Here is a 55,899-nt window from a genome sequence, read left to right on the forward strand (position 1 = left end):
CATTGAGGAGTCGTTCCTTCGCATCAGCCCATTCCACGACGAAACCGGTCGTGATGTTGCCGTCGCGCAGCGGCGTGACCACCAGATCGAAGCTCCGCGTTCCGACCGTGATGGTCGCTCGGTGGGTCTGCTGCAAGCTTGCCAGCATATGGCGCTGGTGGCTCGGATTCTTGTGAAAGATGTCGATATTGCTGCCGATCAGCTTGTCGACGTCAAACCGGGGTAGCTCGCGCTTCACATCGGCCTCCGCCTCGCGCAGGAACTGCGTCAGCTCGGGGTTCAGATAGGTGATGTTGAGCTTGGCATCCGCCACCATGACATTGGTGTGGAGTGCGTCGAGGGCGGCGAGCCGTTGGCTCGCGTGAATGTTGCGGAGGAAGGGAATGGACATGAGTCTTTTGCCTTTCGCGGAATCGGTTCTCCAACGCGTTGGGCCGGGTCGTTCGTGACGGTCATCGACGCCGTTGGCTTTCCACGCGAACGATTATTGCTTGTACAGATGAAATAATAAAAACCGATTAAAGTTGAATCATCATTCATTCTTTATATTCCATTGCGGAATTTATGCTCTTATGATTATCTTCAAGGACATTCATTTCGATTGCAAGTCGTTGATGTGCAAATGTCAGACCTAAAAACAATTGTTTGGATGATTCGGAAACCCTTTTTGCAGAGGGCTTTTATTCTCGCAATGGTCGTCAATTGGTAGCCACGCCGAGCTTGATTGATCGGCAACACATTCAAGCGCAAGGGCATGTGCAGATCCGAAATCGCTGAAGAAGAGCGTTTCAGGGCGCTAGCGTGCCGCGCATCCGACAGGACGCACAAAGGTCGCTCTCACCCTTTGAATCGACGCATCGTGCTTTGCCGAAAATCGATTCCGATTGTCGGATCTATACTGTAGGTGTTAAAATAAATGAATTAAACTTCAGATTATAATGCCAATAACGCCGGGTGATATCTTGGTCGTGTGCCGGATTGACAGAGCATCGCCTTGTCGGCGTCCGCATCGGATGACCGCTCGTCGCCTGCCCCTGCCGTCCCGCGTCAGTCGTCTTGCCAGACCGCCAGAACCTCGACGAGGGCCGGAAAATCGGCCAGCCGGCTGATCACCGTTTCGGCGCCGGCCTCGGTCAGGGCGTCGGCATGGCCCAGATAGCTGTGGCCGGCGCCGGTAAAGCCGACCACACGGCAGCCGGCGGCTTTGGCGCCTTGAACACCGTGCACGGAATCCTCGATGACGACGGCGGCATGGCCGGGAACGTCGAACACTTTCAGCGCATGGCGAAAGACGTCCGGCGCCGGCTTGGGCTGGCCGACATCGACGGCGCTGAAGACATAGGGGCGGAATCGGTCCCACAGGCCGACATGGTCGAGTTCCATCTCCAGGCGTGCGGCGGTCGAGTTGGAGCAGATGCAGCGGGGGAGATCGAGTCGATCCAGCATATCGTGGGCGCCGGCGATTTCTTCGGCTTCCGTCGCCAGCCGCCGGTCGATCTCGTCATCGACCCGTTTCAGGAAGGCCTCGGAAAAGCGGTGCCCGGTCTCTTCGCTGAGCCGCGCCATCGTCGCGGCGAAAGTCAGGCCGGCAAAGCGCGTCGTCAGTTCGCTCGCCTCGATCTCGATCCCTTCGTCGCGCAGCAATTCGGCCTCAACCTTGGCGGCGACCACTTCGGAGTCGATCAGGACGCCGTCGCAATCGAAGATCAGGAGTTGAGGTTGGGGCATGGCGTGTCTTTTCGCGGCTGGTTCGGATCGGGGTGTCGACAGGGGCGCGTCGCTGCAGGCCGCTGGGTAGCACGATGCGCCGCTGGCGCAAACGCTTGCCACCGCGATCCTGCCGTCTGCGGTGCTGGACCGCTGGGATGGTCAGACACGACCACGTGGCCATAGCGAAGATCGCGCCGGTCCGGTGTCAGCCGACGGATGAAGCCCTGCGTCGGGGGGCAAATGCGGGGCGCGGTGTCTCTTGCAGACGATTTTATTGTTTCTTTACCCTGCTCGGTAACCATAGCGGCTGTTTTGTTCTCCTGCGTTACGGTTTTGCCCCATGGCTCTCTCCCGCTCCGCCCTCATGAAACGGCCGCCTGCCTCGGCCCCGGTCTTCAAGGACAGGATCCTGATGGGGCACTGCGTGTCGCAAATGGAGGCGCTCCCGGAAGCATCGGTCGATGTGATCTTCGCCGATCCGCCCTACAATCTGCAGCTTGGCGGCGATCTGCACCGGCCGGATCAGTCGAAGGTCGATGCGGTCGATGACGCCTGGGACCAGTTTGAGAGCTTTCAGGCCTATGACGCCTTTACCCGGGCGTGGCTGTTGGCCGCGCGGCGGGTGCTGAAGCCGAACGGAACGATCTGGGTGATCGGCTCCTACCACAACATTTTTCGGGTTGGCGCGAGCCTGCAGGATCTCGGCTATTGGATCCTCAACGACGTCGTCTGGCGCAAGTCCAACCCGATGCCGAATTTTCGCGGGCGGCGGTTCCAAAACGCTCATGAGACGATGATCTGGGCGTCGCGCGATCAAAACGCCAAAGGCTATACCTTCAACTACGATTCCATGAAGGCGGCCAATGACGATGTGCAGATGCGCTCGGACTGGCTGTTTCCGATCTGCACCGGCGGCGAACGGCTGAAGGACAAGGCGGGGCAGAAGCTTCACCCGACCCAGAAGCCGGAAGCGCTGATCGCCCGCGTGCTGCTCGCCTCGACCAAGCCCGGCGACGTGGTGCTCGATCCCTTCTTCGGCACCGGCACGACCGGCGCCGTCGCGCGGCGCCTCGGCCGGCATTTCGTCGGGATCGAGCGCGATCCGGCTTATATCGCGGCCGCCGAGCAGCGCATTGCCGCCGTCGAGCGGCTGCCCGAGGAAAGCCTGCTGATCGCCACCGGCAAGCGGGCCGAGCCGCGCGTGCCCTTCGCCAGCCTGATCGAGGCCGGCCTGATCGCGCCAGGTGCCCGGCTCACCGACGCCGGCCGGCGCCATGTCGCACAGGTGCGGGCCGACGGCACGGTGGCGGTTGGCGGCGAGGTGGCGTCGATCCACCGCGTCGGCGCCAAGGTGCAGGGGCTCTCCGCCTGCAATGGCTGGACGTTCTGGCACGTCGAGGCCGAGGGCGTGCTGACGCCGATCGACGAATTGCGGCGGTTGGTGCGCGAAAAGATGGCGCTGCGCGGGGTCGTCAGCTGAGACGCTGCGGGTCGACGGGGGCGGGTCGATGGAGGACGGGGCGATGGACGCGGCCGGATGAAGACGGCCGATGCGGCCCGCTTCGGGTAATGCCGCCAAACCGGCCACCGGCAAGCGGCCGGTCTTTGACTGACGTGGGCACCGGTCGGCCGCGTCTGGTCTCCAGCATCAGCCCGACAATCGGAATCGATTTTCGGCAAAGCCCGATGCGTCGATTCAAAGGGTGAGAGCGATCTTTCTGCATCCGATCGGACGCACGGCGCTCTAACGCCAAAAACGCGACAGCTTCCGCAGAGTCGTATCGACTCTGGAGCGAAAGACATCGCATTTCATCTTGAAGCCGGCGTCACCATTGTCAGCGCGCCGGAGCGATTTTACGCCAGAAGCCAGCCGCGAAGGTTAAGCCACGGCTCGCAATTCCCGACGAATCAGGATGATGATCGGAAATCAGGCCGGCTGAAGGTTGACTGCCTTCGGGCCCTTGCCGCGCTTGTCCGGCTCGGTCTCGAACGAAACCTTCTGGTTTTCCTGAAGGCCTGGAAGGCCGGACGCCTGAACTGCGGAGATATGCACGAAAATATCCGCGCCGCCATTGTCGGGCTTGATGAAACCGAAACCTTTTTCGGTATTGAAGAATTTGACCGTACCGGTCTGTGCCATCAGGAGATTCCTTATCCTGGCATGTATGGACGCCCGTGGGCTGTGGCAGGCAAGTCTTGACTAGGAAAGGAACCGACACACATCGCAGACTCTAGAGCCCACCCGGGAGAGGCGCTCCCGATACGCAATTCGTCCATTACCCGTGTTCGCGAATTTGCCCGAACGGGTGTGAGAATGCTAACTTCTCGCCATCTTTGCAAGTGAAAGATTTCTGACGCGCTTCACGTTTCATTACGGGACAGCTTTCGCGTCAGTATTGTCTGTCTATCCAAATATCGGATTTTGCTGGACTATGTCGATCCTCGCCGTCGGCTTTGCCGCCTTTCCTGGAGTGGCCCGCAATCCCTCCGAAACTCTCATGCGGCAATTGGAGGCGAAAATTCAGGGCGCTGGGGTGACGACACTCGTCCTGCCGGTTGCCTGGGATGAGAGCTGGCCGGCGCTGAAGACGGCCATCAGCCGCATGCGGGCATCGACCGTGCTGTTATTCGGCGCCCATCTGCGCGCCGAGCGCTTCCGCGTCGAGCTGCAGGCCCGCAACCGCCGCGAACTCGGCCGTGCCGACGCGCTCGGCGCCTTTCCCGCCGGGCCGGCGATCGGCGATGGGCCGGCGACGCTGCCCTGCCGGCTCGATTGGCTGCGGCTTGCACGGACCCTGCGGGCCGCCGGTATCGACTTCGAATGGTCGTCCAATGCCGGCAGCTATTTGTGCAACGACACGCTCTATCGCTTGGCCCTTGCGGCCGACGGCTTGGGGATCGAGCGCTTCGGCTTTTTTCATTTGCCGTCGAGCGACGAAGGGGTTGCCGATCTCCTGGTGGAGCCGGCCTTGCCTGAGGTGTTTATGAGCTTGCCGCTTGATCGCCTGGAGGCGGCTGCGCTGGCAATTCTGGCCGCCTGCGGATACGAGCCTTCGACAGACGTTTGAAGGACCTCTGCGATGACCGCCCCAAGTTTCGACGAAGACGCGCTCGACTTTGTCTATCAGTCCGCATTGTCGCATGAAAAAGCCGGACGACCGCAGGATGCCGCAGCGGCATGGCGTGAATGTCTGGCGATCGACCCGGACGACCACGTTGGCGCCCGGCTGCGGCTCTCGGCTTTAGGCCTCGGCGAGGTGCCGGCTTCGGCGGGGGAGGCCTATGTCACCACGCTGTTCGATCAGCAGGCCGAGATGTTCGAGGACATTCTCGTGCGCCAGCTCGGCTATGATGTTCCGAGCCGGATCGCCGACATTTTGTCTCGCCTCGGTCACGGCCTGTTCGGGCGGGCGCTCGATCTTGGCTGCGGCACCGGCCTTGTCGGTGTGGCGCTGGACGGGCGGGTCGACGAGATGCTCGGTGTCGACTTGTCGGAAAACATGATCGAGATTGCCTTCGACAGCGAGGCTTATGACCATCTCTATATCGGCGAGGCGGTCGATTTTCTGGACGAGTTCGAGGAGCCCGAGCCCTTCGATCTGATCGTGGCGGCGGATGTCCTGCCTTATCTCGGGTCGTTGACGCCCCTCTTTCAGGCGGCGGCGAAGCGGCTTGGCCCGGACGGCCTGTTCGTCGCCTCGACCGAAACCTTTGCCGGCGAGGGCGAACCGGAGGCCGGCTTTGCCGTCGGGCGCGACCATCGTTTTCATCATGCTGAGCGTTACGTTCGGCGCGAAATCGAGGCCGCCGGCCTGGCGGCGCTCGCGTTCGAGCCGATTATCGTGCGAATGCAGGAGGGGCGGCCGGCGCCCGGCCATCTGATCGTCGCGCGCAAGATGAGCTGAGGTCTGTCGGCGCCAGCATCGGCCCGACGATCTGGTCCGCATTCGCCAATCCGCCACCAACCGGACGCGGCGTGCGAATCGGCCGACGCCATTCTGCTCGATGGCGGGTTTGTCGATGCGCCGTCTGACGAAACGTCACCAGCGCCGGTCCCTTCTCTGCGCACCTGTCCCGGGCCGGTTCAGAGTCATATTGTCAAAACCGCAGCCAGGAGACGTCAATAGAAACGAATTTCAATAGAACTTATCAAAATAGGTTGGAAATCACCGCTGCAATGCTATCGCCTGCAAGTTTCGTGATGTCGAACGGAAATCGATCGACTTCGGCGATCCAATACTCCGTTGCGTCAGGATTGGCTGTCGCAGATGCTGACCGCAACGGGCCCGTGACAGGACACCGTCTCGGCGTCGAGCGCAGCACGCAAGCTTTCAAGGGCATGATTGTTGGCCCGAAGACGTTTCAAAAGCCCTTCATCTTCCAACATGTTGGGGGCATCGACCCAGCGCCATGCGGCGCGTTCGAAGCGTGTGTTATGCTCCTCACCCCACGATGCCACGGCCATTCCCTCCTGTCCGAAATCGTCGAATCCGGCACTTCCAAGGCACTGGGGAAACTATAGTCGATTCTCGTGGCGTTTATAAGATCTTTTCTGGGCGCTGTTGCCGGACTTCAACAAAACTTGACAGGTCGCGCGCCACAGGGTTCTGGTCTGCGGCGCTGCGGGCGTGGCGGAATGGTAGACGCAAGGGACTTAAAATCCCTGGGCTTTAGGCCATGCGGGTTCGAGTCCCGCCGCCCGTACCAGCGGGCGAGCCGGTCTCCACTTCTGGGCGAGGCTGCGACAATATGGACAAGCGGATCCGCTCGGGCAGTCTGCCCGTTCCGGTCGCGGCGGTGTTTGCGCATGTCATTGGCACATGAGCGCGCGGTGCGTCCCGCAGGACGCACAAACGACGCGTGATCTGATTGATGCGACGCATCGGCTTTGCCGAAAGTCGATCCCGATTTCCGGGCCGATGCTGTCTGAGATTTGAGGAGTCCGCCCATGTCCGACCGCGAGGACCGCGCTGCCGTCGCGCCCTTCGAAGCCGTCGCGTCGCAACTCGTCGATGTCGCCATGGGCCGCAAGCCGGCCGATCTCGTCGTCAAAGCCGCGCGCTGGGTGAATGTCCATTCGGGCGAAATCCTCCCCAACACCGATATTGCGGTTGCCGCTGGACGGTTTGCCTATTGCGGCCCGGATGCCTCCCACGCCGTGGGACCGCAGACGGTGGTGGTCGAGGCGCAGGGGCGTTACGTCGTGCCGGGCCTGTGCGACGCTCACATGCATGTCGAGAGCGGCATGGTGACGGTCACCGAATTCTGCCGGGCGGTGATCCCGCACGGGACCACGTCGATGTTCATCGATCCGCACGAAATCGCCAATGTGCTCGGGCTGGACGGCGTGCGGCTGATGCATGACGAGGCGCTGACGCAGCCGGTCAATGTCTGGGTCGAGATGCCCTCCTGCGTGCCGTCGGCGCCTGGGCTCGAAGAGGGCGGTGCGGTGCTCGGGCCGACAGAGGTCGCCGAGGCGATGGGCTGGCCGGGGATCATCGGCCTTGGCGAGGTGATGAATTTTCCCGGCGTCGCCAACAATGACGCGACGATGGTCGGCGAGATCGCCGCGACCTGGGCCGCACACAAGACCGTTGGCGGGCATTTCGCCTCGCCGGATCTTGGCCGCGCCTTTCATGGCTATGTCGCGGGCGGTCCCGAGGACGATCACGAGGGCACGCGGATGGAGGATGCCGCCGCGCGGGTGCGCCAGGGCATGAAAGCGATGCTGCGGCTCGGCTCGGCCTGGTACGACGTGGCCGAACAGGTGCGCGCGATCACCGAGATGGGTCTTGATTCGCGGCACTTCATCCTCTGCACCGATGATTGTCATTCCGGCACGCTGGTTCGCGAGGGCCATATGAACCGCGTCGTGCGCCATGCGATCTCGCGTGGCCTGAAGCCAATGACGGCGATCCAGATGGCGACGATCAACACCGCCGAACATTTCAAGCTCGAGCGTGAGATCGGCTCGGTCACCCCTGGCCGGCGGGCCGATTTCCTGATCGTTTCGAACCTCGCCGAGCTGACGATCGACGCGGTCTATGGCCGCGGTGTGCGGCTGGCCGCCAGCGGCCGGCTGGAAGCCGACCTGCCGGTCTATCCCTATCCGAAGAGCGCGATCGATACGGTGAGGCTCGGCCGCGCGCTGTCGGCCGAAGATTTTCGGGTGATGGCGCCGCGGGGGGCGGGTGCGACGGTCGATGTGCGGGTGATCGGTGTGGTCGAGAATCAGGCGCCGACGCGGGCTCTGACGGCGACGCTCAAGGTCCGCGATCAGGTGGTGATGCCGGATGCGGATCAGGACATCTGCCGGATCGCGCTGGTCGAGCGGCATCGCGGATCGGGCACGCTCACCAACGGCTTCGTCTCCGGCTTCGGTTATCGGGGCCGCTGTGCCATGGCGTCGACGGTGGCCCATGATTCCCACCATATGATCGTCGTCGGCACCAGCGAGGCGGATATGGCGCTCGCCGCCAACCGGCTGGGCGCAGTGGGCGGCGGTGTGGTCTTTTTTGCCGATGGCGTCGAACAGGCTCTCGTCGAAATGCCGATCGCCGGCCTGATGTCGAACGAGCGGGCGGAAATCGTCGCTGAAAAGGCCGATCGGCTGATTGCCGCCATGCGGGCCGCCGGCTGCGAGTTGAACAACGCCTACATGCAGCATTCGCTGCTGGCGCTGGTCGTCATTCCCGCCCTGCGGATTTCCGACAAGGGCATCGTCGACGTCGACAATTTTCAGATCGTCGACCTCATCGTTTGACGGCGTGCCCGGCCGGGTCTGGTGACGGCAAGGCGGCGGCGGTCGGCGTTGGCTGGAAAAGGCGGCGGCTCCGACGATTCGGGGCGTGGATCGTCGGAGCCGTCCAACCCGGGCCACAGCGGCACGCAACCCGGGTGAAATGAGCGCAGGCCATGCCAGGAAAGGTTCCCGTCTCTCATGCCGTGGCTGCGATAGCCCACATTAGGATGGCTTTGTTTCTCGCCGATGGCGTCGCCGAAACACAATTGTTGCGTTCAGATTTCGATGCGGCACGGCAGCATGTTTTGTCCGCGGCATTCGCAAATGACGCTCGGCCTGGCCAGAATCATCGCCGTCAAGAGCGGAGCCTGCCGCGACCGCGATCGGCAGGGCTTTGACAAATTTGGCCGGCTGGCGCATGACGAGCCGCAAATTTTCGGTCACCCACAGGATCAGGAGCGCCCGGCATGACGATCGATCGGTCCAACGATATGGGATCGTTTCAGACCATCATCGCCCGGCGGCCCATTTCGATTATCGGCGCCGGCGTTGTCGGCACCGCAGCTCTTCAGGGAGCTTGACGGTCCGATCGCGGCCGGCGCGCGGAACGCGGCAGAACGCTTCGTCCGCGCTCGCCTTTGATTGGCGGATCGCCGGTTGGCAATCGCGCCGTTTCGCCGGACTGGCCGGCACACCGCGATCACGCGGCAGTGGCAGCACCCAGCGAGCCGAAGAAACCTGGACACCATGACCGACAACACTTTCATCACGCGGGTCGCCGCCGCACAGCACGCGCTGCGCGACCTCTTTCCAGCCACGCCGTTGCAGCTCAACGAGCATCTGTCGAAGAAATACGATGCGCGGATCTATCTGAAGCGCGAAGATCTGACGCCGGTGCGATCCTACAAGATCCGCGGCGCCTTCAACTTCATGCGCAAGAAGATGGAAGCTTGCGCTGCGGGCGGCACATTCTGCTGCGCCTCGGCCGGCAATCACGCCCAAGGCTTTGCCTTTGCCTGCCGGCATTTCGGGGTGAAGGGGCGCGTGTTCATGCCCGTCACCACGCCGCAGCAGAAGATCGATAAGACCCGGGTCTTCGGCGGCGACGCCATCGCGATCGAGCTGACCGGCGACTTCTTCGACGACTGCTATGCGGCCGCGAAGGCCTATGCCGAGGCACAAGGGGCCGAATTCGTCCCACCCTTCGATCATGAGGATATCGTCGAAGGCCAGGCAAGCGTCGCCCGCGAGATCCGCGAGCAGCTTGGCGAGGAGCGGCTCGACCTCGTGGTCATGCCGGTCGGCGGCGGTGGGCTCGCCTCGGGCATGACCCGCTATTTCGATGCCGAGAGCCGGTCGCGGCCAGAGCTGCGATTCGTCGAGCCGCTTGGCGCGCCGAGCCTGCGCTCCAGTCTCGAAAACGGCGCGCTGACGCGGATGCCGCAGATCGACGGCTTCGTCGACGGCGCGGCGGTGTCGCTGATCGGCGCGATCCCGTTCGAAACCCTGAGCCGGTTCCGGCCGGATGATGTGGTGCTGGCGCCCGAAGGCCGGCTCTGTCAGACGATGCTGGACATGCTGAATGTCGAGGGGATCGTGCTGGAGCCGGCGGGCGCACTGGCGATCGACGCGCTCGACACGCTGCAGGAGGAGGTGCGCGGCAAAACCGTCGCGCTCGTCGTCTCCGGCGGCAATTTCGACTTCGAGCGGCTGCCGGACGTCAAGGAGCGGGCGCTGCGCTATTGCGGGCTGAAGAAATATTTCATCCTGCGCCTGGCCCAGCGACCGGGCGCCCTGAAGGACTTCCTCAATCTTCTCGGCCCGGACGACGACATTGCCCGCTTTGAATATCTGAAGAAGTCGGCCCGCGATTTCGGCTCGATCCTGCTCGGCATCGAAACCAAGGATCCTGCCAATTTCCCGGCGCTGCTCGAACGATTCGAGGCCGATGGCATCCGCTATCAGGACATTACCGACGATCAGATCGTTGCCGATTTGCTGATCTGATCGGATCAGATCAGCGTTGGGGCGGAGCCGGCGCTTGAATCCGCTGCGGTTTCAGAGCGGAAAGGCGAAAAAGGCGTTGTCGCGGGTTCGCTCGCCGGCATCGACCACCCGGTTGCGGCCCTGATGCTTGGCGGCATAGAGCGCCTTGTCGGCCAGTTCGACGAGGTCGCGCGAGCCAATGCTGCCGCTTGTCTCCTCATCGAGCCGCAGCGTCGCGCTGCCGATGCTCGCCGTTACGCTCTGCCCGCTCGGATTGCCGGAATGGGTGATGCGCAGGCTGGCGATGCCGGCCCGGACCGCCTCTGCGATCTCGGCCGTCTCCGCCAGATCGGTGCCGGGCAGCAACACCGCAAATTCCTCGCCGCCATAGCGGGCGACGAGACTGTTCGGCCGGTCGTAAACCGCCAGTTCGATCGCTTTGGCGACCACCTGCAGGCAACGATCGCCGACCTGATGGCCATAATTGTCATTGAAGGTCTTGAAGTGGTCGACGTCGAGCATCAGCAGGGACAAAGGGCCGGCCCCGCAGACGAATTCGCTCATCGTTGCCGACAGGGCGAGATCGAAGCCGCGCCGGTTGGAGATGCCGGTCAGCTGATCGAGCAGGGCCAGCCGTTCGGCTTTGGCATTCTGGGTCAGCCGGGCGGTGATGTCGGTGGCGATCTTCATCACCGTGGTCGGCTGGCCGGAGGCGTCGAGGATCGGATTGTAGCTCGCCTGCAACCAGATGATCCTGCCGTTCTTGGCGATGCGGGGAAACTCGGCCTGGGCGAATTCGCCGGTCCGCAGCCGGTTCCAGAAGTTTGTATAGGCTGAGCTGTTGACGATTTCGGGCGGTACGAAATCACGGTGGTTGCGGCCGAGAAGCTCCTGAACCTCGTAGCCCATGATCGCCGCGAAATTGGCGTTGACCGACAGGATCGTGCCGTTCATGGCGAATTCGATCATCGCGGTGGAGCGGGAAATTGCCTGCAGTGTGCTCTCGTGATTGGCCGCGCGCTGCTTTTCGGCGGTGATGTCGGTGGCGAGCTTCAAGATCGTGTGCGCCTTACCGTCGCGCGACAGGATCGGATTGTAACTGGCCTGCAGCCAGACCTCGCGGCCGCCCTTGGTCACGCGGCGAAAATCCCGGCGAATGAACTCGCCGGCTTTGAGCAGCTCCCAAAACGCCTGATATTGCAGATTGTCCCGGTCCTCCGGCCGCAGAAAGATCCGATGATGCTGGCCGATCACTTCCTCTTCGCTGTACTGCATCAATTTGAGAAAGTTGGGATTTGCAAATATTATTCGCCCGTCCGTCGAAAATTCGACCATGGCGGTAGATCGAGACAATGCACTCCATAATAAATCTCGATCTGGAATAATTTCATTTGAAAACAATTTCGCATTTGTCATGCAGATTTGCTTTCTTATGGGTCCGGAAGCGGGGGATACGAACGCAAAGGACGACAATCAACTCTGCAAATCTGATAGTTCATTGTAAATAAAAAATAAAATCTCAGGATGAAAAATTCGAATAATGCGCGTTTGAGATGGGGTTTTACGATCTTTTGCGGCGCTCGGTCAAACGCACGCCTCTCCGCTCGCATCGGGCGCGAGGGGGCGACCGCAAGCCTTCGTCGGCGATGACTCGCCGAGAGCGACGCTCTCCTGGCGCTTATCGGCGCCGCCTTCGAGGCCGTTGGCGGTGACGGCGACGGCCAGCACCGGCAGGCCCTCCCGCATCACGATGGTCGCCTTGCCAAGCACCAGGTCGAGCATCGTTTGGTGTTTGAGCTGATGGGCGACCTTCTGGGGCGACGCCAGACTGTTCCGTTGCAGGCGGTGACGCGATCAGGTGATGACGGCGCGGCGATTGCGGGACTTCCCCTCGCTGTCGGATCTGAATAGGGTCGTCTCGGCCGTGGTTCGGGTGGGCACCGAATCTCGAAGAGGAGACTGGCCTTTGTTCAAGAAATTGGCGGCACTCGTCGTCGCGCTGGTGCTGTTGCCCAACCTTGCGATGGCGCATGGCCCGACCCGTAAGAAGGCGATCGAATCCGTCGCCATCAATGCGCCACCGGCCAAGGTCTGGGCGGCGATCAAGAATTTCGGCGACATGTCCTGGCATCCGCGGATCGCCCTCGACGACGCCTCCAAGGGCAATGAGAAAGGCTCGATCCGCACCCTCGGCTTCAAGTCCGGCGGGATGATGCAGGAGGAGCTGTCGAAATATCAGCCGGAGAAGATGAGTTACTCGACTTTCATCGGCCATGTGAACACCAAGCTTCTGCCGGCGACGAACTATTCCTCGACGATCACGGTGAAGCCGGCTGATGACGGGACGTCCTCGACCGTGACCTGGCGCGCGGCGTTCTATCGCGGCTATCCGAACAACGATCCGCCGCCGGAGCTGAACGACGACGCGGCGATCAAGGGCGTCAGCGCGTTTCTGAAGGAAGGGCTGGACGGCCTGAAGACGAAAGTCGAATCGGGCTCGTGAGCGCTCTGAAATCGGGCGTTCGTGGCGGTGGCTTCATCCGCGCCGCCGCGACGCTGGCCGTTCTTCTCGCCGGTGCGGGCGCGCCGCTCGCGCCGGCCGCCGCCGCCGATATCGGCTATGTGACCAGCCAGGACGCGAACACGCTCTCCTTCGTCGATCTCGATACGATGACGATCGAGGCGAGCATTGCGATGCCGGGCGAACCGGCCGGGATCGCGGTCAGCCGGGACGGGACGCGAGCCTATGTCTCGCAGCCGAAGGCCAAGCAGATCGCCATCGTCGACACAGCGGCGCGCAAGATCATCGGCGAGGTGACGGTCGGCGGCGGCCCGCTTGGCATCGCCGTTGATCCCTCCGGCTCGCCGGTCTATGTCGCCGACTGGTATTCCCACACGCTTTTGCTGGTCGATCCGGCCAAGCGCGCGGTGATCGGGCATTTCGACACCGGCAAATCGCCGTCCGGCATCGCCGTGTCCAAGAACGGAACGGTGGTGGTGACGGCCGACCGGGCTTCGAACCAGCTGTCGTTCTTTGCCGCCAAGACGGGTCAGGTGATCGCCCGCGTGCCGGTCGGCGAACGGCCCTTTGGCGTTGCTTTTTCGCCGGATGGCGCGCGGGTCTACGCCGCCAATGTCGGCTCCGACAGCGTCAGCGTGGTCGATGCGCGCGGCCATTTCGTCATCCGCACGGTGCCGGTCGGATCGCATCCCTATGATGCGGTCGAGACGAAGGGCAAAGTCTTCGTCACCGATCAATATGGCGGGACCGTTACTGTGTTTGACGCCGGCACCGGCAAGCGATTGGATCAGCTCGACTGCTGCGACTATCCGGAGGGCATCGCACCGAGCAGTGACGGCCGTTTCGTCTATGTCACCAACTGGTTCGCCAATACGGTGGAGAAGATCGACGCGGCGAGCCTGAAGATCGTCGGCAGTGTCGACGTGCCGGATGGTCCGCGCGCCTTTGGCCAGTTCGTGCGCGCGGCACCGGCTGCACCGGCGGCCAAGATGCCGGAGGCCGCGCCGAAGACCGGCGGCTGAGATGGATGACGCAGATGGAAAATCGGGAACCTTTCCCGACCGAATCTGCATGAAAACGACGGATCAGGGGCGTTTCATCGCCGGGCCGTCGGTCGACGGCCTGGCCCGGCCAAGGTGGCAAAAGGGGTGTCGTCGACGCGGCTGCGACGATGGCGCTCCGATGAGGAGGAGGCTCATCATGAGGATTTTTTCGGGTGCTCGCGCAGGGCTCGGGCCGGCGGCACTGTCGGCGGCGTTCCTCGTCGCGCTGTCGGTGGCCGGGCAGGCGCAGACCGCGATGCCCGGCGCCGTTCAGCCGGGGGTAAAACGCGAGGTTCCGGCGGCGCCCCCAGGGACCGATGCCGCGGCTGGCGAGACGACGCAGCAGCCCGGCAGCACGCTCAGCGGCGAAACCGCCGGAAGCACGCATATCCCCTATCTTCCAGGCCAGAGCGCTGCGTCGAGCCACGCCGACTATCCGACCACGGCGATCGCCGACTACGTCTTTGCCTGCATGGCCAGCAACGGCAACACCCGCACCGCACTGGAGCAGTGTTCCTGCTCGTTCGACGTGGTCGCTTCGATCATTCCCTATGATCGCTATGTCGAGGCATCGACCTGGCTGTCCATGGGCCAGGTGACCGGCGAAAAGGGCAGCATCTTCCGCGGCTCGGCCGAGGCCAAAGCGTCGATCGGCGATTTGAGGCGCGCCCAGGCCGAGGCCGAGATCCGCTGCTTCGAGTGATGCGCGACGGGGGCTTGGTCCGGCGAATGGCGATCGGGCCAAAGTGGCCGAATCGCCTGGCCGCCGTCAGGATTGGACGTTGTCGAAGCTCTTTTCGAAGACCATGTTCTCGGTGTCCGTCGCCTTGGCGTGGAACGGCCCGGTATCGTCGGCCCCATAGCGGAAGCGGAAGCTCGGATCCTCCGAGATCGAAATGCCGCCGGTCATGGTGAAGAGCGGCTTGCCGCCCTTATCGAGTTCGAGATCGGTGATGAAGTGGGCCGGAATATAGAGCAGTGTGACCTGGTCCTTCTGCAGACCCGAATTGTTGGGGTGGCGGATCATCAGCTGCGCCTCGTGCACCCCGGGATCGTCAGTCTTGAAAACCCGCATCTTCATCTTGCCCATCTCGCGGGAAGCGGTCTCGGGATCCTTGGAGGCCGGTGCGGCACAGCCGCCCGCCGCCTTGACGAAGGTCTTGGTGACGTAAAGCTTGCCGTCGGCCGTCTCGGCGACGGCATGGACGTTGGTATAGGCATTGACCCGCACCCGGGTCGACAGCTGTGAAATCTTCGCGCCGTCGGCGAAGGCGAAGGTGGCGGCGACGGGCGAGGGGTTCTCGTCGATGACGAGTGTCACCTTGCGCACCTGCATCTTCGGATCAAAGGTCAGTTTCACCGGTACCACCGCCGGATCCGTGGCGCGCTTCGGCGCGTCGATGGCAATGGTGGCGGTGTTTTCGATCAGCGTCTTGTCGCCGAAGAGTTCGGACTTCAGATCCGGCCAGGCTGAATCGGTCTGCGCCGCCTTTTCCTCCGGCGACAGGCCGGTCTCAGCTGGCGCCTGGCTGGCGACGGCGAACAGCGCCAGCGCCGAGGAGATCAAGGCGATCGCGGTTTTGCGGGCCGTTTGACGGCGGGCCGTGTCAATGGATGTCATATCGTCAATCCTCCCAGGATGTCTCAATGGTCGACGCGGGCTCGACCCACGCCGAAGCCGGCGCCACTCATTGCAAGATCTGTCCGCAGGGCGCTGACGGCAAGGCGTTGCGCATCCTGGTCGTCGAACGGTGATCGCTTCGGCCGGGTCTCGATCCGCGGCGCCGGTCCGGTCCGAACCGCCTCATTCCCACTCGAGTTCGGCATAAGCGGCGGTGGCGTTACGCGGATTATACTCGTCGAAGAGCTGCCATTTGTCGCGTTCGCTTTTTGCCGCATCGGGCACCGCCTTGGCGAGCGGCACGCCCTTGGCGATCGCCGCGCGGATATCGCGTGCGAGCGTCTTGAAATAGTGCTCTTCCGGTGCGATCGCCTGGGGCCAAGCGGCGCTGATCGGCCCGTGGCCCGGCACCGCCCGGACGGCCGGGATCGCCTTCAGTTCGGGAATTTGCGCCAGCCAGCCAAGCAGCGAGCCATCGATGACCGGGCAATGACGGATGAAGACCAGATCGCCGGCAAACAGGGTCTTGGTCTTTTCGTCGAAGACCGTCAGGTCGTTGTCGGTGTGGGCGGTCTTCCACGCCTTAAGCAGGATGATGCGGCCTCCGAGATCGATTCGCCGTTCATCGGTCACGGTCTCGTCGGGAAGGGTGATGGTCACCGCGCCGGCGAGCGCCGGGCCGATCTGCTCCGCCATCGACTGCTTGTAGAACGCGGCCCGGGCGGCAAGGGCTTGGGGCAGCCGGCGATGGCCGATGATCGTCGCTCCCGCCGCCTTGAACACCTGATTGCCGAAAACGTGATCGGGATGCATGTGGGTGTTGATCAGATATTGGACCGGCTTGTCGGTAACCTTACGGATCGCCGCCAGTGCCGCCTCGCCGTCCGCCACGCTGCCGCCGCTGTCGACCATCGCGACCATCTTGTCGCCGACGATGAAGCCGATATTGCCGATCGCCCCGCGATTGTGTGGCGTTTCCATCGAGACGGCGCCGTGTCGCACATAAACGCCGTCCGTGATCTCGACGAAGGGAGCCGGCGGGCTCGGGTCCGCGGCCGCTGTCGTGCTCCCGGCGGCAAGCAGCGACAGGCCAAGGGCGGTCAATATGGATCGCATCATCGGGGCATCCTTCAACGGGCGTGGCGGCAGGCTTCGCCTGAGCGACGACCCGGTCGCTCAATGGGCGTTCGGTGGCGATGCCCATGCGGAGGATGGCGCCGGGCGCGGCGCTTGCAAAGAGAGGACGAAACCTGCGGCAAGATGACCGCATATGTTGCGTTGCGAAAAGTGCGGATGTTTGCCCCTTAACGTAATGTCATTCTACCTGATGATCGAGAAAATTTTGGCGGACATTCGCGTTTTGTCCGCGATTTTATCTCGGATATTCGCTGCTTTAATGCCGGGCGCAGGCCAATTTCGAAGACAAATTTCGTATATTTTCGGTTCTTATGCTAAATGAATTCGCAAAAAATTTATATGATAACGAGAACTAATCATCAAATATGCCACAATATGATTGTGTTTTAAAGGCAAGGATGGCGATTTCTATTCAATGTCGTGTCGATTGTGCGGTGCATATAGAAAAACTCTCGATCAGTGCTTGCGCAGGAAAAATTCCCGCACTAGGGTGTCATCATGGTTTCCGGCTTCAAGATCGGCGGTGTTGGGAGCGCCCCGAATCTCGAAGGCCACTGGTAGGGTAATGATCAACGGTGCCCACCAAGACCCCTATTGGAGGTCGTGACACGCTGCCGGAAGCCTTCCCCATTCATTGCTGACATTCCGTTGGCCGCGTCGCGTCCGCCGGCATTTGAAAGCTTTTTCCTTGGGAGGAAACTGATGTTGAAGACGATTACGAAGGCTGCACTCGCGTCGAGTCTGCTGATCGGGCTGAGCGGCGCATCATGGGCAGCCGAGAGCCTGCAGGACATGGAGAAGAACCCGGCCGAGTGGGTCATGCCGACCGGGAACTATGCCAACTGGCGCTATTCCACACTCGACAAGATCAACAAGGACAATGTCGGCCAGATGGTGCCGGCGTGGTCGTTCTCCACCGGCGTTCTGCGTGGTCACGAGGGCAATCCGCTGGTGATCGGCGACACGATGTATGTCCATACGCCGTTCCCGAACATCGTCTACGCCCTCGATCTGAAGAACGACGGCGTCATCAAGTGGAAGTACGAGCCGAAGCAGAACCCGGACGTCATTCCGGTGATGTGCTGCGATACGGTGAATCGCGGCGTCGCCTATGCGCCGGCCGGTGATGGCCATCCCGCCCTCGTCATTCTCGATCAGGCCGATACCACGCTCGTCGCGTTGAACGCCGATACCGGCGAAGTCGTCTGGTCGGCCAAGAACGGCGATCCCACCAAGGGCGAGACAGGCACCGCCGCGCCTTACGTCGTCAAGGACAAGGTCTATGTCGGCATTTCCGGTGGCGAATTCGGCGTGCGCGGCCGCATGACCGCCTACAGCCTGAAGGACGGCAAGGAAGTCTGGAAGGCCTATTCGACCGGTCCGGATAAGGAAATGCTGGTCGATCCGGAAAAGACCACGGCGCTCGGCAAGCCGGTTGGCAAGGATTCGTCGCTGACGACTTGGCAGGGCGACCAGTGGAAGATCGGCGGCGGCGGCACCTGGGGCTGGATCTCCTACGACCCCGAGCTCAACTTGATTTACTACGGCTCGGGCAACCCCTCGACCTGGAATCCGGCTCAGCGGCCGGGTGACAACAAGTGGTCGATGACCATCAATGCCCGCGACGCCGACACCGGCGAAGCCAAGTGGCTCTATCAGATGACGCCCCACGACGAGTGGGACTATGACGGCGTCAACGAGATGATCCTCGCCGACGTCAGCGTCGACGGCAAGGACCACAAGGCGCTCGTCCATTTCGACCGGAACGGCTTCGCCTACACCCTCGACCGCGAGACCGGCGAGCTGCTGGTCGCCAAGAAATACGATCCGGCGGTCAACTGGGCGACCAAGGTCGACATGGACAAGAGTTCCAAGACCTACGGGCGTCCGCTGGTCGTCGACAAGTACTCGACCGAAGCCAATGGCGAGGACACCAACACGACCGGCATCTGCCCGGCCGCGCTGGGCACCAAGGATCAGCAGCCGGCCGCCTATTCGCCGGACACCAAGCTGTTCTATGTCCCGACTAACCACGTCTGCATGGACTACGAGCCGTTCCGCGTCGCCTACACGGCCGGTCAGCCTTATGTCGGCGCGACGCTGTCGATGTATCCGGCGCCGAACAGCCACGGCGGCATGGGCAACTTCATCGCCTGGGACGCCGGCAAGGGTGAGATCGTCTGGTCGCTGCCCGAGCAGTTCTCGGTCTGGTCCGGTGCGCTCGCCACCAAGGGCGGCATCGTCTTCTACGGCACCCTTGAGGGCTATCTGAAGGCGGTCGACGCCAAAACCGGCAAGGAACTCTACAAGTACAAGACCCCGTCGGGCATCATCGGCAACGTGATGACCTACGAAGAGGGTGGCAAGCAGTATGTCGGCGTTCTCTCCGGCATCGGCGGCTGGGCCGGCATCGGCCTCGCGGCGGGCCTGACCGATCCGAACGCCGGCCTCGGCGCGGTCGGCGGCTATGCCTCTCTGTCGAAATACACGGCACTCGGTGGCCAGCTGACGGTCTTCACCGTCCCCGACCAGACGGCGTCGAAATAACCGCCGTAACGGTAATCAAAGCAGGCGGGCCTCGCGATTCGATCGCGAGGCCCGTTCGTTGAAGAACTGCAGAAACTGGGATTATTTCCTGATCTTTCAGGGGTTTGGCGAGCGGGCCAACCGGCCGGGCGCAATGATGCGCGGGCGGTTCCGAGGCCGAGATCGAGATGCGCTTCACGCGCCAGAAGTCGAGGATATCAATGAAGACGAAGATGATCGCCCTTGCCGGCCTGCTGGCCCTGTCGGTCTCCGGAATGGCACTGGCGAAGGATCAGGGCACGACCATCGTGCCAAAGGGCCAGAGCGCCGAGGCGCAAGCATCGGGCGGAGGCGCGGGGACGACATCCGGTTCCGCCAGTACCGCACCGGCGAAGATCGCCGCCAACACGGATGCGGGCAATGCCTCGGGCTCCAAGGCGTCGAGCGGCGGTCAGGCCGCAGGCGATGCCGCCGCCACGGGCAAGACGGCCGCTGCCGCGCCCAGCGCGGACAGCAAAGAGGTGCCCGATCCGGCGCATATGAAACCCGATGCCCAACCGTCCAAGGACACGGCGACCGAGGGCAACACGCCGACCGTCGCCGATCTCGGCGAATTCAAGGACCCGTCCGGCAACCCGACCTATCTCATCGATAAGGACGGCAAGGTGGACTGGTACACCTGGCGCGGTTACAAGAAGTATATGGCCAACTGCATGCAGTGCCATGGTCCGGACGGGCTGGGCTCGTCCTTCGCGCCGAACCTGACCAATGAGCTGCAGGCCCTCAGCTATTACGACTTTGCCGGGATCGTCGTCAGCGGCCAGAAGAACAAATGGAACACCAGCGGCAATTCTGTGATGCCGGCCTGGGGTGACGATCCGAATGTGATGTGCTCGATGGATGCCATCTACACCTATCTGCGGGCTCGGGCCGACGGCGTTGTCGGTCGCGGCGAGCCGAAGCGGATCGCCAATAACAAGCCGGCGCAGGAAGCCGAATACAAGTGCTTGGGATTTTGATCCATGACCGTCAGAGCCAGCTTCCGTCGGCTCGCCGTCTCGCTCTTTGCCGTCGTCGCGCTCACCAGCGCGGCGGCGGCGCAGGTTGATCGTGAATTTGGCGGTGAGATCGAACTCGTCGATCCGGATGTGCTTCGGGTCTGTGCCGATCCGAGCAACATGCCCTATTCCAACAAGAAGGAAGAGGGATTCGAGCAGGCGGTGGCGCAATTCATCGCCAAGAAGCTCGGCCGCAAGACGGTGACCTATACCTATTTCCCGCAGGCGACGGGCTTCGTGCGGATGACCCTCGGGTCGAATCTGTGCGACATCATCATGAGCTATCCGCAGGGCGACGACCTGGTGCAGAACACCAACGCCTATTACCGGACGGCGTATGCGCTGGTTTATCCAAAGGGCGGTGATCTCGAAGGCGTCACCACGCTCGAAGATCCCAAACTCAAGGGCAAGCGGATCGGCGTTGTCGCCGGAACGCCGCCGGCGACCTATCTCGCCAAAGCCGGACTGATCGCCGACGCCAAATCCTATCCGCTGGTGGTCGACACGCGCCTGACCAATTCCGCGAAGCGGATGGTGGACGATCTCGTCGCCGGCAAGATCGATGCGGGGGTGTTGTGGGGGCCGATGGCCGGCTACTACGCCAAGGAGTCCGGCAAGGATTTCGACGTTGTGCCGCTCATTCATGAAACCAAGGGGCCGGCGACCACCTTCCGCATCACCATGGGCGTGCGTCCGAGCGATCAGGAATGGAAGCGAACCCTCAATCGGGTGATCGCCGACAATAAGGCCGCGATCGACGATATTCTCCTGTCCTACGGTGTGCCGCTGCTCGACGAGCACGACAAGCCGATCCAGCCATCGAGCCGGAAGACCGAGGCCCAGCCGCAGGGCAAGGCCATCGAGGGATCGGCCACCGGCAGCAAGGGCTGAGAGGGTGGCCGCCGCGCAGGCGCCTCGGGGTCTTGGCTTCGGCTCGCCTTTTCCGCTGAGGCCGCGTGGATCGCTCTCGCGGACGATGGGCGCGATTCGATCGGCGGCGGCGGTGGTGGCGATCGGGCTTGGCGCGGCCCTGCCGGCGATCGCGGCCAGTCCGGCCAAACCCGTACCCGGCAACGCTGCCGCCCCTGAGGCGATCGGGCATCCACCGGAACCGGCCGGCTATCGCATGGACCATTACCGCGCGCCGGTGCCCGCGACACTTGCGGGTGGGACCGTGGTCGACACCGCCGCGGCGGTGCATCTGCACGATCAGGGCGTGCCCTTTATCGACGTTCTGCCGCGCGCGCCGCGGCCGAAGAACCTGCCGAAAGGCACAATCTGGCGGCCGGAGCCGCGCCAGGACATTCCCGGCTCGATCTGGCTGGTCGACACCGGCTACGGCGAACTTGCGCCGGTGATGCAGCGCTATTTTCTTGACGGCGTTGCCAAAGCGACCATGGGCGACAAGGCGGCACCGGTCCTCTTCTACTGCAAGCCCGACTGCTGGATGAGCTACAATGCCGCCAAGCGGGCGATCGCCGCCGGCTATGCCTCGGTCTATTGGTATCCGGAGGGCGCCGACGGCTGGAAACAATCCGGCCGCCCGCTGGAAAAGCGCGAGCCCGAGCCCCGCCCGGACGAATAGCGGCCGGCTGGCCTCCTCTGCGCCGAAGCCTCCCTTTGCTGGCAACTGCCGCTGGTTGATGGTGGCGCCGATCCTGCGCGGCGTCGTCGCCCGCGGCGTTGGCGTCCGCGGGCCTCTTGCTCCGTGATCGGCGTTGGCAAGGCCATTTGCCGACCGGCTGCGGCTAAATTTTTGACCAAACGATAAAAAATTTGACGGGCGCGAAAAATAGAATCATTCTGCTTTGCGTGTCCGGCGCCGCGCGGGCTCCAGGTGGGATGATCCCATCGCCGCGACGGGCGTCGAGCACGGGCCAGACAAGGGGGAATGATCGCCATGACCGACCCGCTGCCGCGCCGCGCCGATATCGCGCCCGGCCGATTGCCGGCCGAAACGCTGGCCGAAAACTTTTCCGATCTGCATCCGGCGCTCGACGCTCATGACGTGCGGGTCGAGGCCGATCGCTGCTACTTCTGCTACGACCCGCCCTGCATGCAGGCCTGCCCGACGTCGATCGACATTCCGCAGTTCATTCGCGAGATCCAGACCGGCAATGCGATCGGGGCCGGTAAGACGATCCTCTCGGCCAATATCTTGGGCGGCATGTGCGCCAGGGTCTGCCCGACCGAGACGCTGTGCGAGGAGGTCTGCGTGCGCGAGACCGCCGAGGGCAAGCCGGTGCAGATCGGGCTGTTGCAGCGGCATGCGACCGATCAGGTGATGGCGACGGGTGTCCATCCCTTCCGTCGCGCGGCGCCGACCGGCCGCCGCATCGCCGTCGTCGGGGCCGGGCCGGCGGGGCTCTCCTGCGCCCATCGGCTGGCGATGCTCGGTCACGAGGTGACGATCTTCGACGCCCAGGACAAGCCCGGCGGGCTGAACGAATTTGGCATCGCCGCCTATAAGGCGACGGACGATTTTGCCCGGCGCGAGGTCGAATTTCTTTTAGCGATCGGCGGCATTGTCGTTGAAACCGGCAAGGTGCTCGGCCGCGACATTTATCTTGCCGGGCTTTGTCAGAATTTCGATGCGGTCTTCCTCGGCCTCGGCCTGGCCGGCGTCAACGCCCTGAACGTCGAAGGCGAGATGGCGAGCGGATCCCATGACGCCGTGGCCTGGATCGCCGGGCTGCGCCAGACTGACGATCTCGCTCGTTTGCCGATCGGCCGGCGCGTGGTGGTGATCGGCGGCGGGATGACGGCGATCGACGCGGGCGTGCAGGCCAAAGCGCTTGGCGCCGAGGAGGTGACGATCGCCTATCGCCGCGGCCGCGAGGCGATGAATGCGTCGCCCTACGAGCAGGAGATCGCGGCAACGCGCGGTGTGCATCTCCGGTTCAATCTGCAGCCCCAGCGGCTGCTCGCCGAGGACGGCGCAATCGTCGGCCTTGAACTTGAACGCACTGCCAGCGTCGACGGCCGTCTGACGTCGACCGGCGAGAGCGTGACGATCGCGGCCGACCAAGTGTTCAAGGCGATCGGCCAGAGCTTCATACCCGCCGGGCTGGGCGGCGGCGACGCCGAGATTGCGCTCGAAGGCGGCCGGATCCAGGTCGACGCCGAGCGCCGGACCTCACATCCGGGCGTGTGGGCAGGCGGCGACTGCGTGGCCGGCGGCGAAGATCTGACGGTCGTCGCGGTGGAGGACGGCAAGGTCGCGGCGATGAGCATCCACGCGGCGCTGACGGCGCTGGACAAGGTGGCGGCAGAGTAGCCAAGGCGGCGGGAGGAGAGGGCGGCCGCGCTGCGCCGTCTCGTCGGGCGTCACTGAGGAGACGGAACAATTCGTCCGCTGAAAGGCCTGCCTGTTTGATGATGCTGGCGAGGGTGGCTTTGGGAAGATCCTTGTTGCCGTGGACCGGGACGCTGACTGCGGTTTTCGGCTTGGTGGGATGGAGCAAGATGTCATGGCTGCCGTGAACGCGGGTCAGAACGAAGCCGGCCTTTTCGAGAGCGCGAACGACGTCTCGTCCAGAAACGGCTGGGAGCAGCCGCGGCGAGATGCTCAGGCCGCGACCGTCAAATGAGCGATCTGGGTCTCGGCGTCGGCGGAAATATCCCGGCCTTGTTCTTTGTAAAGGGCAAGAACGCCTTCGATGGCCTCACGCGCATGGGCCATCGCTTCGTCGATGGTGGCGCCCGAGGTGACGACCTCGGGCAAAGCCGGCACCAGGACGGTGAAGCCGACCTCCGGCTCGGGTTGCAGCGTGATCGTCAAGCGATGCTCCTCAGCCACGGCCGAATGGCTCTCTTGCTTGTCCGCGGGGCGCGCCGCACCGCCTGTTTTCTCGCCTCAAAATAGAAGGACTATCGCCGATGGCCGACCTCTCGACAAGCTTTCTCGGCATTGCCTCCCCGAACCCGTTCTGGCTGGCTTCGGCCCCGCCGACCGATAAGGAATACAACGTCCAGCGCGCCTTCGAGGCCGGATGGGGCGGGGTGGTGTGGAAGACGCTGGGTGAGGATCCGCCGGTGGTCAATGTCAACGGCCCGCGCTACGGCGCGATCCACGGGCCGGATCGGCGGCTGATCGGCCTCAACAATATCGAGCTGATCACCGACCGCGCCCTTCATACCAATCTGGAGGAGATTGCGAGGGTCAAGCGCAATTGGCCCGACCGGGCGATGATCGTCTCGCTGATGGTGCCCTGCGAGGAGGCGCCCTGGCAGAAGATCCTGGGACTGGTCGAGCAAACCGGCGCCGACGGGGTGGAGCTGAATTTCGGCTGTCCGCACGGCATGAGCGAGCGGGGCATGGGCTCGGCCGTCGGCCAGGTGCCGGACTATATCGAGATGGTTGCCCGCTGGTGCAAACAGCACTCGAAGCTGCCGGTGATCGTCAAGCTGACGCCGAACATCACCGACATCCGCTATCCGGCTCGCGCCGCCAAGGCGGGCGGGGCCGACGCCGTCTCGCTGATCAACACCGTGTCGTCGATTATGTCGATCGACCTCGACAATTTCGCCCCGACCCCGACTATCGACGGCAAGGGCTCGCATGGCGGCATGTGCGGGCCGGCGGTAAAACCGATGGCGCTGAACATGGTCGCCGAGATCGCCCGCGATCCGGCAACCGCCGGTATGCCGATCTCCGGCATCGGGGGCATCACCACCTGGCGCGACGCGGCTGAATTCATTGCGCTTGGCTGCGGCACGGTGCAGGTCTGCACCGCCGCCATGACCTACGGCTTCAAGGTGGTCCAGGAGATGGTCTCCGGCCTGTCCGAATGGATGGACGAAAAGGGCTATGCCGGCATCGAGGATTTTCGCGGACGGGCGGTGCCCAACGTTACCGATTGGCAGTATCTCAATCTCAACTATGTCACCAAGGCGCGGATCGCTCAGGACAAGTGCATTTCCTGCGGGCGCTGCCACATCGCCTGTGAGGATACCTCTCACCAGGCGATCACCCGCGAAGTTGACGGCGTTCGCCGCTTCGAGGTGATCGATGCGGAATGCGTCGGCTGCAATCTCTGCGTCAATGTCTGCCCGATCGAGGATTGCATCACCATGGAGCGCATCGCCGGCGTCGATCCGCGCACCGGCAAGCCGATCCCCGACATCTATGGCAATTGGACGGCCCATCCGAACAATCTAATGGCGACGGAAAAGCGTCCGCATGTGCCCGGGCCGGTGACGATGCCGGATGCGGCCGAATAGCGGATCGACGCGCGAGGCTCCCCGAGCACCGTACGGCTGGCGCCGCTGCATTCGGGCCGCGCGGAGAAGACGCGCCCGCATTTTCCGCCCGACCCGCGGTGATGCAGCGCGACTCATCCCATCCGTGTCGATGATGATGACCTAAATTTGTGCTTTGTAACTGCAGAGTAACTTTAGGACGGCATGCTTGGTGGTCGTCGGCCATTTTTATGGCCCGATGTCGTTCGTCCAGGAGTTGTTCTTCCATGAGTTGCGCTGCATGTCGATCAAGATAAGGCTCATCGTCGGGTGCCTGCTGTTTGCCGGCCTCGCGATTGCGTTTGGTGTTTTGTCGTTCCAGGACCAGCGCAACACGGTTGAACAGTTGACCACCTTCGTCTCCGAAGGCGTCGAGCCGCTTGACCGGATCCAGAGCAGCTTGGCGAGCATCAACGAGACCCGCAGTCGATTGGCCAGCGATGTCATGCTGCAGGGCGACTTGGCGCGCCGCGAGGCGCTGAGCGGCCGGGATCTCGAAGAGGTACTGACGGTCGTCGCCGGGGTCCGAAGAAACGTCGCGACGGTGCTCGACACGGGGATCCCGGACAGCGCCAAGTCGGCGCTGCGCGATATCGTCTATTCGCTCGGCCTGATCGAGACCGGCTATGCGTCGGTGTCGAAACCGACCGTGGTGCGGGAGATGGAGAAGATCGCCCTCGGTCTCGAAACCGCACAGCGCATCATCCGCTCCGACATCGATGAACGTGGCGCAGCCGCCAAGCACAGTGTGGAAAGCAACGCCATGCGCGGCTGGACCGGCCTTGGCGCGGTGGTCTTTGCCATGCTCGCGCTGTTGGTGCTCCTCATCCGCTCGGTCTCGACGCCGCTGAAGCGCATGACCGCGACGGCGCGGGCGCTGGTCGCCGACGAGGACGATATCAAGATCAACCCGATCGGGCCGAAGGAGATCCGCGAAGCCATCCTGGCGCTCGCCGAAATGCAAGATCGCTGTCAGTTCTTGAAGACCGATCTCGACGCCAAGACCAACATGCTGTCGGATCAGATCGCGGCTCAGCAGAGCCAGCTGCAGGCCGCTCTCGACAATATGACCCAGGGGCTTTGCATGCTCGATGGTCAACGCCGGCTGCTGTTGTCGAACGGCGTCTTCGATGCGTGCTTCGGCGCCTTTGATATCCTGACGCCGGCCAAAAAGTTCTTCTCCGATCCCAATTTGACAAGCGCGCTGCGCGACAACGAAACCGATTCCCAGCAGATGGTGATGCCCGATGGGACGATTTTCGAGGTAAAGCGCCGCGGCATGTCGGGCAAAGGCCTGCTGATCACCTTCGAGGATATCACCGAACGCGATCGGATCTCCAAGCGGCTGAAGCATCTGGCCGGTCACGATGGGCTGACCGATCTGCCCAATCGCCGTCAATTCGGCGACGAACTCGACGGAATCCTGAAGACCACCCGTAAGCCGTTCAGCGTCGTCGTGGTCGACATTCGAAACTTCAAGTCGATCAACGACACCTACGGTCACCAGATCGGCGACGCCTTGTTGAAATCTTGCGGTGACAGGCTGGCCGGGCTGGCCGACGCCAGAGGCAGCGTGGCGCGTCTTGGCGGCGACGAATTTGCCTTGATCGCGCCGCAGGCCAGAAATCGCTCGGAGGCCGAGGCGCTTGGCGCGGCCATCGTCGCCGAATTCGCCAAGCCGCTCAATCTCGACGAACGGCGCATTCTCGCCGCGGTGAGCGTCGGTATCGTCGTTCACGATCCCGCCAATGCCGACTCCACGGACATCAACGCCGACATCATGCTGCAGAACTGCGATCTGGCGCTCTACAAGGCCAAGGATGATCGCAGCGGCAGCGGCAGCGCGCGGGTGTTCGAGCCGGAACTGCGGGCCAAGCTCAAGCAGCGCCGCGAGATGGAACTCGACCTCAAGGCGGCGCTCGATGCCGAGCAGTTCGAGCTCTACTATCAGCCTTTCGTCAACATGGCAGACAAGCGGGTCAGCGGCTTCGAGGCGCTGTTGCGCTGGCAGCATCCGGAAAAGGGGATGATCCCGCCGAACGATTTCATTCCGCTGGCCGAAGAAGCCGGACTGATCGAGCGGCTGGGCGTCTGGTGCCTGGAAGCGGCCTGCACCGAAGCGGTGAGCTGGCCCGATCAGATGGTTGTTTCGGTCAATTTATCGCCGCTGCAGTTCAAGAGCCCGACGCTGTTGGACGACATCGACGGCGCGCTGAGAAGATCCGGGCTGGCGGCGAATCGCTTGCAGATCGAGGTGACCGAGTCGCTGTTCATCGACGAAAGCGACAGTGTGCTGCAGATCCTCAATCAGTTCCGCTCGCGCGGGCTCACGGTCTCGATGGACGATTTCGGCACCGGCTATTCCTCGCTCGGCTATCTCAGTCGCTTCCCCTTCGACAAGATCAAGATCGATCAGTCCTTCATCCGCAACATGGCCCGCCAGGAAAACATCGCCATCGTGCGCGCCGTGATCGGGCTGTCGAAGGCGCTCGACATGCAGGTGATCGCGGAAGGCATCGAGACCCGCGAGCAGATGGAAGCGCTGTTTGCTGAGGGTTGCCGCGACATGCAGGGCTATTTCTTCTCAAGGCCACAGCCGAAGAGCGAACTCGCTCAGATCATTGCCGAGATCACCAGACGATGGTCCGACGATCTTGAGATGCCCGGGCCGGAAACGCTGGCGGCCTGACGCGCGACGGATCAGCCGCGCGGCCGGATGCCGTTGAGAACGATGGTCAAAACCGCTTGGGCCGTCTGCTCGCGAAAGCCGGGCTGGTCGATCTGGCTGCCGAGAACGGCCCGGATCTGCACGTCGAAATCGGCGTAATGCTGGGTGACCGCCCAGACGGTGAAGATCAGATGGGTCGGATCGACCGGAGCGAGCCGGCCTTCGGCGACCCAGCGGCGAATGACCCCGGCCTTCTCGTGGACGAGCTGGCGCAGCCTCGTTTTCAAAAAATCGCCGATCACCGGAGCGCCGGCGAGGATCTCGTTGGCGAAGAGCCGGGAGGCCGCCGGATTTTCCGCCGACATCTTCAATTTCAGCGTGATGTAGCGCCGCAGTTCCTCGATCGGATCGCCCTGCGGATCGATCGCGCTCAGCGGCGTCAGCCAGTCGTCGAGCGTGTGCTCCAGCACCGCCCGGTAGATGTCTTGCTTGCGGCGGAAGTAATAGAGCAGATTGGGCTTCGACATCTCTGCCTTGGCGGCGATCTGATCCACCGTCGAGCCGCGAAAGCCGTGCACCGCGAAGACTGCGATCGCAGCGTCGAGAATGATTTCCCGGTTGATCGTCTGGATCCGCGTCGATTGACGGTTGCTGTCGCGATCCGCCTTGCTCGCATAGGCCTTGGCGTCCAAGACTGCCCCCATTTGGCGCGCTGTGATGTTGGTCCGCCGTCGCGGTGATAGCGCTTGACCGTCTTCAGCTTCGCTTCTAGCCTCTAATTTGACCAAATAGTCAAGAATCTGGCCGGGCGCGTGACGCCAAGGTCCTGATCAGCGCAGGGAAAGGCGCCAGGCGATGAACGAGCAGTCGCGGATCATTCCCAACAATCTCGAAGCCTTCTGGATGCCGTTCTCGGCGAATCGGCAGTTCAAGCAGGCGCCGCGCATGTTCGTTGCTGCCAAGGACATGCACTACACCACGGCCGATGGCCGCCAGGTGCTCGACGGCACCGCCGGGCTGTGGTGTGTCAATGCCGGTCACTGCCGACCGAAGATCACCGAGGCAATCCAGGCCCAGGCCGCCGAACTCGATTATGCGCCGGCCTTCCAGATGGGCCATCCGAAGGCGTTCGAACTTGCCTCGCGGCTGACCACCATCGCGCCGGCGGGGCTCGACCATGTCTTCTTCACCAATTCCGGCTCGGAATCGGTCGAAACCGCGCTGAAGATTGCGCTCGCCTATCACCGGGCCAAGGGCGACGGCGCGCGCTTCCGCCTGATCGGCCGCGAGCGCGGCTATCACGGCGTCAATTTCGGCGGCATTTCGGTCGGAGGGATCGTCGGCAATCGCAAGATGTTCGGCACCTTGCTGACCGGTGTCGACCATATGCGCCACACCCATGATCCGGAGCGCAACGGCTATTCGCGCGGGGCGACCGAATACGGCGCGGAACTCGCCGATGATCTGTTGCGCATCGCCACGCTGCATGATCCTTCGACGATCGCCGCCGTCATCGTCGAGCCGGTGGCGGGTTCGACCGGCGTGCTGCCGCCGCCGCAAGGCTATCTCAAGCGGCTGCGCGAAATCTGCGACCAGCACGGCATCCTGTTGATCTTCGACGAGGTGATCACCGGCTACGGCCGCATGGGCACGGCCTTTGCCGCCGACTATTTCGGCGTGACGCCGGACATCATGATCACCGCCAAGGGCCTGACCAACGGCGTCATTCCGATGGGCGCCGTGTTCGTCAAGGACACGATCTACGAGGCCTTCATGAGCGGCCCCGAGCATATGATCGAATTTGCCCATGGCTATACCTATTCGGGCAATCCGATCGCCGCGGCGGCCGGGCTTGCGACGCTCGAGACCTATCGCGAAGAGGGTCTGTTCGAGCGGGCCAAGGCGCTGGAGCCGATCTGGGCCGATGCGATCCATTCCTTGAAGGGAACACGGCACGTCATCGACATCCGCACCATCGGCCTGATCGGCGCGATCGAATTGGAGCCGCTGGCGGGCGAGCCGACCAAGCGCGCCTTCTCGGCCTTCGTCAGAGCTTTCGAGGACGGGCTGTTGATCCGCACCACCGGCGATATTATCGCGCTGTCGCCGCCGCTGATGATCAGCGAGGCTCAGATCGGCGAAATCGTCGAGACGCTGAAGCCGATCCTCGACGGGTTGGATTGATCGCGATTTCACCCGATGATGGCCTCGCTTTTCCGCCTCGATCCGCCTTGTGTCGCGGCCTCGATCGTCTCGCGATAACACCCTTGTTCGAGCCAGACGTATGCCGAATTTCATTCCTGCAAAGGATCTGTCCATGAGCCAGCTTTCCAACCTCCAGATCAATGGCGACCGGCTGTGGGACGCGCTGATGGAGATGGCGAAGATCGGCCCGGGCGTGGCCGGCGGCAACAACCGCCAGACCCTCACCGACGAAGACGGCGAGGGGCGCAAGCTTTTCCAGTCCTGGGCGGACGCTGCGGGCCTGACCATGGGCGTCGATACCATGGGCAATATGTTCTTCCGTCGCGAGGGCACCGATCCCGACGCTTTGCCGGTCTATGTCGGCTCGCATCTCGATACCCAGCCGACCGGCGGCAAATATGACGGCGTGCTTGGCGTTCTCGGCGCGCTGGAAATCGTGCGCACGCTGAACGATCTGGGCGTCAAGACCAAGCATCCGATCGTCGTCACCAACTGGACCAACGAGGAGGGCACCCGCTTTGCCCCGGCGATGCTCGCCTCGGGCGTCTTTGCCGGCGTCCACGAGGAGGCCTGGGCGAAGGACCGGGTCGACGCCAAGGGCAAGCGCTTCGGCGACGAGCTGGCCCGCATTGGCTGGGAGGGCGACGAGCCGGTCGGCAGTCGCAAGATGAAGGCGTTCTTCGAGCTGCATATCGAGCAGGGGCCGATCCTCGAGGATGAGGATCTCGACATCGGCGTCGTCACCCACGGCCAGGGCCTGTACTGGCTTGAGGTGCGGCTGACCGGCAAGGAGAGCCACACCGGCTCGACGCCGATGCCCAAGCGCCGCAATGCCGGCCTCGGCATGGCGCGGGTGACCGAGCTTGTCCATGAGACGGCGATGGATTTCCAGCCGAGCGCGGTCGGCGCGATCGGCCATGTCGAGGTCTATCCGAATTCGCGCAACATCATTCCCGGCCGCTGCGTCTTCACCATCGACATCCGCTCGCCGTCGAAAGAGACGCTGGAGGAAATGAAGGCGCGCATCGAGGATGGCATCGCGACGATCGCCGAGGCGATGGATATCGAAGCGGAGATGGAGGTGGTCGGCCATTTCGATCCGGTGACCTTCGATAAGGCCTGCGTCACGGCGGTGCGTGATGCCGCCGAGCGCCTCGGCCTCAGCCACACCGATCTCGTCTCGGGTGCCGGCCATGACGCCTGCTGGATCAACCGCGTCGCGCCGACGGCGATGGTCATGTGCCCCTGCGTCGACGGCCTCTCCCACAACGAGGCCGAGGAAATCAGCAAGGACTGGGCGACCAACGGCGCCAATGTGCTGATGCATGCGGTGGTGGAGACGGCCGAGGTGGTGGCGTAGTGTCGAGCGGATCGATCTGAGATTTCAGGAGGCGCGCATGGGGCGCCCGAAGGCGTTGACGCAAGAGGAGCGGGCAGAGCTTCTGCCGAAAGGATATCGTCCGGTCGAAGTCTGGTTGGCTGATATCTGGTCGGACGAGATCTGGGCGCAGGTGGAAGAGGACTGCCGTCTCATTGCCGCGTCCGAGGAACGCGTCTGACGACCTTCGACGAAGGCGCGCGGGTGTTGCGGGGCGCGGCTGTTGAACCGACAAGCGAAAACGGTCTTGCAAAGCCCTCCCGTGTCATGGTCGACAAGCTCTATTCCTTGCCGAACCACCGGATGCACGATGCTATCGGCCATCTCGATGAGGCGACCATGTTGAATGTCGGCAGGGCTCCGATGATGCTCCTTGCGCTCGATGAACTTCGCACCGCGGGCGATAGCTCGCCTCAAGACAGGGATATGCCATGACCACAGTCATCAAAGGTGGCACGATCGTCACCGCCGATCTGACCTATAAGGCCGATATCCTGATTGACGGTGAGACGATCGCCGCGATTGGACCGGATCTGGCCGGCGACGAGACGATCGACGCCTCCGGCGCCTATGTCATGCCCGGCGGCATCGATCCGCACACCCATATGGAAATGCCCTTCATGGGCACCTTCTCGGCCGACGATTTCGACACCGGCACCGCCGCCGCGCTCGCCGGCGGCACGACGATGACCGTCGATTTCTGCCTGCCGGACCCGGACCAGGGCCCGCTCGATGCGCTGCAGGTCTGGTTCCAGAAGGCCGGCCCCGCCCGCACCGACTATTCCTTCCATATGGGCGTCACCTGGTGGGGCCAAAAATTCTTCGACGAGATGCCGAAGGTGGTCGAGGCCGGCATCAACACCTTCAAGCACTTCATGGCCTATAAGGGCGCCTTGATGGTGAATGACGACGAGATGTTCGCTTCCTTCACCCGCTGCGCCGAGATCGGCGCGATGCCGCTGGTCCATGCCGAGAATGGCGACGTCGTCGCCTTCCTGCAGCAAAAACTCATGGCCCAAGGCAATAACGGCCCGGAGGCCCACGCCTATTCGCGCCCGCCGGAGGTCGAGGGCGAGGCGGTGAACCGGGCGATCATGATCGCCGATCAGGCCGGCGTGCCGCTCTATGTCGTCCACACCTCCTGCGAACAGGCCCATGAGGCGATCCGCCGGGCCCGCCAGAAGGGGATGCGGGTCTATGGCGAGCCGCTGATCCAGCATCTGGTGCTGGACGACAGCGAATATGCCCATGCCGATTGGGATCATGCCGCGCGCCGGGTGATGTCGCCGCCGTTCCGCGACAAGAGCCACCAGGATTCTCTCTGGGCGGGGCTCGCCGCCGGCTCGCTGCAGGTCGTCGCGACCGACCACTGCGCCTTCACCACGAAACAGAAGCGCATGGGGCTCGGCGACTTCACCAAGATCCCCAACGGCACGGGCGGCCTCGAAGATCGGCTCGCGGTGCTGTGGACCAAAGGCGTCGTCACCGGCCGGCTGACGATGAACGAGTTCGTCGCCGTCACCTCGACCAACATCGCCAAGATCCTCAACATCTATCCGAAGAAGGGTGCGATCCTTCCCGGTGCCGATGCCGATCTCATCATCTTCGACCCGAAGGCGACGAAGACGATCTCGGCCAAGACCCAGAAGTCGGCGATCGACTACAACGTCTTCGAGGGCGTCGAGGTCACCGGCTTGCCGGTGATGACGCTGTCGCGCGGCAAGCTGGCCTATAAGGAGGGCGACATTCGCGCTGAGAAGGGCGATGGCCGCTTCGTCGAGCGCCCGGCAAATGCACCGGTGTCGAAGGCGCTGTCGACCTGGAAGGAACTCACCGCGCCGCGCAAGGTCGAGCGGACGGGCATCCCGATGAGCGGGGTGTGAGATTGCCTCAGGGCTCTGGCCGGCGCGATGATCGGGTTTGGCGTCGTATCGCCTGTTGGATCAACGCGTGAGGGGCTCGTCATGACAGGCGAGATCGCCGTTGCCGCCGTCGTTCTGATGCGGGAGGACGGCCAGACGCTGCTGGTGCGCAAGCGCGGGACGACCCGCTTCATGCAGCCGGGCGGCAAGCCGGAAGAAGGCGAGACGTGTCGCCAGGCGGCGGAGCGGGAAGTCTTTGAGGAGATCGGGCTGCAGCTCGATTCCGCGCAGCTGACCGATCACGGCGTCTTCCACGACCATGCGGCGACTGAGGCGGGGATGACCGTCGTCGCCCATGTCTTCAGCGCATGGTGCGATCAGCCGATCGCGGTTGCGGCCGAGATCGATGCGGCGGTTTGGGTCGATCCGACAGCATCGGCGAGACAATCGGAATCGATTTTCGGCAAAGCCCGATGCGTCGATTCAAAGGGTGAGAGCGACCTTTCTGCGTCCGATCGGACGCAGGGCGCTCGAAGGCCGAGCTCGACCTGAGGCTCGCGCCGCTGACGCGGGATCACATGCTGCCGCTGGCCAAAGGCCTTGCCGCCGCACGGCGCGGCGCGGCGGTCTGAACGCCGTTCCGTTCGAGCAGGGAGGCGCTCGTTGCGCCTTTAAGTCTTACCGCCGCTCGTCCTCGCCCTTCGCGTCGTCGGCGCGGTCGGGCTCGCTCCACGCGTCGCGCTCCGGATCGTGGCTCGCCGCTGGAGAAGCGCCGGTCTCGACCTCCTCCATCTCCTCGATCGCCGCGTCGAGCACCTCCGGATCGGTGTCGTCGGGATCGGCCACCAGATCGATCGGCGCGCTGGCGGAATGCGACGAGGCCGGCTTCTTCGGCGGCACCAGCACGGTCGCCGGGCGGATCCGCAGCTTGGCGATGCGGTTCTTTTCCCGCTTCAAAACCGTAAAACGCTTGTTGAAGAAGGTGAACGCTTGGCGCTCTTCGGGAATCGTCTGGGTCTCGTGAATGACGAGGCCGGCGATCGTCACCGCCTCGTCGTCCGGCAGGTTCCAGTCGAGCGCGCGATTGAGATCGCGGATCGGCACCTGGCCGTCGACCACCACCGAGCCGTCGGCCTCGGTCTTGACGCCCTGCATGTCGACGTCGTGCTCGTCGGCGATGTTGCCGACGATTTCTTCCAAGATGTCTTCCAGCGTGATCAGCCCTTCGACCTCGCCATATTCGTCGACGACGATGGCAAAATGCGCCTTGCGGCGCAAAAACGCGTTGAGCTGGTCCTGCAACGTCGTCGTTTCCGGCACGAACCACGGCTTGGTGCAGACCCGGTGGATGACGATCCGCGACGGGTCGTTGTCGACCTCGTGCAGCGCCCGCAGAATGTCCTTGGCGTGGATGACACCGATAATGTTGTCATGATGGCCGCGCCAGACCGGCATGCGGGTATAGGGGCTTTCCAGCACCTGGCGGACGATTTCCGGCGCCGGATCGTCGGCGTTGATCTGGCGCATCGAAGTGCGGTGGACCATCACGTCGGAGACTTCGAGTTCGTGCAGGTCGAGCAGGCCGCCGAGCCGGTTGCGGTCGGCATTGACCAGCGAGCCCTCCCGGTGCAGCACCTCCACCGCGCCGCGCAGTTCCTCATGCGCGGTCAATAGCGAGGCGCCGGATTCCAGCCCATAGCCGAACAGCCGGAGGATCCGACGCACGACGAAGTTGACGGTCGCCGTCAGCGGACCGAGCAGGGTGACGACGATGCTGACCGGCCGCGCGACGGTGAGCGCGAAGCCGTCCGGCCGAGCGATGGCGCCGGATTTCGGCAGCACCTCGGCGAAGATGACGACGATGATCGTCATGGCGATCGTCGCATAGACGACGCCGGCTTCGCCGAAGAGGCCCAAAAAGGCGCTGGTGGCGAGCGATGAGGCGAGGATGTTGACGAGATTGTTGCCGATCAAAAGGGCGCCGATCAGCCGGTCCTTCTTTTCGATCAGCCGCTGGACGATCCCGGCGCGGATATCGCCGTTCTTCTCGTAGCTCATCAGCCGGGCTCGGGACACGGCCGTGAGGGCCGTCTCCGACCCGGAAAAAAAAGCCGAAATACAGATCAGGACGACGACGATGCCGACATAGATCCAGAGCGCGGTGGTCATGGGGTGAGCTCCTCGTCGAGGAAGCGCACCACCGCCTCGGGATCGACGTCCTTCGAGACAAAAGCCTGGCCGAGACCGCGGGTGAGGATGAAGGTCAAGCGGCCGCGCGAGACCTTCTTGTCCTGGGCTATCGCCTCCATCAGCGTCTCGCGGCCCAGGCGCGGGCCGGGAATGGCGCCGATCGTCGTCGGCAGGCCGGCCGCTTCGAGATGCGCGGTGACCCGGCCGGCATCCTGGCCGCTGCAAAGGCCAAGGGTGCGGGAGAACCGATGGGCGAGCGCCATGCCGATCGCCACGCCCTCGCCATGGACGAGCCGCGCCGGATCGTAAGCCACCGCGCGCTCCAGCGCATGGCCGAAGGTGTGGCCGAGATTGAGCAGCGCCCGGGCGCCGGTTTCGCGCTCGTCGGCCGCGACGACGTCGGCTTTCGCCTGACAGGAAATGGCGATCGCCTCGGACCGTTCCGGTCCGCCGGCAAAGACCGAGCCGCGGTGCCGTTCCAGAAAGTCGAAGAAGTCCGGCCGGTCGATCAGGCCGTATTTCACCACCTCGGCATAGCCGGCGGCAAATTCGCGCGGGCTCAGCGTATCGAGTGTGGCGATGTCGGCGAGAACGAGGCTCGGCTGGTGGAAAGCGCCGACGAGGTTTTTGCCGTGCGGGGTGTTGATGCCGGTCTTGCCGCCGACGGAGGAATCGACCTGGGCGAGCAGTGTGGTCGGAACCTGCACGAAGTTGGTGCCGCGCTTGACGATGGCGCTGGCAAAGCCGGCGAGATCGCCGATGACGCCGCCGCCGAGCGCGATCACCACGTCGCCGCGTTCGAGCCGGGCTTGAAGGATGGCGTCGACGGTCGCTTCCAGATGGGCGAAGGACTTGGTCGTCTCGCCGGCCGGCAACGTGACGGCGCGTGTCTGAATGCCGGCGCCGGCCAGCGCGATTTCGAGCCGGGCGAGATAGAGTTCGGCCACCGTCGCATCGGTGACGATCACCGCTCTGACGCCGGGTAGCCGGGCGGCGATCTCGGCACCGGCCCGGTCGAGCAGACCTTCGCCGATCAGGATGTCGTAGGAGCGGTCGGCGAGCGCGACGCGCACATGCCGTTCCTTGTCCACCCGGGCCGGAAAAGGGTTTGAAACGGCGGGCTCGGGGATCATGATCGCGGACTTTCGCAAGTGTAGCGGTCGAGCGCCTCGACCAGTTCGGCGGCGATGATTTCGCGTTTCACCGGGCGCGAAACGACGGTCAGGTCGGCTTCGGCATAGATTGGATAGCGCTTGTCCATCAGCTCCTGCATCACCTGGCGCGGATCGGCGGCTTTCAACAGGGGTCGATCGCCGCGTCGCGAAACCCGATCCATCAAGGTGTCGAGATCGGCATTCAGCCAGATCGTCACCGCCTTTTTCCGCAAAAGATCGCGGGTGGCCTCATGCATATAGGCACCACCGCCGGTGGCGATCACCTGCGGCCCGTCCTGGGTAAGTCGCGCAATGACGCGGGCTTCCAGAGCGCGGAATTCCGGCTCGCCATAGGTCTCGAACAGCTCCGGCACGGTCATGGTCGAGACGGTTTCGATCTCCGCGTCGCTGTCGACGAAGGGCAGCGACAGGAGCGTTGCGACCCGCCGCCCGACGGTGGTCTTGCCGGCGCCCATCAGGCCGACGAGCACGATGGCCCGTCCGCAAAGACGATCCTTGATCGAGATGTCCCTGTTCGTCGTCGTCTCGCCATCCATCTGTCTGACCAAATCTTTTTCGGCCCGCCGGTCCTCGGGGCTGTGGCCCGGTCCCGGCACCGAAACGATGCCCCTCTTGCTGCTTGCGTCTTTCCTTGGACACGCTAGAAGCGAGCCGAGGGACGCGAGCTTACGCCGAAAAGAGAGTCCGCCTGACGCCGATGCCGACACTCGTACGCCTTCTGACGATCCTCGCCCTCATTGCCGGCACCATCTACGGCATCATGGCGGCGCTCGTCTACTTCGTACAGCCGACGCAGACCGAGGTGCGGGTGCCGATCATCCTGCCGGAGGCCGAGCCCGCCAAGGCGGCGGTGTCCCCCGTCGCCGGCCCCCAGGCCTCGGCGGCGACGGATGCGGCCGCCGATCCGGCCGAGTTGCGCCGATGAGCCGGCGGGCGGGGGGCGAGCGGGGCTCGCTGGCGGCGGGCTATGAGGCAGAGGCGTTTTTGGAGATGATGGCGGTCGAGCGCGGCGCCTCGCAAAATACCCTCGACGCCTATCGCCGCGATCTCGAAGACGCCAGCAGCCATTTCGCAGCCCGCGGAACGACGCTGAAGAGCGCCGATACCGAAGCGATCCGCGGCTATGTGTCGGCGCTCGCCGCGCAAGGGCTGGCCGAATCGAGCCGGGCCCGGCGGTTGTCGGCGCTGCGCCAGTTCTACCGCTTTCTCTATGTCGAGGGCCATCGCGGCGACGATCCGACTGGGCCGATCGAAGGGGCGAAGAAGAAGCGTCCACTGCCCAAGGTGATGAGCGAGGCGGAAGTCGACCGGCTGCTGGATCTCGCGGCGGAGGCGGCGGCGCGGGACGATCTCTCGCCGGCGGCGCGGCTGCGGGCGGCGCGGCTCGCGGCGCTGGTCGAGCTGCTCTATGCCACCGGGCTTCGCGTCTCCGAGCTGGTGTCGCTGCCGCGCTCGGTGCTGCGGGCGACCGGCCAGGCGATCATCGTCAAAGGCAAGGGCGGCAAGGAGCGCATGGTGCCGATCGGCGAGGCGGCGGGCGATGCGATGCGCCGCTATGTCGAGGTCGTGCGCGAGACTCGAGGGCGCGAGGGGGGCGATACGCGCTTCCTGTTTCCCGCCGCTTCCGAGACGGGACACCTTACCCGCCAGGCCTTTGCCCGCGATCTCAAGGCGCTCGCGGCGCGGGCCGGCATTGCTGCCGCAAAGATTTCGCCCCACGTTCTGCGCCATGCGTTCGCCAGCCACCTTCTGAAACACGGCGCCGACCTGCGCGCCGTCCAGGAACTGCTCGGCCACAGCGATATCTCGACCACGCAGATCTATACCCACGTCCTCGAAGAGCGGCTGATCCGGCTCGTCACCGATCACCACCCGCTGTCGCCGGCGAGCCGGGACTGAAGAGGCCCAAAACGCTTTCTTGACATTGCATCGCCCCATCGCCAGTTTGCGCCGCGAAGTCTTCCCGCCGCAGGCGGGGCGGCGCGATGAGGCACGCGTCGCCGGAGCCGCCACGCGGTCGCCCTGTCTGCCGGCGCTCGCCCGATTCGCTCCCTCAGGACGGCTTTCGCCGCAGGACGCATGCACAACTATCTGGAATTCGAAAAACCGGTCGCCGATCTGGAAGGCCAGATCATCGAGCTGAAGAAGATCGAGACGGGCGAGGATGCCGTAGACGTCACCGACGAGATCGGGCGGCTGGAAAAGCGCTCGAAAGATGCCCTCGCCGATCTCTACAAGAAGCTGACACCCTGGCAGAAGACCCAGGTCGCCCGCCATCCCGACCGGCCGCATTGCCTCGATTACATCGGTCAGCTGATCACCGACTTCGTGCCGCTGGCCGGCGACCGCTATTATGCCGAGGATCACGCCGTGATCGCCGGCTTCGGCCGCTTCTGGGGGCAGTCGGTGGCGGTGATCGGCCAGGAGAAGGGCAACGACACCCAGACCCGTCTGAAGCACAATTTCGGCATGGCCCGGCCCGAGGGCTACCGCAAGGCCGTGCGCATCATGGATCTGGCCGAACGCTTTGCGATCCCGGTGCTGACGCTGGTCGACACCGCCGGTGCCTATCCGGGCATCGGCGCCGAGGAGCGCGGGCAGGCCGAGGCGATCGCCCAGTCGATCGCGGCCTGCCTGAAGCTTGAAGTGCCGCTGGTCTCGCTGGTGGTCGGCGAGGGCGGCTCGGGCGGCGCGATGGCGATCGCCGCCGCCAACCGGGTGCTGATGATGGAACACGCGATCTATAACGTGATCGCCCCCGAGGCCGGCGCCTCGATCCTTTATCGCGACGCTGCCCGGGCGCGGGACGTCGCCCAGGCGATGAAGATGACGGCGCAGGATCTGATGGGTTTCGGCATCATCGACGCGATCGTCGAGGAGCCGATCGGCGGCGCCCATCGCGGCAAGGAGGCGGCGATCACCGCCGCGGGCGAAGCCATCCGTCAGGCGTTTGCGGATCTCGCTGGCCTGACGGGCGAGGAGTTGAAGCGACAGCGGCGCGAAAAATTCCTGGCGATCGGGCGAAATCTTTGAAGTCGTTGCAGCCCGGCAACAGACTCGAACTTCCCTTCGCACCACGCATTTGTCAGAATATCACGACCATCACAGTGCAATCTGCGGTGGCCGGGCGCGTCAGGGGGCGCGGCCGGGACGGTGACCACGGTTTACATCCGCTTAAGACAATCGTGAGAAACTGTCGCGAAGTATGTGTCGCGGCAGCATTCGAGGGGCGGTCGAGGACGCGATGAAGAGCGACTGGTCATAGGCGTTCTTCGAGAGGGGGCGGCGGGTCGCAAGGCGCCTGCCGCAAGGCGATTGGGGACTTGAGGGGATGTTCGTCCGACGTATCGTGACGGCTGTGGCCCTTGCCACGGCACTGATGACCGTATCTGCCTGCAAATACGAAGACATGGTGCCGGAAAACGCTCCGCTCCCGGCAGAGCTGGTTCGCGCCATCAATGCAAACCACATGGGCATCAATTCGCCCATCCTCGTGCGCCTCTATAAGGAGGAATCCGACCTCGAGATCTGGAAGCAGAAGACCGACGGGACTTACGGTCTGCTCAAGAGCTACAAGATCTGCGCCTGGTCCGGAAAGCTCGGTCCGAAGACCAGGGAAGGCGATCGCCAGGCGCCCGAAGGCTTCTACACGGTGACGCCGGCCCAGCTGAATCCGAATTCGAAGTATCACCTGGCCATCAACATTGGCTATCCCAACCTTTACGACCGTGCCAACGGGCGCACCGGCGACGCGCTGATGATTCACGGTTCGTGCAACTCGTCCGGCTGCTACGCCATGGACGATGCGCAGGTGCAGGAGATTTACGCGCTTGCCCGCCATTCCTTCGACGGCGGCCAGCGCGCCTTCCAGATTCAGGCCTACCCGTTCCGCATGACGCCGAAGAATATGGCCCGGCACAAGAATTCCGATCACTACGCGTTCTGGCAGATGCTGAAGAAGGGATCGGATTATTTCGATGTCACCAAGCGGCCGCCGAATGTCGGCGTCTGCAACCGCAGCTACGTTTTCGACCAGGACACCAAGACCCTCGCCAATTTGTCGCCGACCGGGCCGTGCCCGCAGATCGAGATGGCGCCGCAGGTGGCGGCCAAGCAGCAGCAGGACGAGGTCAAGACCGAAGAGATCGCCGCCAATATGGCGCCGAGCGAATTCGCCACCAGCTCGACCTTCACCTATCGCACCGGTGAGCCGATCACCGCCGAGGCCTATGCCCAGGAGCAGCACCGCCGCGAGGGCTTCGACCGCACCGGCAAGCGCGTCGGCGGATCGTCGGGGTCGATCTTCAGCCTGTTCGAGTAAGGCCCGGCAAAAGATAAGAGACTTTATCGAATCGTGAAAAAGGCCGCCCCGAAAGGCGGCCTTTTTCAGTTTATCGGTGTGTCGAACGCGCCGCTCAGGCGTTGTGCATCGCGATCGCGGTGTCGGACATGCGGTTCGAGAAGCCCCATTCGTTGTCATACCAGGACATCACGCGCACCAGATTGCCGTCCATGACCTTGGTCTGGTCCATGTGGAAGACCGAGGAATGCGGGTCGTGGTTGAAGTCGCTGGAGACGTTCTTGTCGTCGGTGAAGCCGAGAATGCCCTTCAGCGGGCCGTTGGCGGCCGCGCGGATCGCCTCTTGCACCTCGTCGACGCTGGTCTGCCGCTTCGCCAGGAACTTGAAGTCGACGACCGAGACGTTCGGGGTCGGCACGCGGATGGCGACGCCGTCGAGGCGGCCGTTAAGTTCCGGCAGCACCAGGCCGACGGCCTTGGCGGCGCCGGTGGAGGTCGGGATCATCGACAGCGCGGCGGCGCGGGCCCGGTAGAGATCCTTGTGCAGCGTGTCGAGCGTCGGCTGGTCGCCCGTATAGGAGTGGATCGTCGTCATGAAGCCCTTGTCGATGCCGATGGCATCGTTGAGGACCTTGGCGACCGGAGCGAGGCAGTTGGTGGTGCAGGAGGCGTTGGACGCGACCGTGTCGTTCGCCGTAAGGGTCTGATGGTTGACGCCGAAGACGATGGTCTTCTCGGCGCCGGAGGCGTTCGATAGCGGACCGGAGATCAGCACCTTCTTGGCGCCGGCCTCGAGATGGGCCGAGGCCTTCGCCGGATCGGTGAAGATGCCGGTGCATTCCATCGCGACGTCGATGTCGAACTCGCCCCAGGGCAGAGCCTTCGGATCACGCTCGGCGGTCACCTTGATCGGGCCGCGGCCGATGTCGATCGTGTCGCCTTCAACCTTCACCTCGCCGGGGAAGCGGCCATGAACGGAATCGTAGCGGATCAAATGCGCGTTGGTCTCGACCGGACCGAGATCGTTGATCGCGACGACCTCGATATCGGTACGGCCGGACTCGACGATGGCGCGAAGAACGTTTCGTCCGATTCGGCCGAAGCCGTTGATTGCAACGCGAACTGCCATGAGTGTGTCTCCCTTCAGGGTGTTCCATGTCGATGGATGCGGCCAGTGGAGCGGGCCAATGGTCTGGCCGGGCTGTAACGCCCACGCCCGGCTGAATCAAGCTGGCGCCGCCCGAAGCTTTTTTCACGGTTGCGCTGAGTTTTGCCCATCACCGGAAGCTGCCGCGTCAGTCCTCGTCCGCGACCTGAGTTTCGGCAAGGCGGGCGTTGACCGCCGCGACGAGGGCGTCGGCGGTGATGCCGAAATGGGCGTAAAGCTCCGGGGCCGGGCCGGAGGCGCCGAAGCCGGTCATGCCGATAAAGATGCCGTCGCGGCCGATCAACTCGTCCCAACCCTGGCGGATGCCGGCCTCGATCGCGACCTTGAGGCTGTCGTCGTCGGTCAGCGCCCGCCGATACTCGCTGGTCTGGCGGCGGAACAGCTCGAAGGACGGCACCGAGACGACGCGTGTGGGCGTGCCGGTGGCTTCGAGTTTGGCGCGGGCGGCGACGGCGATCTCGACCTCCGAGCCGGTGGCGTAGATCGTCACCTGCGCTTCACCCGAAGCCGGGCTGATTTCATAGGCGCCGCGGGCGCTCTTGTTCTCGTCATGCTCGTCGAGGCGAAGGGTCGGCAGGCTCTGGCGCGACAGAGCGAGGATCGACGGCGCGGCACGGCTTTGCAAGGCGAGTTGCCAGCATTCGGCAGTCTCCACCGCATCGGCCGGGCGGAACACCAGCATGTTCGGAATGGCGCGCAGGGAGGCGAGATGCTCGACCGGCTGGTGGGTCGGTCCATCCTCGCCAAGGCCGATCGAATCATGGGTCATCACATGGATCACCCGGATGCCCATCAGCGCCGACAGGCGGAGCGCGCCCCGGCAATAGTCGGCAAAGGTCAAAAACGTGCCGGAATAGGGGATCATGCCGCCATGCAGCGCCATGCCGTTCATGATCGCTGCCATGCCGTGCTCGCGGATGCCGTAATGGATGAAGCGGCCGGAATAGTCGCCGGGAGCGATCGGCCGGGTCTGGCTGGTGCGGGTGTTGTTGGAGCCGGTCAGATCCGCCGAGCCGCCGATGGTCTCGGGGACGACGGCGTTGATCTCCTCCAGCGCCATTTCCGAAGCTTTCCGGGTGGCGACCTTCGGCTGCTTCTCGTTCATCTGCCGTTTGAAGCGATGCATCGCCTCGATGAAGCCGCTCGGCAGATCGCCGCGCATGCGCCGCTCGAATTCGCCGCGCGTTTCGGCGTCGACGGCGGCAAAGCGGGTCTCCCACTCCTTGCGCCTGACGCTGGAGCGCAGGCCGGCAATGCGCCATTGATCGAGAATATCGGAGGGAACTTCGAAGGGCGCGTGGGGCCAGCCGAGCGCCTCGCGCGTGGCGGCGACTTCATCGGCGCCGAGCGGCGATCCGTGAGCCTTGTTGGTGCCGGCCTTGTTGGGCGCGCCGAAGCCGATGGTGGTCTTGGCGGCAATCAGCGTCGGCCGGTCGCTGGCCTTGGCGGTCAAGATAGCGCTGGCAATCGCATCGTGGTCATGGCCGTCGCAGGCCAGTGCCTGCCAGCCGCAGGCCTCGAAGCGGGCGAGCTGATCGGTCGAGTCGGCCAGGGACACCTTGCCATCGATGGTGATGCCGTTGTCGTCCCACAGGAAGATCAGCTTGTTGAGCTTCAGATGGCCCGCGAGCGCGATCGCCTCCTGGCAGATGCCCTCCATCAGGCAACCGTCGCCGACCAGGGCGTAGGTGAAGTGGTTGACGACGTCATCGCCGAAGTGGGCGTTGAGAATCCGCTCGGCGAGCGCCATGCCGACGGCGTTGCCGGTGCCCTGGCCGAGTGGCCCGGTGGTCGTCTCGATGCCCGCCGCATGGCCGTATTCGGGATGGCCGGCGGTCTTGGCGCCGAGCTGGCGGAAGCGCTTGATCTCGTCGATGTCGATATCGCCGTAGCCCAGCAGATAGAGCAGGCTGTAGAGCAGCATCGAGCCATGGCCGGCGGAGAACACGAAGCGATCGCGGTCTGGCCAGTCGGGGGTTTTCGGATCGAAGGTGAGAAAACGGGTGAACAGCACGGTCGCGATGTCGGCCGCGCCCATCGGCAGGCCCGGATGGCCCGATTGCGCCGCTTCGACGGCATCGGCCGACAGGAATCGGATGGCATTCGCCATGCGCTGGCGCATTTCGCTCGTCATCGCGGGGGCTCCCCTCAAGCGCTCCTGGTCAGGACCTGGCTGCCGATCGAGCGGGCGGCCGAGACGCGCGGCAGCAATCATATGCTCTGCGCCCTGTCAACAAAACCCTGGGAATGAGGGCGGTGCATGGGTTGGGAGCCGCTTTCATTGCCGGGCCCGAGCCGTTAAGACCGAATCTGGGCCGTATTCGCCCGATGCGCCTCGCCAGAGCCGGTTCAGGACGTTGATTTTGAGGGGCATTCGAGATCGCTGGAGAAACCGCCGATGCCGCATGACGATCCTTTCGACGTTGCCAAAGTGCGCCTTCGCACGGCACTCGAACGGCTGGAGAACGTCGTCGAGGTCCGGCTGGAGCGGGAGAACGATCTCAAGAGCATCGATGCCGAGGTCCAGCGCCAGACCGCCGATCGCGGCCGGCTGGCGCGGGAATTGGACGCAGCCCTGGCAAGGGGGGAGCGCCTTGAGCAGGCCAATCGCGAGGTGTCCAAACGTTTGGTCGATGCCATGGAGCAGGTGCGAAAAGTCCTCGACCAGCATAAATAGGCGAATATCGCCGGGTGACGTTCCGACGTGCAGTCGGCCGCAACGTCATCACGATCTTGATGGGAAGGCCCATGCCACAGATTGTCGTCACCATCGACGGAAAGACCTATCGCATGGCCTGCGCCGAGGGCGAGGAGGCGCATCTTGAGACGCTGGCCGCCGACGTCGACGGCAAGATCGCGGAGCTGAGAGAGTCCTTCGGTCAGATCGGTGACCTGCGGCTGACGGTGATGGCCGCGATCATGGCCACCGATCAGCTGTTTGAGGCCCGGCGCCGGATTGGCGAGCTTGAGGGGCGGGTCGAGGCCGACGCGGTCGATCGCGCCGCCAACGACGAGGACGGCGCGACGGCCCGGCAGGCCTTCATCCGCAGCCTCGACGAAACCGCCGAGACGATCGAGCGAATCACCGCCAAGCTCGCTGGTGAAGGGCGATGAGCCGGATCGCTGCGCCAGGCCGCTTCGTCCGGCGGCTGGCGATGCTGCTCGTCTGCGGTTTTTATAGTTTCGCCCTGTCCGGTTGCGCGGCGGCGCTGAACGCGATCACCCCTTCCAACGACTACACGCTGGTCTCCAATGTCTCCTATGGGCCGGGCGCGCGGCGCGCTCTCGACCTTTATCTGCCGAAGACGATGACGGCGACAACGCCGGTCGTCGTCTTCATCCATGGCGGCAGCTGGGATTCGGGCTCGAAGGACATCTATCCCTTCGTCGGCGAGTCGCTGGCAAGCGCCGGCATGATCGTCGCTATCCCGAATTATCGCCTCTATCCGGACGTGCGCTTCCCAGGCTTTGTCGACGACGCTGCCAAGGCGGTGGCGACAGTGAACCACATCGCCGCTGAGGGCTGGGACGGTCTGCCGAAGGGGCGCCATCCGCTGTTCGTGATGGGTCATTCGGCCGGTGCCGAAATCGCCGGGCTGCTCGCCACCGACGGGCGCTGGCTGCAAAAGGCCGGTCTGTCGATCCACCGCCTCGCGGGCTTTATCGGCCTCTCCGGTCCTTACGATTTCCTGCCGCTGAAGGAAGAGCGCTACAAGCAGATCTTCCCGAAGGCGCTCAGGGCCGAAAGTCAGCCGATCAACTTCGTCAATGGCGACGAACCGCCGACACTGCTGATAACCGGCGCCGACGACGTCACCGTCGATCCCAAGAACAGCCGGTCGCTCGCCGCCAAGCTGAAGCGGGTGGGTGTGCCGGTCACGCTGACGATCTATCCCGGTCTCGGCCATGTCGGGACGATCAGCTCGTTCTCGACGGTGCTGCCGCTCGGCAATCGCGCGATCCGCCAGGACGTGATCGATTTCGTCCGGCGGCGATCCGGCTGAGGCCGATCTGCGTCGGCATGCCCTTTTGCGCAAGGGGGCGGGGCCGCGACGAAGGACGGTCGTGCCAAATCTGCGGGCCGACCGCGGCGACGCGGTCGGCGGCCTTCATGCCGGAAATGACGGCACGCGCGGGCCGTCGCTGATCAAGCCCCTGGAGCCGAAGCCCGTTCGGACAATTCACGCTTGATCGCATCCATCGCGATGGTCACCCGCCGCGCCGTTGGCTCGGGCGCCGGAACCTTTCCGAGGAGACTGTTTTCGATCGGCCCGAAGCCTTCGCAGATGACGGCTTTCATCAATTTCATGCTTCATCCTTGCGGATGACGGTCGAATTTCTTTTCCTGTGATTGAACTTGAGTTGGCCCGCGACATTTTTACCCAAGGTGAATGGATAAGGAGGTGATCTTATGAGTGATCTTTCGACATCCTTGGGCGAATTGTCGGGATTTACTTGGTTAACAAAGTGTAAATTTTGGTATGAGGCGTTAGGCGTTCGGGAGGAGTTCTCCCGCCACCGCTTCGACTGGAACGACTTTGTTTCGGTTGTCGTGGCGCCTGCGCTGGCCTTGGTCTGCGTCTACGGTCTGGTGCATGTCGTCTTGTATAACGATGCGTCTTTGCCCGTCGGCCACGGCAGCATCCTTTGCGCCACGCCGGAATGCACGCCTTTGCTTTATCTCCTGGAGATCGTCGCCATGGGCGGGGTTTTGATCGCCGCGTTGCTGCTGTTTTTCCGCGCCGATGCATGGAATTAGAAATGCTGGTTAATCGAAGGTAAACCGGCACCCGGCTTTCATGCGCGATGCCGCGCCAATTCCCAGCGCGCCACCTGCCGGCGATGAACGGCATCCGGCCCGTCGGCGAGGCGCAGCGTGCGCAGATGCGTCCACATTCTGGCGAGTGGCGTGTCCTGCGAGATGCCTTCGCCGCCATGCATCTGGATCGCCTGATCGACGATATCGAGCGCAATGTTCGGCGCGACGACCTTGATCGCGGAGATCCAAGGCGCGGCCGCCTTGGGGTCGCCCTGGTCCATCATCCAGGCCGCCTTGAGGCACAACAGCCGGGCCATCTCGATCTGCATGCGGGCCTTGGCGATGACGTCGTAATTCTCACCGAGTTCGGCGAGCGTCTTGCCGAAGGCTTCCCGCGCCAGCGAGCGCTCGCACAACAGCTCCAGCGCGCGTTCGGCCTGTCCGATGGCGCGCATGCAGTGGTGGATGCGGCCGGGGCCGAGCCGCCCCTGGGCGATCTCGAAACCACGACCCTCGCCAAGGATCAGCGCCGATTTCGGCAGCTGGACGTCGGTGAAGCGGATATGCATGTGGCCATGCGGCGCATCGTCCTCGCCATAGACCTGCATCGGTCGCAGCACCGTGATGCCGGGCGTCTTGGCGGGCACCAGCAACATCGAGTGCCGCTTGTGCTTGGGCATCGTGTCGTCGCCGGTGCGCACCATGACGACGTAGATCGCGCAGCGCGGATCGCCGGCGCCGGACGCCCACCATTTTTCGCCGTCGAGGATGTAGTCGTCGCCCTTCGCCACGCAGCGCATGGCAATGTTGGTGGCGTCGGATGAAGCGACGTCCGGTTCGGTCATCAAATAGGCGGAGCGGATTTCGCCGTCGAGGAGGCGCGGCAGCCAGGGCGCCTTCTGCTCTTCGGTGCAGAAGCGTTCGAGCACCTCCATATTGCCGGTGTCGGGCGCTGAGCAATTGAAGGTCTCGGCACCGAGATGGGCTTTGCCCATTTCCTCGGCGAGGTAGGCGTATTCGACCGTATTCAGGCCGAACCCCCGCTCGGAATCGGTCAGCCAGAAATTCCAAAGATTGCGGGCTTTCGCCTTCGTCTTCAGCCCTTCCAGAATAGCGCGCTGGCGATCCGTATAGACAAAGCGCCCTTCCTTCGGAACCTCGGCGAGAAACGCCTCGCTTGCCGGAATGATCTCGTCACGAACCATGTCGCGGACCGCCGCATGGATCGGCTTCAGGCGTTCGGACAGGCCGAGAGCCATCACCGGCGCGGCATGCGTCATCGCGAAAACTCCTGCGTCAGCGTCGTGTCGGACGCACCTGCTCCCCGCATGGCGAAATAGGACAGCTGACGCGCGATCAATTGCGACTTTTCGGCGAGTTGATCCAGCATGTCGGTTGGCCAGCGCAGGGGGGCGTCGAGGGTGGAGATGAAAATCCGGGTGATCATCGCCGTGTCGCGGCCGCCTGGCAGATCGTGCTGCTGGGTCGCTTCGACGATCAGCCGCGTGAAGATCGCCTCATAGCCCTTGCGTTGCGCGGCGAACGCCGCGATCGCCTGCTGCTCGCTCGCGGGAAGCAGAGCGGCGGCACGGCCGCTGAAGGCTTCCGCGAGGGTTCGGTGCAAGCCGATCCGGTTGACCACGTCGCTGGCGTGCGACGTGGCCGCGTCGGTGAGCCGGGAAATTGCCGGCATGGGCCGGTCGGCGATCGCTTCGAGCTGGGCGTTGAGCGCTTCCAACCCCTCAGCGCAGAGGTCGGCAAGAAGCTCGCCCTTGGAGCGGTAGCGGTGATAGACGAGGCCCTTTGTTGCGCCCAGTTGCCGCGCCACCTCGTCGATCGAGGCGGAGGCAAAGCCGCGCTCGGCAAAGACGTCGGCCGCGGCGGCGAGAATGCGCTGACGCAGCGCGTTGTCTTCGGCGCTGCGGATGGCGGCAAAGTCTCGCTCGTTGCGGGGCGGTCGGCCGCGCGGCTTGACCAATGGCTTCTTCGGCTTGCGTTGTTTCGGCGTTGTCGGCTTCGACATCGGAAGTTCTCCCAGCCCTCAGTCATCGCGCCGAGCCAGCGTGTTCCGAGATGGGGACATACATTGCGCAACGATGTCAATTCGCGATTGTGATCTAGGTGTTACCGGATCATCGGCGGGAAAGGTTGGTCGGGTGACGCAAGGAATGCTGGAGCGGCTGTTCGCGCTTGCGAACAAGACGGCGCTGGTGACCGGAGGTGCCACGGGAATTGGCCGGATGATCGCCACCGCGCTGGCCGGTGGCGGCGCGACGGTGTTCATCGCCTCGCGCAAGATCGAGGCCTGCGAGGCGGCGGCCGCTGCCATCAACGCGGAAGGTCATCCCGGAATCGTCGTGCCGCTGGCGGGCGATGTCTCCAGCGAAGACGGCGTCGCGGCGCTGGCGAAGGCGATTGGCGAGCGGACCGATCGGCTTGACATCCTCGTCAACAATGCCGGCGTCTCCTGGGGCGCGCCGCTCGGCGCGTTTCCCTATCAGGCTTGGAACCGGGTGCTCTCGGTCAATGTCGTTGGCCTGTTCGCGCTGAGCCAGGCGCTGCTGCCGCTGCTGAAAGCCAGCGCCCGCGACGACGATCCGGCCCGCATCATCAATCTCGGCTCGGTGATGGGCGCCCAGCCACTGGCCGAAAACGTCTATTCCTACGCCGCCTCGAAGGCCGCGGTGCATCATCTGACCCGCTCGCTCGCCAAGGAGCTGGCAGTCAGCCGGATCACCGTCAACGCCTTTGCGCCAGGCCCCTTCCAGTCGAAAATGACCGCGTTCGCAACGGGCACCGACGAACAGGCCGCGGCGGTCGGCGCACAGGTGCCGCTCGGGCGGATCGGCTTGCCGGATGATATCGCCGCCGCGACGCTGTTCCTTTGCGGCCGCTCCGGCGCATATATCACCGGCGCGATTCTGCCGATCGATGGCGGAATCGGCGTGATGACCGGACCGGAACTTTTCGGAGACGCGTAATGCCCCTGTCCTCGGTGGCCGAAACGGAAGCGTTGCTGCGGGAGCGGATGGTGTCGCTTGCCGACTATCGCGCCCATCTGAACGGCGAGCCGCTGCTTTCGCCCTGGCTGACCGTCGATCAGACGATGATCGATCGATTCGCCGTCGCCACCCACGACCACCAGTTCATCCATGTCGAGCCCGAACGGGCGAAAGCCGAAACACCGTTCGGGGGTACGATCGCCCATGGTTTTCTGACGCTTTCGCTGCTTTCGACCCTTGCTTATGAGGCGATCCCCGGCGTCCGCGGCACGCGGATGGGGATGAATTACGGCTTCGACAAGGTGCGGTTTCTCAATCCGGTGAAGGCCGGGGCGCGGGTGCGCGGCCGGTTCAAGATGACCGGCATCACCGAGCGGGCGGTCAGCGTACAGACGGTCTGGGAGACGGCGGTGGAGATCGAGGGCGCGGTCAAGCCGGCATTGTCGGCCGAGTGGATCACGCTGACGGTGATGCGGCCTTCGGACGATTGAGCCCAGCTCTCATTGGGTCGCGACAGGGAGGATCGCAGCGATGGCGGATGCCGACGACACGACGTTGAACGAGGACGATCTCGCCGCCTATCTGACGGGGGTGATCGACGGCTTCGAGGGGCTGACGCGGATCGTCAAATTCCAGTCCGGCCAGTCGAACCCGACCTATCGTCTCGACGCCGAAAGCGGCACTTATGTTCTGCGGGCGAAACCCCCGGGCAAGCTGCTCCCATCGGCTCACCAAGTGGATCGCGAGTTCAAGGTGATGCAGGCGCTGGCCGGAACCTGCGTTCCGGTGCCGGCGATGCTGCATCTCGCCAGCGATGGGGATTCGCCGATCGGCCGGGCGTTTTTCGTCATGCAACATGTCGAGGGGCGGATTTTTTGGGATCCGGCGCTGCCGCAGCTCGATGATCCGGTCGAACGCGGAGCGGTGTTTGACGCAATGAACCGCACGCTGGCGGCGATCCATAGTGTCGATCTTGAGGCCGTCGGGCTGGCGGATTTCGGCCGCCCCGGCAATTATTTTTCCCGTCAGCTGTCGCGCTGGTCGGAGCAGTGGCGCCAGTCGAAGATCGACGACATCGCGGCAATGGAACAGCTGATCGCCTGGCTGGAAGACAATCTGCCAGCCGACGACGGTGCGGTGGCGCTGGTGCATGGCGATTATCGCCTCGACAATCTGATCTTTGCCGCCGATCAGCCGAAGCTTCTGGCTGTGCTCGATTGGGAACTGTCCACGCTCGGCCATCCGATCGCCGATCTCGCCTATCAATGCATGCAATGGCGGTTGCCGAACAGCGGCGCCTTCAAAGGGCTCGGCGGCATCGATCGGGCCGAGCAGGGGCTGCCGAGCGAGGCGCAATACATCGCCGCCTATTGCGATCGGCGCGGTCTCCGCGGCATCGACGACTGGACCTTCTATCTGGCCTTTTCCTTCTTCCGTCTCGCGGCGATCCTGCAGGGGGTGTTCAAGCGCTATGCCGACGGCAACGCCTCCAACCCGCAAAAGGCGCAGATCTACGGCCGCAACGTGCCGGCTCTTTCGAAACTGGCGCTGGAGGCGATCGAGAATGGCTGATCGGGCCGACCGGCTTGGCGGTTGCCGTTGGCGGCAGTCGCCCGCATATGCAAAAATTTTATGCGCTGTCTGCGCGTTTGATTAAAACTTAATCGTGCATGCTGATCGCAGCTCGGGTGATGCGGCGAGCCATGGCATGCTCAAGCCTCCGGTCGGGCCGGCGGAAGTCATCGGCCGATTTGTGTTTTTGGATCTTCCGACCCATTACTTCCTATAGGGAATGTCGTCTGGCATGCGGATTGCTGCTTCCGTTGGTGAAACCCGGCAAACGGGCGTAACGCGACTGGAGGTGCAAAGATGAGATCCGCCATGACTTGGATGCAGCGCACGGCGCTGGCGGCCACGATTGCCGCATTCGGCGTCTCGGGCGCCGTCGCCGCCGATACCAAGCCGAAGGGCGAGCCGATCAAGGTCGGCATTCTGCACTCGCTTTCGGGTACGATGGCGATCTCCGAGACCACCCTCAAAGACGCCATGCTGATGCTCATCGACGAGCAGAACAAGAAGGGTGGCCTGCTCGGCCGGCCGCTGGAGCCGGTGGTTGTCGATCCGGCGTCGAACTGGCCGCTCTTTGCCGAAAAGGCCCGCGAGCTGATCAGTCAGGACAAGGTCGCGGCGGTGTTCGGCTGCTGGACGTCGGTGTCGCGCAAGTCGGTGCTGCCGGTGTTCAAGGAACTCGATTCGATCCTGTTCTATCCGGTCCAGTACGAGGGCGAGGAATCCGAGCGCAACGTCTTCTATACCGGCGCCGCGCCGAACCAGCAGGCGATCCCCGCGGTCGACTATCTGATGAACGAAGGGGTGAAGCGCTGGGTGCTGGAGGGCACCGACTATGTCTATCCCCGCACCACTAACAAGATCCTCGAAGCCTATCTGAAGTCCAAGGGCGTCGCGGCCGAGGACATCAAGGTCAACTACACGCCCTTCGGCTTCTCCGACTGGCAGACCGAGGTCTCGGCGATCAAGGATTTCGGCTCGGCCGGCAAGAAGACCGCCGTGGTCTCCACCGTCAACGGCGACGCCAACGTGCCGTTCTATAAGGAACTCGCCAATCAGGGCGTCTCCGCCGAGGACATCCCGGTGGTCGCCTTCTCGGTCGGCGAAGAGGAGCTGGCCGGCATCGATACCAGCCCGCTGGTCGGCCATCTCGCCGCCTGGAACTACTTCGAGTCGATCGACACGCCACAGAACGATGACTTCATCGCCAAGTGGCACAAATTCATCGGCAACGACAAGCGCGTTACCAACGACCCGATGGAAGCCCATTATATCGGCTTCAACATGTGGGTTAAGGCGGTCGAGAAGGCCGGCACCACCGACCCGGACAAGGTGATCGACGCGATGATCGGCGTCAGCGTGCCGAATCTGACCGGTGGCTATTCGACCATGATGCCGAACCACCACATCACCAAGCCGGTGTTCATCGGCGAAATTCAGGACGACGGGCAGTTCCAGGTGGTCTGGCAGACGCCGGGTCTGGTGCCGGGCGATGCCTGGTCCGACTATCTGCCGGAGTCCAAACCGCTGATCTCCGACTGGCGCAAGCCGATGTCCTGCGGCAACTTCAACACCGCCACCGGCAAATGCGGTGGCGCGGGTGCGGAAAAAGCCGCCGCCAACTGATCGACGCCCCTCCCAAGGCGACCTGTGGCGGGGCGGCGTTGATGCCGGCCCGCCACCTTCTCAAACCAGCAGACGGCGTGGCATGATGCGACTGGTACGGCAGTTTCTGGTCTTTCTCTTGATCGCCTTGATCCTGCCGATCGGTGCGTATGCGCAAAGCAGTGATCCGGCGGCGCTGATCCAATCCTTCGGCGGCAAGCAGTCCTTCGACGATACCGAGGCGGTGGTGAAAAAGCTCGCCGCGGCCGGTGATCCGCAAGTCGCACGCGCGCTGAATGCTCTGTCGAAGGGCGACCTCGTCTATCGCAAGTCCGACAACCAGGTGTTCATCGCTAGCGGCCGGGGAACGGTCGATCTCTTCGATCCGCTCACCGGAACGAAGGTCGGCGAAGCCGCCTCCCGCGATTTCAGCAAGGTGCGGGTCAAAAATTCCATTCGCCGGGCGGTTACCGATGCGCTTGGCAGCCTGACTCTGCGCTCGCCCGATCCGAACACACGCATGGCGGCGGCGGGCACCTTGTTTTCCACCGCGACGCCGGAGGCGATGAAAACCCTGGACGCGGCGATCGCCGCCGAGACCGTTCCGGCGATCAAGACCAAGCTCGAAGAGGCGCGGGCGGCCGCCGTCCTGAAGTCCGACGAGCCGGCGGCAGCGAAGGTCGAGGCGGTCAAGACGCTCGCCGGCAAGGGCGATCGCGAGACTCTGGCGATGATCCGCGGCGTGGCAGCCACCAGCAAGGACGCTCAGCTCAAGCAGGCGGCGACCACCGCCGCCGTCTCGATCGAGAACACCATCGCCACCTGGACTATCCTGCAAAATGTCTGGTACGGCCTGTCGCTCGGCTCGGTGCTGCTTCTGGCGGCAATTGGCCTCGCCATCACCTTCGGCGTGATGGGAGTGATCAACATGGCCCATGGCGAGATGGTGATGCTCGGCGCCTACACCACCTTCGTGGTCCAGGAGCTGATCCGCACCCACGCGCCCGGATTGTTCGAAGTCTCCCTGGCCATCGCTCTGCCACTCGCCTTTCTGGTCTCCGGTGCCGTCGGCCTGGTGATGGAGCGCTGCCTGATCCGGTTCCTCTACGGCCGGCCGCTGGAAACCCTGCTCGCCACCTTCGGCGTGTCGCTGATCCTGCAACAGGCGGTGCGCACGATCTTCGGGCCGAGCAACCGGGAGGTCGGCAATCCCGATTTCATGTCCGGCGCCTTCGATATCGGCCTGATGTCGGTCACCTGGAACCGGCTGTGGATCATCGTCTTCGCGCTGGTGGTCTTTGTCGCGCTGCTCGCTCTTCTCAACAAGACCGCGCTCGGCCTTCAGATGCGCGCCGTCACCCAGAATCGCAAGATGGCGGCGGCGATGGGGATCCGCACCCCGTGGGTCGACGCGATGACCTTCGCGCTCGGCTCCGGCATTGCCGGGATCGCCGGCGTCGCGCTCTCCCAGATCGACAACGTCTCGCCCAATCTCGGCCAGGGCTACATCATCGACAGCTTCATGGTCGTCGTCTTCGGCGGGGTGGGCAATCTCTGGGGGACGCTCGTGGGCGCGATGAGTCTGGGCGTCGTCAACAAGTTTCTCGAGCCCTATGCCGGGGCCGTTCTCGGCAAGATCGTCGTGCTCGTCCTGATCATCCTGTTCATCCAGAAGCGGCCCCGCGGCCTGTTCGCCCAGAAGGGACGGTTCGTCGACGCATGATCATCGCGCGTTTCCTCGGGCCCCGCGTCTGGATTCTCGTCGGGCTGATTCTCGCCGCCGCCGTGCTGGTGCCGCTAGCCAATCTTGCGCTGCCGCCGGGCCACCCGCTGCACATGCCGTCCTATCTGGTGCCGCTGTTCGGCAAATACGTGACCTACGCGCTGCTGGCGCTCGCCCTTGATCTGGTCTGGGGTTACGTCGGCATTCTGTCGCTCGGCCACGGCGCCTTCTTCGCGCTCGGCGGCTATGCCATGGGCATGTATCTGATGCGCCAGATCGGCAGTCGCGGGGTCTACGGCAATCCGATCCTGCCCGATTTCATGGTGTTCCTGAATTGGAAGGCGCTGCCCTGGTACTGGTCCGGCTTCGACGCCTTCTGGTTCGCGGCGCTGATGGTGATGCTGGTGCCGGGGCTGCTGGCCTTCGTCTTCGGCTTCTTCGCCTTTCGCAGCCGGGTGACGGGCGTCTATCTGTCGATCATCACCCAGGCGATGACCTACGCGCTGCTGCTTGCCTTTTTCCGCAACGATATGGGGTTTGGCGGCAATAACGGCCTCACCGACTTCAAGGACATTCTCGGCTTCCCGATTCAGGCGGCGGCGACCCGCGCCGGCCTGTTTTCCGCGAGCTGCATCGCCTTGGCGATCGGCGTTCTCCTGGTTGGCTGGATCACCCGGTCCAAGCTCGGCAAGCTGATGATCGCCGTGCGC

The 55,899-nt window shown here is 63.7% G+C and carries 53 protein-coding genes, 1 tRNA gene and 1 pseudogene (2 of these 55 only partly in view); 36 read left to right on the top strand and 19 right to left on the bottom strand.

Annotated features, from left to right (window positions below):
* Together J1C48_RS05495 and J1C48_RS05500 are read right to left on the bottom strand one after the other, a co-directional pair.
* Nucleotides 1-391 carry the 5' end (the start) of a methyl-accepting chemotaxis protein gene (locus tag J1C48_RS05495; RefSeq protein WP_207256785.1) on the bottom strand. The gene continues 1,427 nt to the left of window position 1, outside the view, so the window shows 391 of its 1,818 coding nt (coding positions 1-391); it begins with the start codon at nt 389-391; its stop codon lies beyond the left edge, outside the window.
* 656 nt (nt 392-1,047) lie between these two features.
* Nucleotides 1,048-1,728, bottom strand: a complete 681-nt coding sequence (locus J1C48_RS05500) for an HAD family hydrolase (RefSeq protein ID WP_207256786.1) — start codon at nt 1,726-1,728, stop codon at nt 1,048-1,050.
* 322 nt (nt 1,729-2,050) lie between these two features.
* On the opposite strand from J1C48_RS05500, the gene J1C48_RS05505 reads away from it, so the two are divergent.
* Nucleotides 2,051-3,190: a site-specific DNA-methyltransferase gene (locus tag J1C48_RS05505; protein WP_207256787.1), complete on the top strand. Its 1,140-nt coding sequence runs from the start codon at nt 2,051-2,053 to the stop codon at nt 3,188-3,190.
* A gap of 447 nt (nt 3,191-3,637) precedes the next feature.
* Here the strand turns inward: J1C48_RS05505 and J1C48_RS05510 are convergent, their stop codons facing one another.
* Nucleotides 3,638-3,850, bottom strand: coding sequence for a cold-shock protein (locus J1C48_RS05510; protein ID WP_207256788.1), 213 nt, complete (start codon nt 3,848-3,850; stop codon nt 3,638-3,640).
* A gap of 292 nt (nt 3,851-4,142) precedes the next feature.
* Here J1C48_RS05510 and J1C48_RS05515 point away from each other — a divergent pair, with 292 nt between their 5' ends.
* Nucleotides 4,143-4,778, top strand: a complete 636-nt coding sequence (locus tag J1C48_RS05515) for a pyroglutamyl-peptidase I (RefSeq protein ID WP_207256789.1) — start codon at nt 4,143-4,145, stop codon at nt 4,776-4,778.
* A 12-nt stretch (nt 4,779-4,790) separates the two neighbouring features.
* Complete coding sequence (locus tag J1C48_RS05520) at nt 4,791-5,615, top strand: class I SAM-dependent DNA methyltransferase (RefSeq protein ID WP_207256790.1); 825 nt, start codon at nt 4,791-4,793, stop codon at nt 5,613-5,615.
* A 344-nt stretch (nt 5,616-5,959) separates the two neighbouring features.
* Here the strand turns inward: J1C48_RS05520 and J1C48_RS05525 are convergent, their stop codons facing one another.
* Nucleotides 5,960-6,175, bottom strand: coding sequence for a hypothetical protein (locus J1C48_RS05525; protein WP_207256791.1), 216 nt, complete (start codon nt 6,173-6,175; stop codon nt 5,960-5,962).
* Nucleotides 6,176-6,332: 157 nt separating this feature from the next.
* Here J1C48_RS05525 and J1C48_RS05530 point away from each other — a divergent pair.
* The 3 genes from J1C48_RS05530 to ilvA all read left to right on the top strand — a co-directional run bounded on the left by J1C48_RS05530 (nt 6,333) and on the right by ilvA (nt 10,459).
* A tRNA-Leu gene (locus J1C48_RS05530) sits at nt 6,333-6,417 on the top strand.
* 241 nt (nt 6,418-6,658) lie between these two features.
* A complete protein-coding gene (locus J1C48_RS05535; RefSeq protein WP_207256792.1) occupies nt 6,659-8,473 on the top strand; it encodes an adenine deaminase in 1,815 nt (604 codons plus the stop codon).
* A 726-nt stretch (nt 8,474-9,199) separates the two neighbouring features.
* Nucleotides 9,200-10,459 carry a threonine ammonia-lyase IlvA gene (gene ilvA / locus J1C48_RS05540; RefSeq protein ID WP_207256793.1) on the top strand — a complete coding sequence of 420 codons (1,260 nt, stop codon included), beginning with the start codon at nt 9,200-9,202 and terminating at the stop codon, nt 10,457-10,459.
* 51 nt (nt 10,460-10,510) lie between these two features.
* On the opposite strand, the gene J1C48_RS05545 is transcribed toward ilvA, so the two are convergent.
* Nucleotides 10,511-11,854 (bottom strand): sensor domain-containing diguanylate cyclase, encoded by a 1,344-nt coding sequence (locus tag J1C48_RS05545; RefSeq protein ID WP_255679402.1) that lies wholly within the window; start codon nt 11,852-11,854, stop codon nt 10,511-10,513.
* A 168-nt stretch (nt 11,855-12,022) separates the two neighbouring features.
* A complete protein-coding gene (locus J1C48_RS05550) occupies nt 12,023-12,220 on the bottom strand; it encodes a hypothetical protein (protein WP_207256795.1) in 198 nt (65 codons plus the stop codon).
* Nucleotides 12,221-12,461: 241 nt separating this feature from the next.
* Between J1C48_RS05550 and J1C48_RS05555 the strand changes: the two genes are divergently transcribed.
* The 3 genes from J1C48_RS05555 to J1C48_RS18870 all read left to right on the top strand — a co-directional run bounded on the left by J1C48_RS05555 (nt 12,462) and on the right by J1C48_RS18870 (nt 14,705).
* Complete coding sequence (locus J1C48_RS05555) at nt 12,462-12,941, top strand: SRPBCC family protein (protein WP_231081625.1); 480 nt, start codon at nt 12,462-12,464, stop codon at nt 12,939-12,941.
* On the top strand, nt 12,938-13,981 hold the full coding sequence (locus J1C48_RS05560; protein ID WP_231081607.1) for a YVTN family beta-propeller repeat protein: 1,044 nt from the start codon (nt 12,938-12,940) through the stop codon (nt 13,979-13,981). The genes J1C48_RS05555 and J1C48_RS05560 overlap by 4 nt, the downstream gene beginning before the upstream one ends.
* A gap of 409 nt (nt 13,982-14,390) precedes the next feature.
* Entirely contained in the window at nt 14,391-14,705 is a 315-nt protein-coding gene (locus tag J1C48_RS18870) for a hypothetical protein (protein WP_207256913.1), read from the top strand.
* Between the two features lie 66 nt (nt 14,706-14,771).
* On the opposite strand, the gene J1C48_RS05570 is transcribed toward J1C48_RS18870, so the two are convergent.
* Together J1C48_RS05570 and J1C48_RS05575 are read right to left on the bottom strand one after the other, a co-directional pair.
* Nucleotides 14,772-15,623 carry a quinoprotein dehydrogenase-associated SoxYZ-like carrier gene (locus tag J1C48_RS05570; RefSeq protein WP_207256797.1) on the bottom strand — a complete coding sequence of 284 codons (852 nt, stop codon included), beginning with the start codon at nt 15,621-15,623 and terminating at the stop codon, nt 14,772-14,774.
* Between the two features lie 183 nt (nt 15,624-15,806).
* Nucleotides 15,807-16,742 carry a quinoprotein relay system zinc metallohydrolase 2 gene (locus tag J1C48_RS05575; RefSeq protein ID WP_231081606.1) on the bottom strand — a complete coding sequence of 312 codons (936 nt, stop codon included), beginning with the start codon at nt 16,740-16,742 and terminating at the stop codon, nt 15,807-15,809.
* A 720-nt stretch (nt 16,743-17,462) separates the two neighbouring features.
* Between J1C48_RS05575 and J1C48_RS05580 the strand changes: the two genes are divergently transcribed.
* The 5 genes from J1C48_RS05580 to J1C48_RS05600 all read left to right on the top strand — a co-directional run bounded on the left by J1C48_RS05580 (nt 17,463) and on the right by J1C48_RS05600 (nt 23,621).
* The gene (locus J1C48_RS05580; RefSeq protein ID WP_207256798.1) at nt 17,463-19,307 is read left to right on the top strand and encodes a methanol/ethanol family PQQ-dependent dehydrogenase; all 1,845 of its coding nucleotides are present in this window, start codon (nt 17,463-17,465) and stop codon (nt 19,305-19,307) included.
* A gap of 200 nt (nt 19,308-19,507) precedes the next feature.
* A complete protein-coding gene (locus tag J1C48_RS18875; RefSeq protein WP_231081605.1) occupies nt 19,508-20,305 on the top strand; it encodes a c-type cytochrome in 798 nt (265 codons plus the stop codon).
* Between the two features lie 3 nt (nt 20,306-20,308).
* A complete protein-coding gene (locus tag J1C48_RS05590; RefSeq protein WP_207256799.1) occupies nt 20,309-21,235 on the top strand; it encodes a substrate-binding domain-containing protein in 927 nt (308 codons plus the stop codon).
* Between the two features lie 85 nt (nt 21,236-21,320).
* On the top strand, nt 21,321-21,929 hold the full coding sequence (locus J1C48_RS05595) for a PQQ-dependent catabolism-associated CXXCW motif protein (RefSeq protein WP_207256800.1): 609 nt from the start codon (nt 21,321-21,323) through the stop codon (nt 21,927-21,929).
* Nucleotides 21,930-22,244: 315 nt separating this feature from the next.
* On the top strand, nt 22,245-23,621 hold the full coding sequence (locus J1C48_RS05600) for an NAD(P)-dependent oxidoreductase (RefSeq protein ID WP_207256801.1): 1,377 nt from the start codon (nt 22,245-22,247) through the stop codon (nt 23,619-23,621).
* Nucleotides 23,622-23,715: 94 nt separating this feature from the next.
* On the opposite strand, the pseudogene J1C48_RS19245 reads toward J1C48_RS05600, so the two are convergent.
* Both J1C48_RS19245 and J1C48_RS05610 read right to left on the bottom strand, forming a co-directional pair.
* Nucleotides 23,716-23,916, bottom strand: a pseudogene (locus tag J1C48_RS19245) (type II toxin-antitoxin system HicA family toxin); the annotation flags it as partial.
* Nucleotides 23,913-24,125: a type II toxin-antitoxin system HicB family antitoxin gene (locus tag J1C48_RS05610; protein ID WP_207256802.1), complete on the bottom strand. Its 213-nt coding sequence runs from the start codon at nt 24,123-24,125 to the stop codon at nt 23,913-23,915. The pseudogene J1C48_RS19245 and the gene J1C48_RS05610, both read right to left, overlap by 4 nt.
* Nucleotides 24,126-24,223: 98 nt before the next feature.
* Here J1C48_RS05610 and preA point away from each other — a divergent pair, with 98 nt between their 5' ends.
* Nucleotides 24,224-25,567 (top strand): NAD-dependent dihydropyrimidine dehydrogenase subunit PreA, encoded by a 1,344-nt coding sequence (gene preA, locus J1C48_RS05615; RefSeq protein ID WP_207256803.1) that lies wholly within the window; start codon nt 24,224-24,226, stop codon nt 25,565-25,567.
* Between the two features lie 190 nt (nt 25,568-25,757).
* A complete protein-coding gene (locus J1C48_RS05620) occupies nt 25,758-28,274 on the top strand; it encodes a putative bifunctional diguanylate cyclase/phosphodiesterase (RefSeq protein WP_231081624.1) in 2,517 nt (838 codons plus the stop codon).
* 11 nt (nt 28,275-28,285) lie between these two features.
* Here J1C48_RS05620 and J1C48_RS05625 read toward each other — a convergent pair whose 3' ends face one another.
* Nucleotides 28,286-28,957 (bottom strand): TetR family transcriptional regulator C-terminal domain-containing protein, encoded by a 672-nt coding sequence (locus J1C48_RS05625; protein ID WP_207256805.1) that lies wholly within the window; start codon nt 28,955-28,957, stop codon nt 28,286-28,288.
* Between the two features lie 151 nt (nt 28,958-29,108).
* Between J1C48_RS05625 and aptA the strand changes: the two genes are divergently transcribed.
* The 6 genes from aptA to J1C48_RS05655 all read left to right on the top strand — a co-directional run bounded on the left by aptA (nt 29,109) and on the right by J1C48_RS05655 (nt 34,250).
* Nucleotides 29,109-30,437, top strand: a complete 1,329-nt coding sequence (gene aptA, locus J1C48_RS05630) for an omega-aminotransferase AptA (protein ID WP_207256806.1) — start codon at nt 29,109-29,111, stop codon at nt 30,435-30,437.
* A gap of 133 nt (nt 30,438-30,570) precedes the next feature.
* Nucleotides 30,571-31,818 carry a Zn-dependent hydrolase gene (locus J1C48_RS05635; protein ID WP_207256807.1) on the top strand — a complete coding sequence of 416 codons (1,248 nt, stop codon included), beginning with the start codon at nt 30,571-30,573 and terminating at the stop codon, nt 31,816-31,818.
* 37 nt (nt 31,819-31,855) lie between these two features.
* Nucleotides 31,856-32,017, top strand: coding sequence for an antitoxin MazE-like protein (locus J1C48_RS05640; RefSeq protein ID WP_207256808.1), 162 nt, complete (start codon nt 31,856-31,858; stop codon nt 32,015-32,017).
* A 23-nt stretch (nt 32,018-32,040) separates the two neighbouring features.
* Nucleotides 32,041-32,271 carry a type II toxin-antitoxin system PemK/MazF family toxin gene (locus J1C48_RS05645; protein WP_343217683.1) on the top strand — a complete coding sequence of 77 codons (231 nt, stop codon included), beginning with the start codon at nt 32,041-32,043 and terminating at the stop codon, nt 32,269-32,271.
* A complete protein-coding gene (gene hydA / locus J1C48_RS05650) occupies nt 32,268-33,719 on the top strand; it encodes a dihydropyrimidinase (protein ID WP_207256810.1) in 1,452 nt (483 codons plus the stop codon). The genes J1C48_RS05645 and hydA overlap by 4 nt, the downstream gene beginning before the upstream one ends.
* A gap of 81 nt (nt 33,720-33,800) precedes the next feature.
* The gene (locus J1C48_RS05655; RefSeq protein WP_207256811.1) at nt 33,801-34,250 is read left to right on the top strand and encodes an NUDIX hydrolase; all 450 of its coding nucleotides are present in this window, start codon (nt 33,801-33,803) and stop codon (nt 34,248-34,250) included.
* A gap of 126 nt (nt 34,251-34,376) precedes the next feature.
* On the opposite strand, the gene J1C48_RS05660 is transcribed toward J1C48_RS05655, so the two are convergent.
* From J1C48_RS05660 to J1C48_RS05670, 3 genes are read right to left on the bottom strand one after another with little or no spacing between them, the layout of a single operon-like run.
* Nucleotides 34,377-35,867 (bottom strand): HlyC/CorC family transporter, encoded by a 1,491-nt coding sequence (locus tag J1C48_RS05660; RefSeq protein ID WP_231081603.1) that lies wholly within the window; start codon nt 35,865-35,867, stop codon nt 34,377-34,379.
* The gene (gene aroB / locus J1C48_RS05665) at nt 35,864-37,021 is read right to left on the bottom strand and encodes a 3-dehydroquinate synthase (protein WP_207256812.1); all 1,158 of its coding nucleotides are present in this window, start codon (nt 37,019-37,021) and stop codon (nt 35,864-35,866) included. Before aroB ends, J1C48_RS05660 begins: the two co-directional genes overlap by 4 nt.
* Nucleotides 37,018-37,599 (bottom strand): shikimate kinase, encoded by a 582-nt coding sequence (locus J1C48_RS05670; protein ID WP_207256813.1) that lies wholly within the window; start codon nt 37,597-37,599, stop codon nt 37,018-37,020. The genes aroB and J1C48_RS05670 overlap by 4 nt, the downstream gene beginning before the upstream one ends.
* A 161-nt stretch (nt 37,600-37,760) precedes the next feature.
* Between J1C48_RS05670 and J1C48_RS05675 the strand changes: the two genes are divergently transcribed.
* The 4 genes from J1C48_RS05675 (at nt 37,761) to J1C48_RS05690 (ending at nt 41,384) form a co-directional block, all read left to right on the top strand.
* Entirely contained in the window at nt 37,761-37,988 is a 228-nt protein-coding gene (locus J1C48_RS05675; protein ID WP_207256930.1) for a hypothetical protein, read from the top strand.
* Complete coding sequence (xerD, locus tag J1C48_RS05680; RefSeq protein ID WP_207256814.1) at nt 37,985-38,962, top strand: site-specific tyrosine recombinase XerD; 978 nt, start codon at nt 37,985-37,987, stop codon at nt 38,960-38,962. Before J1C48_RS05675 ends, xerD begins: the two co-directional genes overlap by 4 nt.
* Before the next feature lie 180 nt (nt 38,963-39,142).
* A complete protein-coding gene (locus J1C48_RS05685; RefSeq protein WP_207256815.1) occupies nt 39,143-40,096 on the top strand; it encodes an acetyl-CoA carboxylase carboxyltransferase subunit alpha in 954 nt (317 codons plus the stop codon).
* Nucleotides 40,097-40,412: 316 nt separating this feature from the next.
* On the top strand, nt 40,413-41,384 hold the full coding sequence (locus J1C48_RS05690; RefSeq protein WP_231081602.1) for a L,D-transpeptidase family protein: 972 nt from the start codon (nt 40,413-40,415) through the stop codon (nt 41,382-41,384).
* 94 nt (nt 41,385-41,478) lie between these two features.
* Here the strand turns inward: J1C48_RS05690 and gap are convergent, their stop codons facing one another.
* Together gap and tkt are read right to left on the bottom strand one after the other, a co-directional pair.
* Nucleotides 41,479-42,492 carry a type I glyceraldehyde-3-phosphate dehydrogenase gene (gene gap / locus J1C48_RS05695; RefSeq protein ID WP_207256817.1) on the bottom strand — a complete coding sequence of 338 codons (1,014 nt, stop codon included), beginning with the start codon at nt 42,490-42,492 and terminating at the stop codon, nt 41,479-41,481.
* A 166-nt stretch (nt 42,493-42,658) separates the two neighbouring features.
* Entirely contained in the window at nt 42,659-44,665 is a 2,007-nt protein-coding gene (gene tkt, locus J1C48_RS05700; RefSeq protein ID WP_207256818.1) for a transketolase, read from the bottom strand.
* Nucleotides 44,666-44,929: 264 nt separating this feature from the next.
* Here tkt and J1C48_RS05705 point away from each other — a divergent pair, with 264 nt between their 5' ends.
* The 3 genes from J1C48_RS05705 to J1C48_RS05715 all read left to right on the top strand — a co-directional run bounded on the left by J1C48_RS05705 (nt 44,930) and on the right by J1C48_RS05715 (nt 46,535).
* Entirely contained in the window at nt 44,930-45,208 is a 279-nt protein-coding gene (locus J1C48_RS05705) for a DUF4164 domain-containing protein (RefSeq protein WP_207256819.1), read from the top strand.
* Nucleotides 45,209-45,279: 71 nt separating this feature from the next.
* Nucleotides 45,280-45,645 carry a cell division protein ZapA gene (locus J1C48_RS05710; protein WP_207256820.1) on the top strand — a complete coding sequence of 122 codons (366 nt, stop codon included), beginning with the start codon at nt 45,280-45,282 and terminating at the stop codon, nt 45,643-45,645.
* Nucleotides 45,642-46,535, top strand: a complete 894-nt coding sequence (locus tag J1C48_RS05715; RefSeq protein WP_207256821.1) for an alpha/beta hydrolase — start codon at nt 45,642-45,644, stop codon at nt 46,533-46,535. Before J1C48_RS05710 ends, J1C48_RS05715 begins: the two co-directional genes overlap by 4 nt.
* Nucleotides 46,536-46,678: 143 nt before the next feature.
* Here the strand turns inward: J1C48_RS05715 and J1C48_RS05720 are convergent, their stop codons facing one another.
* On the bottom strand, nt 46,679-46,840 hold the full coding sequence (locus J1C48_RS05720) for a hypothetical protein (RefSeq protein ID WP_207256822.1): 162 nt from the start codon (nt 46,838-46,840) through the stop codon (nt 46,679-46,681).
* A 102-nt stretch (nt 46,841-46,942) separates the two neighbouring features.
* Here J1C48_RS05720 and J1C48_RS05725 point away from each other — a divergent pair, with 102 nt between their 5' ends.
* Entirely contained in the window at nt 46,943-47,290 is a 348-nt protein-coding gene (locus tag J1C48_RS05725) for a hypothetical protein (RefSeq protein ID WP_207256823.1), read from the top strand.
* A gap of 38 nt (nt 47,291-47,328) precedes the next feature.
* Here J1C48_RS05725 and J1C48_RS05730 read toward each other — a convergent pair whose 3' ends face one another.
* Nucleotides 47,329-48,549 (bottom strand): acyl-CoA dehydrogenase family protein, encoded by a 1,221-nt coding sequence (locus J1C48_RS05730; protein WP_207256916.1) that lies wholly within the window; start codon nt 48,547-48,549, stop codon nt 47,329-47,331.
* A 17-nt stretch (nt 48,550-48,566) separates the two neighbouring features.
* Nucleotides 48,567-49,313: a TetR/AcrR family transcriptional regulator gene (locus J1C48_RS05735; protein ID WP_207256824.1), complete on the bottom strand. Its 747-nt coding sequence runs from the start codon at nt 49,311-49,313 to the stop codon at nt 48,567-48,569.
* Nucleotides 49,314-49,458: 145 nt separating this feature from the next.
* On the opposite strand from J1C48_RS05735, the gene J1C48_RS05740 reads away from it, so the two are divergent.
* The 6 genes from J1C48_RS05740 to urtC all read left to right on the top strand — a co-directional run.
* Nucleotides 49,459-50,271 carry an SDR family oxidoreductase gene (locus J1C48_RS05740; RefSeq protein WP_207256917.1) on the top strand — a complete coding sequence of 271 codons (813 nt, stop codon included), beginning with the start codon at nt 49,459-49,461 and terminating at the stop codon, nt 50,269-50,271.
* The gene (locus J1C48_RS05745) at nt 50,271-50,783 is read left to right on the top strand and encodes a MaoC family dehydratase (protein ID WP_207256825.1); all 513 of its coding nucleotides are present in this window, start codon (nt 50,271-50,273) and stop codon (nt 50,781-50,783) included. The genes J1C48_RS05740 and J1C48_RS05745 overlap by 1 nt, the downstream gene beginning before the upstream one ends.
* A 40-nt stretch (nt 50,784-50,823) precedes the next feature.
* Entirely contained in the window at nt 50,824-51,864 is a 1,041-nt protein-coding gene (locus J1C48_RS05750; RefSeq protein WP_207256826.1) for a phosphotransferase family protein, read from the top strand.
* 309 nt (nt 51,865-52,173) lie between these two features.
* On the top strand, nt 52,174-53,487 hold the full coding sequence (gene urtA, locus J1C48_RS05755; protein ID WP_207256827.1) for an urea ABC transporter substrate-binding protein: 1,314 nt from the start codon (nt 52,174-52,176) through the stop codon (nt 53,485-53,487).
* 85 nt (nt 53,488-53,572) lie between these two features.
* Nucleotides 53,573-55,189: an urea ABC transporter permease subunit UrtB gene (urtB, locus tag J1C48_RS05760; RefSeq protein WP_207256918.1), complete on the top strand. Its 1,617-nt coding sequence runs from the start codon at nt 53,573-53,575 to the stop codon at nt 55,187-55,189.
* Nucleotides 55,186-55,899 carry the 5' portion of an urea ABC transporter permease subunit UrtC gene (gene urtC, locus J1C48_RS05765; protein WP_207256828.1) on the top strand. 450 nt of this gene lie beyond the right edge of the window, so 714 of the gene's 1,164 nt are visible here — the first part of the coding sequence; it begins with the start codon at nt 55,186-55,188; its stop codon lies off the right edge, out of view. The genes urtB and urtC overlap by 4 nt, the downstream gene beginning before the upstream one ends.

Origin of the sequence: Jiella flava (genome assembly GCF_017349315.1) — a bacterium.
Taxonomy (GTDB): Bacteria; Pseudomonadota; Alphaproteobacteria; order Rhizobiales; family Rhizobiaceae; genus Jiella; species Jiella flava.

Bases quoted from the DNA above. Each gene is read 5' to 3' on its own strand.
- J1C48_RS05580 (WP_207256798.1), top strand. From the start codon at position 17,463: ATGTTGAAGACGATTACGAAGGCTGCACTCGCGTCGAGTCTGCTGATC.
- J1C48_RS05720 (WP_207256822.1), bottom strand. From the start codon at position 46,840: ATGAAATTGATGAAAGCCGTCATCTGCGAAGGCTTCGGGCCGATCGAA.
- aptA (WP_207256806.1), top strand. From the start codon at position 29,109: ATGAACGAGCAGTCGCGGATCATTCCCAACAATCTCGAAGCCTTCTGG.
- J1C48_RS05575 (WP_231081606.1), bottom strand. From the start codon at position 16,742: ATGATGCGATCCATATTGACCGCCCTTGGCCTGTCGCTGCTTGCCGCC.
- xerD (WP_207256814.1), top strand. From the start codon at position 37,985: ATGAGCCGGCGGGCGGGGGGCGAGCGGGGCTCGCTGGCGGCGGGCTAT.
- urtB (WP_207256918.1), top strand. From the start codon at position 53,573: ATGCGACTGGTACGGCAGTTTCTGGTCTTTCTCTTGATCGCCTTGATC.
- J1C48_RS05550 (WP_207256795.1), bottom strand. From the start codon at position 12,220: ATGCTCGACCTGGTGCTTGGCAAGGCGACCATCGTGATGCGGGAGGGC.
- J1C48_RS05660 (WP_231081603.1), bottom strand. From the start codon at position 35,867: ATGACCACCGCGCTCTGGATCTATGTCGGCATCGTCGTCGTCCTGATC.
- J1C48_RS05505 (WP_207256787.1), top strand. From the start codon at position 2,051: ATGGCTCTCTCCCGCTCCGCCCTCATGAAACGGCCGCCTGCCTCGGCC.
- J1C48_RS18875 (WP_231081605.1), top strand. From the start codon at position 19,508: ATGAAGACGAAGATGATCGCCCTTGCCGGCCTGCTGGCCCTGTCGGTC.
- ilvA (WP_207256793.1), top strand. From the start codon at position 9,200: ATGACCGACAACACTTTCATCACGCGGGTCGCCGCCGCACAGCACGCG.
- aroB (WP_207256812.1), bottom strand. From the start codon at position 37,021: ATGATCCCCGAGCCCGCCGTTTCAAACCCTTTTCCGGCCCGGGTGGAC.
- J1C48_RS05510 (WP_207256788.1), bottom strand. From the start codon at position 3,850: ATGGCACAGACCGGTACGGTCAAATTCTTCAATACCGAAAAAGGTTTC.
- J1C48_RS05655 (WP_207256811.1), top strand. From the start codon at position 33,801: ATGACAGGCGAGATCGCCGTTGCCGCCGTCGTTCTGATGCGGGAGGAC.
- J1C48_RS05675 (WP_207256930.1), top strand. From the start codon at position 37,761: ATGCCGACACTCGTACGCCTTCTGACGATCCTCGCCCTCATTGCCGGC.
- J1C48_RS05525 (WP_207256791.1), bottom strand. From the start codon at position 6,175: ATGGCCGTGGCATCGTGGGGTGAGGAGCATAACACACGCTTCGAACGC.
- J1C48_RS05570 (WP_207256797.1), bottom strand. From the start codon at position 15,623: ATGACATCCATTGACACGGCCCGCCGTCAAACGGCCCGCAAAACCGCG.
- J1C48_RS05715 (WP_207256821.1), top strand. From the start codon at position 45,642: ATGAGCCGGATCGCTGCGCCAGGCCGCTTCGTCCGGCGGCTGGCGATG.
- J1C48_RS05705 (WP_207256819.1), top strand. From the start codon at position 44,930: ATGCCGCATGACGATCCTTTCGACGTTGCCAAAGTGCGCCTTCGCACG.
- J1C48_RS05640 (WP_207256808.1), top strand. From the start codon at position 31,856: ATGGGGCGCCCGAAGGCGTTGACGCAAGAGGAGCGGGCAGAGCTTCTG.
- J1C48_RS05520 (WP_207256790.1), top strand. From the start codon at position 4,791: ATGACCGCCCCAAGTTTCGACGAAGACGCGCTCGACTTTGTCTATCAG.
- J1C48_RS05590 (WP_207256799.1), top strand. From the start codon at position 20,309: ATGACCGTCAGAGCCAGCTTCCGTCGGCTCGCCGTCTCGCTCTTTGCC.
- J1C48_RS05535 (WP_207256792.1), top strand. From the start codon at position 6,659: ATGTCCGACCGCGAGGACCGCGCTGCCGTCGCGCCCTTCGAAGCCGTC.
- tkt (WP_207256818.1), bottom strand. From the start codon at position 44,665: ATGACGAGCGAAATGCGCCAGCGCATGGCGAATGCCATCCGATTCCTG.
- J1C48_RS05730 (WP_207256916.1), bottom strand. From the start codon at position 48,549: ATGGCTCTCGGCCTGTCCGAACGCCTGAAGCCGATCCATGCGGCGGTC.
- preA (WP_207256803.1), top strand. From the start codon at position 24,224: ATGGCCGACCTCTCGACAAGCTTTCTCGGCATTGCCTCCCCGAACCCG.
- J1C48_RS05595 (WP_207256800.1), top strand. From the start codon at position 21,321: ATGGGCGCGATTCGATCGGCGGCGGCGGTGGTGGCGATCGGGCTTGGC.
- J1C48_RS05600 (WP_207256801.1), top strand. From the start codon at position 22,245: ATGACCGACCCGCTGCCGCGCCGCGCCGATATCGCGCCCGGCCGATTG.
- gap (WP_207256817.1), bottom strand. From the start codon at position 42,492: ATGGCAGTTCGCGTTGCAATCAACGGCTTCGGCCGAATCGGACGAAAC.
- urtA (WP_207256827.1), top strand. From the start codon at position 52,174: ATGACTTGGATGCAGCGCACGGCGCTGGCGGCCACGATTGCCGCATTC.
- J1C48_RS05750 (WP_207256826.1), top strand. From the start codon at position 50,824: ATGGCGGATGCCGACGACACGACGTTGAACGAGGACGATCTCGCCGCC.
- J1C48_RS05635 (WP_207256807.1), top strand. From the start codon at position 30,571: ATGAGCCAGCTTTCCAACCTCCAGATCAATGGCGACCGGCTGTGGGAC.
- J1C48_RS05555 (WP_231081625.1), top strand. From the start codon at position 12,462: ATGGCGCATGGCCCGACCCGTAAGAAGGCGATCGAATCCGTCGCCATC.
- J1C48_RS05670 (WP_207256813.1), bottom strand. From the start codon at position 37,599: ATGGATGGCGAGACGACGACGAACAGGGACATCTCGATCAAGGATCGT.
- J1C48_RS05515 (WP_207256789.1), top strand. From the start codon at position 4,143: ATGTCGATCCTCGCCGTCGGCTTTGCCGCCTTTCCTGGAGTGGCCCGC.
- J1C48_RS05745 (WP_207256825.1), top strand. From the start codon at position 50,271: ATGCCCCTGTCCTCGGTGGCCGAAACGGAAGCGTTGCTGCGGGAGCGG.
- J1C48_RS05735 (WP_207256824.1), bottom strand. From the start codon at position 49,313: ATGTCGAAGCCGACAACGCCGAAACAACGCAAGCCGAAGAAGCCATTG.
- hydA (WP_207256810.1), top strand. From the start codon at position 32,268: ATGACCACAGTCATCAAAGGTGGCACGATCGTCACCGCCGATCTGACC.
- J1C48_RS05740 (WP_207256917.1), top strand. From the start codon at position 49,459: ATGCTGGAGCGGCTGTTCGCGCTTGCGAACAAGACGGCGCTGGTGACC.
- J1C48_RS05685 (WP_207256815.1), top strand. From the start codon at position 39,143: ATGCACAACTATCTGGAATTCGAAAAACCGGTCGCCGATCTGGAAGGC.
- J1C48_RS05500 (WP_207256786.1), bottom strand. From the start codon at position 1,728: ATGCCCCAACCTCAACTCCTGATCTTCGATTGCGACGGCGTCCTGATC.
- J1C48_RS05545 (WP_255679402.1), bottom strand. From the start codon at position 11,854: ATGACAAATGCGAAATTGTTTTCAAATGAAATTATTCCAGATCGAGAT.
- J1C48_RS05710 (WP_207256820.1), top strand. From the start codon at position 45,280: ATGCCACAGATTGTCGTCACCATCGACGGAAAGACCTATCGCATGGCC.
- J1C48_RS05725 (WP_207256823.1), top strand. From the start codon at position 46,943: ATGAGTGATCTTTCGACATCCTTGGGCGAATTGTCGGGATTTACTTGG.
- J1C48_RS05625 (WP_207256805.1), bottom strand. From the start codon at position 28,957: ATGGGGGCAGTCTTGGACGCCAAGGCCTATGCGAGCAAGGCGGATCGC.